This window comes from Trinickia sp. (genome assembly GCF_057351765.1).
The window spans coordinates 1-55,893 of record NZ_JBMRBK010000021.1; the positions used below are offsets into that span (position 1 = coordinate 1).

Annotated in this window: 54 protein-coding genes (1 of these 54 only partly in view); 29 read left to right on the top strand and 25 right to left on the bottom strand. The window is 63.1% G+C overall.

From position 1 onward, the window contains the following. Positions 1-139 precede the first annotated feature (139 nt). Together ACO1XS_RS04305 and dapA are read right to left on the bottom strand one after the other, a co-directional pair. Positions 140-1,309, bottom strand: coding sequence for an iron-containing alcohol dehydrogenase (locus ACO1XS_RS04305; RefSeq protein WP_331566494.1), 1,170 nt, complete (start codon positions 1,307-1,309; stop codon positions 140-142). A gap of 49 nt (positions 1,310-1,358) precedes the next feature. After that, positions 1,359-2,246 carry a 4-hydroxy-tetrahydrodipicolinate synthase gene (dapA, locus tag ACO1XS_RS04310; RefSeq protein ID WP_331566591.1) on the bottom strand — a complete coding sequence of 296 codons (888 nt, stop codon included), beginning with the start codon at positions 2,244-2,246 and terminating at the stop codon, positions 1,359-1,361. A gap of 316 nt (positions 2,247-2,562) precedes the next feature. Here dapA and ACO1XS_RS04315 point away from each other — a divergent pair, with 316 nt between their 5' ends. Further along, positions 2,563-3,537 carry a LysR family transcriptional regulator gene (locus tag ACO1XS_RS04315; protein WP_331566492.1) on the top strand — a complete coding sequence of 325 codons (975 nt, stop codon included), beginning with the start codon at positions 2,563-2,565 and terminating at the stop codon, positions 3,535-3,537. Positions 3,538-3,666: 129 nt separating this feature from the next. After that, the gene (gene ppk2, locus ACO1XS_RS04320) at positions 3,667-4,593 is read left to right on the top strand and encodes a polyphosphate kinase 2 (protein ID WP_486390080.1); all 927 of its coding nucleotides are present in this window, start codon (positions 3,667-3,669) and stop codon (positions 4,591-4,593) included. 57 nt (positions 4,594-4,650) lie between these two features. Here the strand turns inward: ppk2 and ACO1XS_RS04325 are convergent, their stop codons facing one another. From ACO1XS_RS04325 to ACO1XS_RS04335, 3 genes are all read right to left on the bottom strand, one after another. Next, complete coding sequence (locus ACO1XS_RS04325; RefSeq protein ID WP_331566488.1) at positions 4,651-5,031, bottom strand: VOC family protein; 381 nt, start codon at positions 5,029-5,031, stop codon at positions 4,651-4,653. A 5-nt stretch (positions 5,032-5,036) separates the two neighbouring features. Beyond that, positions 5,037-6,437, bottom strand: a complete 1,401-nt coding sequence (locus ACO1XS_RS04330) for an FAD-containing oxidoreductase (protein ID WP_331566486.1) — start codon at positions 6,435-6,437, stop codon at positions 5,037-5,039. Between the two features lie 89 nt (positions 6,438-6,526). Then, on the bottom strand, positions 6,527-7,429 hold the full coding sequence (locus ACO1XS_RS04335) for a LysR family transcriptional regulator (RefSeq protein WP_331566484.1): 903 nt from the start codon (positions 7,427-7,429) through the stop codon (positions 6,527-6,529). 120 nt (positions 7,430-7,549) lie between these two features. On the opposite strand from ACO1XS_RS04335, the gene ACO1XS_RS04340 reads away from it, so the two are divergent. The 6 genes from ACO1XS_RS04340 to ACO1XS_RS04365 all read left to right on the top strand — a co-directional run bounded on the left by ACO1XS_RS04340 (position 7,550) and on the right by ACO1XS_RS04365 (position 13,114). After that, complete coding sequence (locus ACO1XS_RS04340; protein ID WP_331566482.1) at positions 7,550-8,542, top strand: 2Fe-2S iron-sulfur cluster-binding protein; 993 nt, start codon at positions 7,550-7,552, stop codon at positions 8,540-8,542. Positions 8,543-8,634: 92 nt separating this feature from the next. Further along, positions 8,635-9,876 carry an aromatic ring-hydroxylating dioxygenase subunit alpha gene (locus ACO1XS_RS04345; protein ID WP_486390081.1) on the top strand — a complete coding sequence of 414 codons (1,242 nt, stop codon included), beginning with the start codon at positions 8,635-8,637 and terminating at the stop codon, positions 9,874-9,876. Between the two features lies 1 nt (position 9,877). Then, a complete protein-coding gene (locus ACO1XS_RS04350) occupies positions 9,878-10,351 on the top strand; it encodes an aromatic-ring-hydroxylating dioxygenase subunit beta (protein WP_331566478.1) in 474 nt (157 codons plus the stop codon). An 8-nt stretch (positions 10,352-10,359) separates the two neighbouring features. Continuing rightward, positions 10,360-10,671, top strand: coding sequence for a non-heme iron oxygenase ferredoxin subunit (locus tag ACO1XS_RS04355; protein ID WP_173256721.1), 312 nt, complete (start codon positions 10,360-10,362; stop codon positions 10,669-10,671). 97 nt (positions 10,672-10,768) lie between these two features. Beyond that, positions 10,769-12,103: an MFS transporter gene (locus ACO1XS_RS04360; protein ID WP_331566476.1), complete on the top strand. Its 1,335-nt coding sequence runs from the start codon at positions 10,769-10,771 to the stop codon at positions 12,101-12,103. A gap of 105 nt (positions 12,104-12,208) precedes the next feature. Beyond that, complete coding sequence (locus tag ACO1XS_RS04365) at positions 12,209-13,114, top strand: endo alpha-1,4 polygalactosaminidase (RefSeq protein WP_414720152.1); 906 nt, start codon at positions 12,209-12,211, stop codon at positions 13,112-13,114. 24 nt (positions 13,115-13,138) lie between these two features. Here ACO1XS_RS04365 and ACO1XS_RS04370 read toward each other — a convergent pair whose 3' ends face one another. Together ACO1XS_RS04370 and ACO1XS_RS04375 are read right to left on the bottom strand one after the other, a co-directional pair. After that, positions 13,139-13,477, bottom strand: coding sequence for a DUF4148 domain-containing protein (locus tag ACO1XS_RS04370; RefSeq protein ID WP_331566472.1), 339 nt, complete (start codon positions 13,475-13,477; stop codon positions 13,139-13,141). A gap of 102 nt (positions 13,478-13,579) precedes the next feature. Next, entirely contained in the window at positions 13,580-13,729 is a 150-nt protein-coding gene (locus tag ACO1XS_RS04375) for a hypothetical protein (RefSeq protein ID WP_331566470.1), read from the bottom strand. Between the two features lie 389 nt (positions 13,730-14,118). Between ACO1XS_RS04375 and mprF the strand changes: the two genes are divergently transcribed. The 6 genes from mprF to ACO1XS_RS04405 all read left to right on the top strand — a co-directional run bounded on the left by mprF (position 14,119) and on the right by ACO1XS_RS04405 (position 21,097). After that, on the top strand, positions 14,119-16,713 hold the full coding sequence (gene mprF / locus ACO1XS_RS04380) for a bifunctional lysylphosphatidylglycerol flippase/synthetase MprF (protein ID WP_331566468.1): 2,595 nt from the start codon (positions 14,119-14,121) through the stop codon (positions 16,711-16,713). Next, the gene (locus tag ACO1XS_RS04385; protein WP_331566466.1) at positions 16,710-18,143 is read left to right on the top strand and encodes a virulence factor family protein; all 1,434 of its coding nucleotides are present in this window, start codon (positions 16,710-16,712) and stop codon (positions 18,141-18,143) included. Before mprF ends, ACO1XS_RS04385 begins: the two co-directional genes overlap by 4 nt. Before the next feature lie 213 nt (positions 18,144-18,356). Continuing rightward, entirely contained in the window at positions 18,357-18,746 is a 390-nt protein-coding gene (locus ACO1XS_RS04390) for a hypothetical protein (protein WP_486390082.1), read from the top strand. Between the two features lie 73 nt (positions 18,747-18,819). Beyond that, positions 18,820-19,968, top strand: a complete 1,149-nt coding sequence (locus tag ACO1XS_RS04395) for a transporter substrate-binding domain-containing protein (protein ID WP_331566462.1) — start codon at positions 18,820-18,822, stop codon at positions 19,966-19,968. Beyond that, positions 19,965-20,585: an ANTAR domain-containing response regulator gene (locus ACO1XS_RS04400; RefSeq protein ID WP_331566460.1), complete on the top strand. Its 621-nt coding sequence runs from the start codon at positions 19,965-19,967 to the stop codon at positions 20,583-20,585. The genes ACO1XS_RS04395 and ACO1XS_RS04400 overlap by 4 nt, the downstream gene beginning before the upstream one ends. A 38-nt stretch (positions 20,586-20,623) precedes the next feature. Then, positions 20,624-21,097, top strand: a complete 474-nt coding sequence (locus tag ACO1XS_RS04405) for a CreA family protein (RefSeq protein WP_414720151.1) — start codon at positions 20,624-20,626, stop codon at positions 21,095-21,097. A gap of 36 nt (positions 21,098-21,133) precedes the next feature. Here ACO1XS_RS04405 and ACO1XS_RS04410 read toward each other — a convergent pair whose 3' ends face one another. Continuing rightward, complete coding sequence (locus ACO1XS_RS04410) at positions 21,134-21,301, bottom strand: hypothetical protein (protein ID WP_331566456.1); 168 nt, start codon at positions 21,299-21,301, stop codon at positions 21,134-21,136. A gap of 412 nt (positions 21,302-21,713) precedes the next feature. Here ACO1XS_RS04410 and ACO1XS_RS04415 point away from each other — a divergent pair, with 412 nt between their 5' ends. Next, positions 21,714-23,255, top strand: coding sequence for a methyl-accepting chemotaxis protein (locus tag ACO1XS_RS04415; RefSeq protein WP_331566454.1), 1,542 nt, complete (start codon positions 21,714-21,716; stop codon positions 23,253-23,255). A 5-nt stretch (positions 23,256-23,260) separates the two neighbouring features. On the opposite strand, the gene ACO1XS_RS04420 is transcribed toward ACO1XS_RS04415, so the two are convergent. Continuing rightward, positions 23,261-23,518 (bottom strand): hypothetical protein, encoded by a 258-nt coding sequence (locus tag ACO1XS_RS04420; RefSeq protein ID WP_331566452.1) that lies wholly within the window; start codon positions 23,516-23,518, stop codon positions 23,261-23,263. A gap of 22 nt (positions 23,519-23,540) precedes the next feature. Further along, positions 23,541-24,443, bottom strand: a complete 903-nt coding sequence (locus tag ACO1XS_RS04425; RefSeq protein ID WP_486390083.1) for a DMT family transporter — start codon at positions 24,441-24,443, stop codon at positions 23,541-23,543. Positions 24,444-24,635: 192 nt separating this feature from the next. Here ACO1XS_RS04425 and ACO1XS_RS04430 point away from each other — a divergent pair, with 192 nt between their 5' ends. After that, positions 24,636-26,192 carry a methyl-accepting chemotaxis protein gene (locus ACO1XS_RS04430; RefSeq protein ID WP_486390084.1) on the top strand — a complete coding sequence of 519 codons (1,557 nt, stop codon included), beginning with the start codon at positions 24,636-24,638 and terminating at the stop codon, positions 26,190-26,192. Between the two features lie 98 nt (positions 26,193-26,290). Here the strand turns inward: ACO1XS_RS04430 and lhpI are convergent, their stop codons facing one another. Then, positions 26,291-27,211 (bottom strand): bifunctional Delta(1)-pyrroline-2-carboxylate/Delta(1)-piperideine-2-carboxylate reductase, encoded by a 921-nt coding sequence (gene lhpI, locus ACO1XS_RS04435; RefSeq protein ID WP_486390085.1) that lies wholly within the window; start codon positions 27,209-27,211, stop codon positions 26,291-26,293. Between the two features lie 163 nt (positions 27,212-27,374). Further along, positions 27,375-28,283 carry a LysR family transcriptional regulator gene (locus ACO1XS_RS04440; RefSeq protein ID WP_331566444.1) on the bottom strand — a complete coding sequence of 303 codons (909 nt, stop codon included), beginning with the start codon at positions 28,281-28,283 and terminating at the stop codon, positions 27,375-27,377. Between the two features lie 100 nt (positions 28,284-28,383). On the opposite strand from ACO1XS_RS04440, the gene ACO1XS_RS04445 reads away from it, so the two are divergent. Continuing rightward, positions 28,384-29,412 (top strand): 2-oxoadipate dioxygenase/decarboxylase family protein, encoded by a 1,029-nt coding sequence (locus ACO1XS_RS04445; protein WP_486390086.1) that lies wholly within the window; start codon positions 28,384-28,386, stop codon positions 29,410-29,412. Between the two features lie 24 nt (positions 29,413-29,436). Here the strand turns inward: ACO1XS_RS04445 and ACO1XS_RS04450 are convergent, their stop codons facing one another. Next, a complete protein-coding gene (locus ACO1XS_RS04450) occupies positions 29,437-30,087 on the bottom strand; it encodes a helix-turn-helix domain-containing protein (RefSeq protein ID WP_440560381.1) in 651 nt (216 codons plus the stop codon). Between the two features lie 357 nt (positions 30,088-30,444). On the opposite strand from ACO1XS_RS04450, the gene amaB reads away from it, so the two are divergent. From amaB to ACO1XS_RS04465, 3 genes are all read left to right on the top strand, one after another. Continuing rightward, positions 30,445-31,944, top strand: a complete 1,500-nt coding sequence (gene amaB, locus ACO1XS_RS04455) for an L-piperidine-6-carboxylate dehydrogenase (protein ID WP_331566438.1) — start codon at positions 30,445-30,447, stop codon at positions 31,942-31,944. 109 nt (positions 31,945-32,053) lie between these two features. Next, complete coding sequence (locus ACO1XS_RS04460) at positions 32,054-33,226, top strand: NAD(P)/FAD-dependent oxidoreductase (RefSeq protein WP_486390087.1); 1,173 nt, start codon at positions 32,054-32,056, stop codon at positions 33,224-33,226. A 63-nt stretch (positions 33,227-33,289) separates the two neighbouring features. Continuing rightward, entirely contained in the window at positions 33,290-34,495 is a 1,206-nt protein-coding gene (locus ACO1XS_RS04465) for an aminotransferase-like domain-containing protein (RefSeq protein ID WP_331566434.1), read from the top strand. Here ACO1XS_RS04465 and ACO1XS_RS04470 read toward each other — a convergent pair. The 9 genes from ACO1XS_RS04470 to ACO1XS_RS04510 form a co-directional block, all read right to left on the bottom strand. After that, positions 34,490-35,566, bottom strand: coding sequence for a DnaJ C-terminal domain-containing protein (locus ACO1XS_RS04470; protein WP_486390088.1), 1,077 nt, complete (start codon positions 35,564-35,566; stop codon positions 34,490-34,492). The two genes, ACO1XS_RS04465 and ACO1XS_RS04470, sit on opposite strands and share 6 nt — an antisense overlap. A 124-nt stretch (positions 35,567-35,690) precedes the next feature. Further along, a complete protein-coding gene (locus ACO1XS_RS04475) occupies positions 35,691-37,127 on the bottom strand; it encodes a pyridoxal phosphate-dependent decarboxylase family protein (RefSeq protein WP_486390089.1) in 1,437 nt (478 codons plus the stop codon). 130 nt (positions 37,128-37,257) lie between these two features. Further along, complete coding sequence (locus tag ACO1XS_RS04480) at positions 37,258-38,292, bottom strand: XdhC family protein (RefSeq protein WP_486390090.1); 1,035 nt, start codon at positions 38,290-38,292, stop codon at positions 37,258-37,260. Then, the gene (locus ACO1XS_RS04485; protein ID WP_331566426.1) at positions 38,265-38,837 is read right to left on the bottom strand and encodes an SRPBCC family protein; all 573 of its coding nucleotides are present in this window, start codon (positions 38,835-38,837) and stop codon (positions 38,265-38,267) included. The genes ACO1XS_RS04480 and ACO1XS_RS04485 overlap by 28 nt, the downstream gene beginning before the upstream one ends. Continuing rightward, entirely contained in the window at positions 38,828-40,102 is a 1,275-nt protein-coding gene (locus ACO1XS_RS04490; RefSeq protein ID WP_414720146.1) for a vWA domain-containing protein, read from the bottom strand. Before ACO1XS_RS04490 ends, ACO1XS_RS04485 begins: the two co-directional genes overlap by 10 nt. 3 nt (positions 40,103-40,105) lie before the next feature. After that, positions 40,106-40,993: an AAA family ATPase gene (locus tag ACO1XS_RS04495; RefSeq protein WP_331566424.1), complete on the bottom strand. Its 888-nt coding sequence runs from the start codon at positions 40,991-40,993 to the stop codon at positions 40,106-40,108. 29 nt (positions 40,994-41,022) lie between these two features. Beyond that, entirely contained in the window at positions 41,023-41,823 is an 801-nt protein-coding gene (locus tag ACO1XS_RS04500) for an FAD binding domain-containing protein (protein WP_331566422.1), read from the bottom strand. Positions 41,824-41,845: 22 nt separating this feature from the next. Continuing rightward, the gene (locus ACO1XS_RS04505) at positions 41,846-44,233 is read right to left on the bottom strand and encodes a xanthine dehydrogenase family protein molybdopterin-binding subunit (RefSeq protein WP_486390091.1); all 2,388 of its coding nucleotides are present in this window, start codon (positions 44,231-44,233) and stop codon (positions 41,846-41,848) included. Continuing rightward, entirely contained in the window at positions 44,230-44,730 is a 501-nt protein-coding gene (locus tag ACO1XS_RS04510) for a (2Fe-2S)-binding protein (protein ID WP_331566418.1), read from the bottom strand. The genes ACO1XS_RS04505 and ACO1XS_RS04510 overlap by 4 nt, the downstream gene beginning before the upstream one ends. A 250-nt stretch (positions 44,731-44,980) precedes the next feature. On the opposite strand from ACO1XS_RS04510, the gene vapB reads away from it, so the two are divergent. The 3 genes from vapB to ACO1XS_RS04525 all read left to right on the top strand — a co-directional run bounded on the left by vapB (position 44,981) and on the right by ACO1XS_RS04525 (position 46,940). After that, positions 44,981-45,217: a type II toxin-antitoxin system VapB family antitoxin gene (gene vapB, locus ACO1XS_RS04515; RefSeq protein ID WP_331566416.1), complete on the top strand. Its 237-nt coding sequence runs from the start codon at positions 44,981-44,983 to the stop codon at positions 45,215-45,217. Then, a complete protein-coding gene (locus ACO1XS_RS04520; protein WP_486390092.1) occupies positions 45,217-45,624 on the top strand; it encodes a PIN domain-containing protein in 408 nt (135 codons plus the stop codon). The genes vapB and ACO1XS_RS04520 overlap by 1 nt, the downstream gene beginning before the upstream one ends. Before the next feature lie 83 nt (positions 45,625-45,707). Beyond that, a complete protein-coding gene (locus ACO1XS_RS04525) occupies positions 45,708-46,940 on the top strand; it encodes an NAD(P)/FAD-dependent oxidoreductase (RefSeq protein ID WP_331566412.1) in 1,233 nt (410 codons plus the stop codon). 34 nt (positions 46,941-46,974) lie between these two features. Here the strand turns inward: ACO1XS_RS04525 and ACO1XS_RS04530 are convergent, their stop codons facing one another. Continuing rightward, a complete protein-coding gene (locus ACO1XS_RS04530; RefSeq protein ID WP_486390093.1) occupies positions 46,975-47,853 on the bottom strand; it encodes an alpha/beta fold hydrolase in 879 nt (292 codons plus the stop codon). Positions 47,854-47,971: 118 nt separating this feature from the next. Between ACO1XS_RS04530 and ACO1XS_RS04535 the strand changes: the two genes are divergently transcribed. From ACO1XS_RS04535 to ACO1XS_RS04555, 5 genes are all read left to right on the top strand, one after another. Beyond that, complete coding sequence (locus ACO1XS_RS04535; RefSeq protein ID WP_331566408.1) at positions 47,972-48,868, top strand: LysR family transcriptional regulator; 897 nt, start codon at positions 47,972-47,974, stop codon at positions 48,866-48,868. 106 nt (positions 48,869-48,974) lie between these two features. Beyond that, positions 48,975-49,871 (top strand): NAD-dependent protein deacetylase, encoded by an 897-nt coding sequence (locus ACO1XS_RS04540; RefSeq protein WP_331566406.1) that lies wholly within the window; start codon positions 48,975-48,977, stop codon positions 49,869-49,871. A gap of 91 nt (positions 49,872-49,962) precedes the next feature. After that, positions 49,963-51,372 (top strand): NADP-dependent phosphogluconate dehydrogenase, encoded by a 1,410-nt coding sequence (gene gndA / locus ACO1XS_RS04545; RefSeq protein ID WP_331566404.1) that lies wholly within the window; start codon positions 49,963-49,965, stop codon positions 51,370-51,372. Positions 51,373-51,533: 161 nt separating this feature from the next. Further along, on the top strand, positions 51,534-51,893 hold the full coding sequence (locus tag ACO1XS_RS04550) for a DUF4148 domain-containing protein (protein WP_331566402.1): 360 nt from the start codon (positions 51,534-51,536) through the stop codon (positions 51,891-51,893). A 189-nt stretch (positions 51,894-52,082) separates the two neighbouring features. Continuing rightward, the gene (locus ACO1XS_RS04555; protein WP_486390094.1) at positions 52,083-52,769 is read left to right on the top strand and encodes a peptidoglycan DD-metalloendopeptidase family protein; all 687 of its coding nucleotides are present in this window, start codon (positions 52,083-52,085) and stop codon (positions 52,767-52,769) included. A gap of 73 nt (positions 52,770-52,842) precedes the next feature. Here the strand turns inward: ACO1XS_RS04555 and ACO1XS_RS04560 are convergent, their stop codons facing one another. Continuing rightward, positions 52,843-53,088: a hypothetical protein gene (locus ACO1XS_RS04560; RefSeq protein WP_331566399.1), complete on the bottom strand. Its 246-nt coding sequence runs from the start codon at positions 53,086-53,088 to the stop codon at positions 52,843-52,845. Positions 53,089-53,300: 212 nt separating this feature from the next. On the opposite strand from ACO1XS_RS04560, the gene ACO1XS_RS04565 reads away from it, so the two are divergent. Next, entirely contained in the window at positions 53,301-55,754 is a 2,454-nt protein-coding gene (locus ACO1XS_RS04565) for a glycogen/starch/alpha-glucan phosphorylase (protein ID WP_331566397.1), read from the top strand. On the opposite strand, the gene ACO1XS_RS04570 is transcribed toward ACO1XS_RS04565, so the two are convergent. Further along, positions 55,742-55,893, bottom strand: the final stretch of a protein-coding gene (locus ACO1XS_RS04570) for a DUF6232 family protein (protein ID WP_331566395.1). It continues 235 nt past the right edge of the window; 152 of the gene's 387 nt are visible here — the last part of the coding sequence; its start codon lies beyond the right edge, outside the window; the stop codon is at positions 55,742-55,744. The two genes, ACO1XS_RS04565 and ACO1XS_RS04570, sit on opposite strands and share 13 nt — an antisense overlap.

Below are 55,893 nucleotides of genomic sequence, written 5' to 3' on the forward strand. Positions count from 1 at the left end.
GAATTCGTTGCGCCATGGGCGTCGAGCACGACGCGCGCACGCATCGCGCAGCGGACGCAGGCAACGGCGCTGTCGGCCGTGCCGGACAGATCGTCGCCGACGACGAGGAGTTTCGGCGCCTGCCGTTGCGCGGACGAACTCATGGCAGCAGCCGCTTGTAAATCCCCTTGATGTCTTCGAGATCGAGGGGTTTGGGGTTGTTGCCGAGCAGCCGCTTCACTTTGAGTGCGGCTTCGGCCAGCGGCTGCAAATCGGCTTCCGATACACCGAACGCGCGCAAATCCTGTGGGATGGCCATGACCTCGGTCCAGGTGCCGATCGATGCGAGCAGGCTGTCGGCTGCCGCCGCGTCGTCATCGCCATGAACGGACAGTCCAAGCGCGCGCGCCACGTTGGCAAGGCGCCCGACGATCGCATCGCGATTGAATCGCATGACGTGCGGCAACAGCATCGAATTCGCGACACCGTGCGTGATATTGAACATCCCGCCGAGCGGGTAGGCGAGCGCATGCACGGCTGCGGTCCCCGCGGCCGTGAGGGCGAGACCGCCGTACATCGATCCGAGCAGCATCGCCTCGCGCGCTGCAAGCGAGCTGCCGTTCCGATAAGCGTCGACGATGTTCGCACCGATCAGGCGCATCGATTCCATCGCATACATATCGCTGATCGGATTGGCCTTCGTCGAGATATAGGATTCGAGCGCGTGAATGAATGCGTCCATCCCGGTTGCCGCGGTAATCGGCTGGGGCAGACCGAGCGTGAGCGTCGCATCGAGGATCACCACTTGCGGCAGCAGATGACGGCTCACGATGCCCACCTTGAGCGCCTCGTCCGGTAGCGTGACGATGGCATTGGGCGTGACTTCGGAGCCGGTGCCGGCGGTCGTCGGCACGAGAATCAGCGGGATGCCGGGCGAGCCGATGCGATCGACGCCAAGCCAGTCGCGCAACGGCTCGCGATTCGTCATGCGCGCCGCGAAGAGCTTCGCCGCATCGAGCACGCTGCCGCCGCCGATCGACAAGACCGCGTCGGGCGCGAACGGCGCGATCTGCTCGCCGAATACGGTCTCGACGTTTTCGATAGTCGGCTCGGGCTCGACATCGCGTACCGTCAGGACCTGGATATCCTTCGATTCGAGCGCCGCGACGACGCGCGCAGCGACACCGTTGCGTTCCATGGCCGGCTGCGTGATGAAGGCGACGCGGCGGATAGGACGCTCGAGCAGGGCGAGCTTCTCGGGCAACTGCTCGAGGCTGCCGGCTCCGTGCACGATGTGCCTGACTGTTTGGAAGTGGTAAGCCGGGTTCATAGGGGGGGGCAAGGATTTTCGGATCGGATGAGGGCGTGAAGACTGTCTGTCAATCCATGCGCGGATAGTGCTCGATCGCTTTGGCGAGCCGCTCGCGGGCCGCTGCATCGAGCGGTTGCGCGGGCGAGCGCGCCGGTCCTGCAGGCATCCCGAGCATCTGCGCGGCGGTCTTCAACACGACGGGCAGCGTCCCCAGCGCGAACGCTTCGCGCAATGCGCGCAGCGATTCCTGCGCCCGCCGCGCAGCCGCGATGTCGCCACGTTGAAAGTTGTTCCAAATCGACATGACAACGCCGGGCACGGCGTTCGTGGTGGCGGCAACCGCGCCGTCGCCGCCTGCGATCAATGTCCACAGGATCATCGAGTCGGTGCCCGTGAACACGGCAAAGTCGTCGCGGCGCAACGCGATCAACTGCAAGAGCCGATCGAAATCTCCGCCGCTGTCCTTGATGCCGCGAATGTTGGGAATGTCGGCCAGACGCCGAACGGTATCCACATTCAACGTAACGCCCGCTTTGGCCGGAATCGTATAGAGCATGACGGGCAGCGCAGTGGCGCGCGCGATGCGTTCGTAATGCGTGAACAGCTCCGCCTGCGTGGCACCGTTGAAATAGGGCGTAATGACCGAAACGGCGTCCACGCCGACGTCTTCCATCTTGCGATTGAGCGCGATGACATCGCGCGTGGCGTAGGCGCCGGTGCCGGCAATGACGGGCACGCGCGAACGTGCCTGATCCACGGCAATGCGCGCGATCCGAAGCTTCTCCGGTTCCGAGAGCGAAATGAACTCGCCATTGGTACCCAGCACGAAAAGACCGTGTACGCCCGCCTCGATGAGCTTGTCGACGAGCGTCCGGAGTCCTTGCTCGTCGATTTCTTCGTCCGGCGTCATCGGTGTGATCAGCGCGGGCACGATTCCTTTGAATGCCACTGATATATCTCCTGCTCGATGGTGCGCCCGATCGCGGGTGCATTGTTTTGATCGGTTCGGTCAATCCGAGGCCGGGCGTGGGAGGAACGACGCGCTAGCGAGCGCTGGGGCGGCCATCGCCGGTGATCGATGCAAGCATGTTAGACGACCGGATCGGTCGTTTCAACTCTGTGTAAACCCTTATTTTGATCGAATCGATCAAATCGATGTGCGTTTCTCCGGAGGAACGGCGCGGCCTCCGGCGAGGCGTTACGGAGCCGGAGACTTGTGTCGCGCCCGCTCGGTGACCTATTCTCGACTGTTGGCTATTCGGAGGGCGAGCATGGACCGGCTACAGGCGATGGAAGTCTTTACCCGCGTGGTGGAGGCGAACAGCTTCACGCGGGCGGCGGAAACGCTGCGCATACCGCGCGCGACCGTCACCACCGTCATTCAGAATCTCGAGGCGGTGCTGGGCGTGCGTTTGATGAATCGCACGACACGGCGGCTGGCGCTCACCTCGGACGGCGCGGCTTACTACGAGCACTGCATCAAGATTCTTGCGGAGATCGCGGAGACCGACGCGAGCTTTCAGGTGGGCAATCGCAAACCGGGCGGCATGCTGCGCGTCCATATGCCGGGCGCGCTCGGGCGGCGGCTCGTGATTCCGGCGTTGCCGCTCTTTCACCAGCGCTATCCGGACATCACGCTCGATCTCGGGTTGTCGGACCGTGCCGTCGATCCGGTCGAAGAGGGCGTCGATTGCATGATTCGAATCGGCCCGCTCGAGGATTCTTCGATGGTGGCGCGTCGCATCGGGATGTTGCGGCGGGTCACATGCGCATCGTCGGGTTATCTCGAGCGCTATGGCGCGCCGCAAAGCATCGCCGATCTCGTTTCGCATCGTGCCGTCAACTACCGCGCGAGCCATGACGGACGCGCCGTGCCGTGGGTGTTTCTGATCGACGGCAAGCCGGTGGAAGTGAAGATGAATGGCGTTGTCACGGTCAACGATTCGGATGCCTATGTCACCTGCGGCCTGGAAGGATTCGGCCTGATTCAGCCGACGCTTTTCATGGTGTTGCCGCATCTGATCGACGGCTCGTTGAAAGAAGTCTTGCCCGATTGCAATCCGAAGCCAAAGCCCATTTCGATCGTTTATCCGCATAACCGGCATTTGTCCGCGAAAGTGCGCGTATTTGCGGAGTGGATCGCCGAGCTCTTCGAATCGACGCCCGCGTTGGAAGGCGGGGAGCCTTGGCGTTCCGCGGTGAACAATCGGACGGCCAAGCACGACAGGGGGCAGTTGGTGGCGTGACGCGCGTGCGCATGGCCCGGAACCGGAGCGAAGCGCCCCCGGTAATATGGTCGTCATGATCCGCCCCGAAAATCGGGGCGGGTTGGACCGTCCATATTCGCCGCCGCGCATTGCATTGGGAGAATCGCCATGAAGGAAGAGGATCCGAGATCCGACACGTTCGCGCTCGACGAGCGGCAGCGCCGTCTCCACGAGGACCTCATCGACGCCTACGACGAAGAAGTCGAAATGGAAGTGGACGACCGGCTTCTTGACGGTGCGGGCGTGCTTTCGCCCGAAGCACGCGAGGCGCGCAAGCACTATTTTCGCGAGCTGTTCCGGTTGCAGGGCGAACTGGTCAAGCTGCAGGACTGGATCGTGGCAACGGGCCATCGTCTGGTCGTCATCTTCGAAGGACGCGATGCGGCCGGCAAGGGCGGCGCGATCAAACGCATTACGCAGCGGCTCAATCCGCGCGTGTGCCGTGTGGCTGCCTTGCCTGCGCCGAGCGACCGCGAGCGCACGCAATGGTATTTTCAGCGTTACGTGGCCCATCTTCCGGCCGGCGGCGAAATGGTGCTGTTCGATCGGAGCTGGTACAACCGCGCGGGTGTCGAGCGCGTCATGGGATTTTGCGACGATGACGAGTGCGAAGAGTTTTATCGCTCCGTGCCGGAATTCGAAAAGATGCTCGTGAGAAGCGGTATCCAGATCCTAAAATACTGGTTCTCGATTACCGACGAAGAGCAGGAAATCCGCTTTCAGGCGCGCATCAAAGACCCGCTCAAACAATGGAAGCTGAGCCCGATGGACCTCGAGAGCCGGCGCCGTTGGGAAGCCTATACGCAGGCGAAGGAAGTGATGCTGCAGCGCTCGCATATTCCGGAGGCGCGCTGGTGGGTGGTCCAAGCCGTCGACAAGAAACGCGCACGCCTGAACTGCATCCATCATCTACTGAGCCAGGTGCCGTACCAGGAGGTCGAGCACCCGGCCGTTACGCTGCCGGAGCGTGTCTACAACGAGGACTACATTCGAAATCCCGTCCCGGCTGACATGATCGTGCCCGAGATCTATTGAACGACGCAGCGCGGCACGAGGCGCTGCGTCGAACGACGAACGGCACACGGCGCTTGCTCAAGCTCCGCCGTAGGGTCGCGTAATGATCTCGAGGAAGTGGCCGTTCGGATCTTCGAAATACGCGCCGCGGCCGCCATCGTTCGTGTTGATCTCGCCCTCGCGCCGCTGGGCGGGATCGGCCCAGTACCGCAGCTTGCGGGCCCGTATGCGTCCCATGATCTCGTCGAATTCGGTCTCGCTGACAAGGAACGCATAGTGCTGCGAGGCGGGCCGTTTGCCGGATGTCAGAAAGTCCATCGTCACGCCGTTGCTGAGCCGCACGGCGAGAAACGGGCCGAACGCAGTCGGCGCGGGGAGCCCTAGAATCTCCGTCAAAAACGCCGCCGACGCATCCCTGTCCTGCGCGTAGACGATAGTGTGATTGAGCGCCACGCTCATCGCCGCTACCTCCTTTCAGCATCGATATCGGTCAAAGGCTTCAACTCGCCAAGCACCGTCGGCAGTAGCTCCGATACCGTCGGATGAATATGCATCGCACGCTGCATGACGGTGTAGGGCGCTTTGGCATACATCGTATCGAGCACGCAATGAATGGCCTCGTCGCCACCGACGCCCAGAATCGCCGCCCCGAGGATTTCTTTCGTATCGGCATCGACGACGATTTTCATGAAACCCTGGGTTTCTCCCTTTTCGACGGCACGCCCCACGCGCTCCATCGGGCGCATGCCGATGAGCGCCTTGCGGCCCGCGCGGCGGATTTCCTCGAGCGTCATGCCGGCGCGGCCGAGAGGTGGGTCGATGAACAGGCCATAAGCCGTAATCCGGTCGCGCACGCTACGGTTGTCGCCATTGAGCAGATTATCGGCGACGATCTCGTAGTCGTTGTACGACGTATGCGTAAAAGCCCCGCGGCCATTGCAGTCGCCGAGCGCCCAGACGTGCGGAACAGCCGTCTGAAGCCGGTCGTCGACCGTGATGTAGCCGCGTTCGTCGACGGCGATACCGGCCCGATCGAGGCCGAGGTCGTCGGTATTCGGTTTGCGTCCGACCGCGACGAGCAAATGCGAGCCGACGATCTCGCGCTTGCCGCCTTGGCAGTCGAGCTTGACTGCGATATGCGCGCCGCGCTTTTCCACTGCCATACACTCGGCATGCAGTTCGATCCCAATGCTTTCTTTCGCCAAAATATCGCGCACCGCTGAAGAGACGTCCTCGTCTTCGCGGCCGATCAGGCGCGGGCCTTTTTCAACGACCGTGACGTTACTGCCGAAGCGCCGATACATTTGAGCGAATTCGAGGCCGATATAGCTGCCGCCGATAATGATCAGGTGTTCGGGCAGAAAGTCCACGTCCATCATCGTGGAATTGGTCAGAAAGTCGACTTGGTCGAGCCCCGGCATAGGGGGAATGAAGGGACGAGTGCCCACGTTGACGAAAATGCGCTCGGCACTGAGCACGCGGTCGCCGACGCGCACGCTATTGGCCGATTCGAAGCGGGCGTGCCCTTCGAGGACGGTGCAACCCTCGAGCCCTTTCAACCATTTCTCGACATTGGTCCTCGATTTGCCGGATATCTGGTCTTTGCGGGCCTTGACGCGACGCATATCGACATCGATCGTTCCGCCGATATCGACACCGAAATCCGCGGCGCAACGGGCCAGATGCGCGGCGTAGGCGCTGGCAACCAATGCCTTGGTCGGGATGCAGCCAGTGTTCACGCACGTGCCGCCGAAAAGATTGCGCTCGGCGATCGCAACGCGCATACCGGCCGACGAAAGCCGCGCCGCCAGCGCGGGCCCGGATTGACCTGTGCCGATGATGACGGCGTCGAATCGATCGGTCATGCTGGCCTCCGCGTATCGCATGGACGAAACATCGTCCCATCATAGGCGAAGCATCGGCGCTTTGCCGGCTTGCGCGCAGGCGTCGGCACTCAAAACGAAAACACGTCGGACACGATCTGCCTCAGCCATTGATTGGCGGGTTCGCGATGGTTTTTTGCGTGCCAGAGTACGTTGATCACGATATCGGGAATTTTCACGGGGCACGGTGCCGATTCGAGACCGAACGGCGCGAGCGTCCTGTCCGCGTAGGCCTGCGGCACCACCGCGATGAGATCGGTGTTTTGCAGGATGTGCCCTACCGCGACGAAGTGCGGAACGCGCAAGCGGACGTCCCGCACGATGCCCGCGCGCTGAATGACCTCGTCCACCATCCCGTGCCCCGTGCCTTGCGCGACGACAGCGACGTGATGCGCCGCACGGAACGCTTTCAGCGTCATACCGTCTTCCGCCAGCGGGTGCCGTTTGCGATACAGGCAGACATAACGCTGACGAAACAGTCGTCTTTGAAAGAAGCCGGTCTTCAGGCCCGGGACGAATCCGATCGCCAGATCGATCTGCCCGCTTTCCATCAGCTCGTGTAGATCGGGGCGGCTCGTCGGCGTAGTGGAGATCGTCACGCCCGGCGCCGTCAGCGCCAACCGCTTCATCAGTTCGGGCAGGAAATAGATCTCCCCGATGTCCGTCATGGCAATCGAGAAATCGCGGCGGCTCGTTCCCGGATCGAACGTCACCTTTTCGTTGAGCGACGTATGGATCGCGCCGAGCGCATAGCCCACCGGCTCCGCCAACCGTTCCGCGAACGGTGTCGGCGCCATTCCTTTGGCGGTGCGCAGGAAAAGCTCGTCGCCCAAAAGGCGCCTGAGCCGATTCAACGCATTGCTGACCGCCGGCTGCGACACGTCGAGACTCTCGGCGACGGCGGACACGCGCCGCAGCCGCAATAGCTCGTTGAATACGACGAGCAGGTTCAGATCGATGTCCCGCAGCTCCATGCCATCCCCATGCGTTATCACTGAAATTGATACAGGATATTCACCCGTTTCTATTTATCAATACTAACGGCGCGCGCACTATCTCGCCATACCGAACGATATCTGGAGACGAGCACTGCCATGGAAGTCGCCGTTTTGCCGCTGCAGCGCACCATCGCCGCCGAGCCCGGAGCCAACCTGTTGGACACGCTGCGCGAGCACGGCATCCCCGTTTCGTACAGCTGCATGGCGGGCCGGTGCGGCACCTGTCGATGCAAGGTGGTCGGCGGAAAAGTGATCGAGGCGGGCCCCGAGCAAGCGCGCGCGCCGATGGGCGCCGGGGACTCCGTGCTCGCCTGTCAGGCGACGCTCGTCGAAAGCTGTGCCATCGAAATCCCCGAACCGGACGAGATCGTCGTGCATCCCGCGCGTATCGTCAAATCGACGGTCGTGGGCCTGGAACGCGTCACGCACGATATCGTGCGTCTGCGGCTGGCGCTGGCGAAGCCGCTTCAATTCTCGCCGGGGCAATACGCGACACTGCAGTTCGCGCCGGATCTGAGTCGGCCCTATTCGATGGCCTGTACCGATTCGGCGAACGAACTCGAGTTTCATATCCGCGTGGTGCCCGACGGCCGCGTGACGTCCTATGTCGCATCGACGCTGAAACTCGGCGATACGGTCCGCGTCAGCGGCCCAATGGGCACCGCGTATCTGCGTCGCAAGCACGAGGGGTCGATGATCTGCATCGCGGGCGGAACCGGGCTCGCCCCGGTGCTCTCGATCGTCCGCGGCGCGATCGCCGCCGGAATGACGAACCCCATTCATTTGTACTTTGGCGTGCGCTCGTCGGCCGATGTCTATGGCACGGAGTGGCTCGACGCATTGAAAGCCGAATATCCGCCGCTGCGCAGCCATATCGTCGTCGCCTCCTCGTCCGAACCTGTGGCAAAGAGCGGGCGAGCCGGCGTCGTCACGCATGCGATCGATGAAGACTGGAAAGAGATGAGCGGCTGGCGCGCCTACGTCGCCGGCTCGCCACTGATGGTCGACGCAGCCACGCTCGTGCTCGCGCGCAAAGGCATCGCGCGCGAACACATCTACGCCGATGCCTTTTACCCCAGCGGCGTTTGATCGATGAAACGTGCCGACGCAGTGGCGCCGGACGGCAACGAGGAAATATGGGTATCCGCGTAAAGAGACAGGAGACGACGATGGCGGACAGCATGAAGCGATCCCAGCCAGCCTGGGGTTCGGAAGGATCGAGTCGCATTCCCTTTTGGGCTTACACCGATGCCGACATTTATCGGCGGGAACTCGACCGGTTCTTTTATTCGGGCCATTGGTGCTACATCGGCCTCGAGGCGGAAATCCCGAACGCGGGCGATTTCAAACGGACTGCCGTCGGCGAGCGCTCGGTTATCGCGACGCGTTCGGCGGACGGCGAGGTGCATGTCGTCGAAAACGTCTGCGCGCACCGGGGCGCGCAGTTCTGCCGCGAAAAGTTCGGCAACCGCAAGGACCTGACGTGCCCGTATCACCAGTGGAACTACGACCTCAAGGGCAACCTGGTGGGCGTACCGTTTCGCCGGGGCGTCAAACAGGACGGGAAGATCAACGGCGGTATGCCGGCCGATTTCGATCCGAAGGAGCACGGGCTCACGAAGCTGAAGGTCGCCTGCCGCAACGGCGTGATCTTCGCATCGTTCGATCACGACGTGCAGCCGCTCGAGGACTATCTCGGTCCGACCATTTCGCGATATTTCGATCGGCTCTTCGATGGCCGCAAGCTGACTGTGCTCGGCTACAACCGTCAGCGTATCCCCGGAAACTGGAAATTGATGCAGGAAAACATCAAGGACCCGTATCACCCCGGCCTGCTGCATACCTGGTTCGTCACATTCGGCCTTTGGCGGGCCGACAACAAGTCCGAACTGCGGATGGACGAGCACTTCCGGCACGCCGCGATGATTTCGACGCGCGGCGCCGGCGGCAAAGGAGAAGTCACGAGCGGTGTCACGAGCTTCAAGGAGCAGATGGCGCTCAACGACGACCGTGTTCTCGATGTCGTCCATGAACCGTGGTGGGGTGGGCCCACCGCCGTCCTGATGACGATTTTCCCGAGCGTCATCATCCAGCAGCAGGTCAACTCGGTCTCGACGCGGCATATCCAGCCAGTCGGGCCCGATGCGTTCGACTTCGTCTGGACCCACTTCGGATTCGAAGACGATCCCCCCGAGATGACGCAGCGCCGTTTGCGGCAGGCGAATCTGTTCGGTCCCGCCGGCTTCGTTTCCGCCGACGACGGCGAGGTCATCGAATTTTCGCAGGAGGCATTTTCGAAGAAGCGAAACCATCGCACGCTCGCGGAGCTCGGCGGGCGCGGCGTCGAAGAGGCCGAGCACATGGTGACCGAGACGCTGATTCGCGGGATGTATGACTACTGGCGCCGCGTGATGGAGGTTTGAAATGCTGGACTTCGAAACTTTTCAAGCGGTCCTCGCGCTTTATGCCGACTATGCGGCGGTACTCGATAGCGGCAACTGGGACAAATGGCCCGGGTTCTTCACCGAAGACTGTAGCTACAAGCTTCAACCGCGCGAGAACCACGAACGCAATCTGCCGCTTGCGACGCTTTCGTTCGAAAGCCGGGGCATGCTGAAGGATCGCGTCTACGGGATTTCCGAAACGATCTTTCACGATCCGTATTACCAACGCCATATCGTGAGCATTCCGCGCATCGTTCGCGCGGATCCGCAACGAATCGAGACCGAAGCGAATTACGTGGTGTTTCGTACGAAGCCCGATGGCATGACGACGCCGTTCAACGCGGGCAGATACCTCGATGTCATTCGCCGCACGGCCGATGGACTGAAGTTCGAATCGAAGCTTTGCGTCTTCGACAGCGAAATGATTCCGAATTCAATCATTTATCCCATTTGAGGCGAACCATGGCGGCACAATGGACGAAAGTCATTTCCATCGCAGAGCTTCCAGCCGACGACGTATCGGTGGTCACGCTCGAGAAACGGGAGCTCGCGCTCTATCGTATTGGCAGCGCGGTCTACGCTACGGACAATCTTTGCACCCACGGCAATGCCCGCTTGTGCGACGGATTTCTCGACGGACATGAGATCGAATGCCCGCTTCATCAAGGCAAGTTCGATGTTCGCACCGGACGCGCGATGTGCGAGCCGCTCACCGAGGATATCGCGACCTATCCCGTCGAGCTGCGGGGCGACGACGTTTACGTCGAAGTATGAGCGCCTCGTAAAACGATTCGATCGGCGCGCAGCGACATCGCGCCTGTCCAGACTCAGACTCATAAAACACTAGGCAACATCTGGAGGAGACATAGCTATGCAATCGCACACTGCGAGTGTGGACGTGCGCGCGTGGATGGACGCGCAACGTTTTTCGCCATTCCAATGGTGGGTTCTTATTTTGTCGTTCTGCGTCGTCGCCGTGGATGGCCTCGATACCGCATGTGTCGGCTTCATCGCGCCGGCATTGAGACAGGCGTGGCACATTGGGCCTTCGGTGCTCGGCATGCTGTTCGGTGCCGGCCTTGCAGGCTTGATGATAGGGGCGTTCGTATTCGGACCGGTCGCCGACAAAATCGGGCGTAAAAGAACGTTGATTGCGTGCGTCGCCTTCTTCGGTCTCGCAAGCCTCGGATGCGCCCGCGCTCCGACGATCGAATCGCTGATCGCGCTGCGCTTCGTCACCGGTCTGGGGCTTGGCGGAGCGATGCCGAATGCCATTGCGTTGACGTCCGAGTATTGTCCGCAAAGCCGGAAATCCTTCCTGACCACAGTGATGTTCTGCGGTTTCACACTGGGTTCCGGCTTGGGCGGCGTGCTGTCGGCGCATCTCGTGCCCGAGTATGGGTGGCGCGCTGTGCTCATTGCCGGAGGCGTCCTTCCGCTTGCGCTCGTGCCCGTTCTGATCGTGTCGTTACCGGAGTCGGTTCGTTATCTCGTGGCCGCAGGCGAAAAGTCCGAGCGCGTCGCGAGTTTGCTTGCGCGCATCGCCAAGCATGAATTCACCGAAAAGACGAGATTCGTCCTGGCCGAGGCGAAGGCGGAAGGATCGCCGGTGCGCCAATTATTTGCCAATGGGTTTCGCGCAGGGACGCTGCTGCTGTGGTGCATCTTCTTCATGAGCTTGTTGATCGTCTATCTGATGACGAACTGGCTTCCCACGATCGCACATAACGCCGGCATGAGCTTGGCCGACGCTTCTCGTTTGATGATGCTCTATCAGATCGGTGGAACCATCGGTGCGGTGGCGATCGGCAAGACGATGGATCGGATCAAGCCACCCGTCGTACTCGGTGCGGCTTATGGCGCAGGCGCGCTGCTGATTGCGGCGCTGGGCCACGCGCAGGGCATGCCGTTGATGCTCGCGGTAACGGGAGTCGGTTTTTGCATCAGCGGTTCGCAGATCGGCGCGAATGCTTACGCGGCTCAATACTATCCGACCGAAAGCCGTGTGACGGGCATCAGCTGGGCGTTGGGTGTCGGACGTCTGGGATCGATCGTCGGATCGCTATCGGGCGGCTTGTTGCTCGCCATGAACATTTCGCAATCCTCATTGTTCATGCTTGCCGCCGTCCCCGCGCTGCTGGCTTCGCTAGCGGCGTTTCGTTGCTACCCCCGGGAGCCTGAAGGCATCGCGGCAGTAACGACATGACAACTGTCTGAGGTATCATCGGGCCTGCTTCGGACTTGAGTTCCGATCGTCTGCGCGCTTTGGGGCGCGTGACAGTTGAATGTCGACAATAACTCAGGGGAAGTCATGCGCCTTGCGGGGCTTTGCATCGGGGCCGTTGCCGCGACGGGGCTCGCAGCCTGCGGCGGAGGCGGATCGTCATCGGTCGCCGACGCGTCGTCGGCCGCCGCGGGTTCCGTCGTGGCGTCTTCCGCGGCGAGCACTTCGTCGGGAGGCGCTTCGGCTGCGACGGCATCGGCCGCGACGCACTGGATGCCGGTACAGACCGACACGTGGCAGTGGCAGCTGACCGGCGCAATCGATACCAGTTATCAAGTCGGCGTCTACGACATCGATCTTTTCGACGCACCGCAATCGGTCATCGACAGTTTGAAGGCGCAGGGTCGCAGGGTGGTTTGCTATTTTTCGGCAGGCACCGCGGAAAACTGGCGGCCCGACTACTCGCGATTCCTGCCGTCCGATCTTGGCAACAGCGTGCAAGGGTGGTCCGGTGAACGCTGGGTCGATACGCGATCGACGAACGTGCGCAACATCATGTCGGCACGGCTCGATCTGGCCGTCAGCAAAGGGTGTGATGGCGTCGAGCCCGATAACGTGGACGGTTACACGAACAACCCCGGATTACCGCTCGACAGCTCGACGCAAGCCGACTTCAACCTCTTCATCGCAAACGCCGCGCATGCGCGGCACTTGGCTGTTGCGCTGAAGAACGACATCGAGCAATTAGGCGCGTTGGGTGCGAGTTTCGACTTTGCAGTCAACGAGCAATGCCACGCTTTTAACGAGTGCAGTGCCTATGGCGCATTCCTGGCCTCGGGTAAAGCCGTTTTCAATGCCGAATACGCGTCGAAGTACGTGCAAAACACGGGCGGCGCGCGCGATCAGCTTTGCCAGACCGCGAAAACCGAGCGCCTCCGCACGCTGGTGTTACCGCAGGCCCTCAACGACAGTTTCCGCTTCAGTTGCGATTGAGGGCCGCTGCGGCGGCGCGCACGCTCAGTGATATCCGAACATCGACCGTTTATTCATATCCGGTGTCATCGCGGGCATGGTATGTCCGGTTTCCGCAGTGCCCGTCGCCGTTCCGCCGACGTCGGTCGCCGATGCGTCGTTCATGCCGTTGTGCTTTGCGGCGACGCGCGCTTCGGCAGCCTGAATCTCGGCCGGATAGGTTCCCCGATTGCCATGCGCCGGGTTATAGCCGGCATGCTCGAGCTCGATCAACTGAGCCCGTACCTGATCGCGCGTCACCGGCCCATTGGATGTTTGAGCGAATGAAAGGGCCGGCACGACGAGTGTGATGGCAATGGCGGTGGTTTTGACGATGGCTTTCATGGTGCGACCTCCCGATCTGTTTGCCAGTTGCGCGCAAGATCGTTCGCGCTCGGCAATATCAGCGTAGGGCGCCAATCTTAAGGATGGCTTAGTCGAAAGCGGTCAATCGCCACGGGTCCGTTTGCCGGGGGCTTCGCGCGGCGGCCGCGCGCCGCGTTTGCCGAGCAGGCTCAGCAGATGGCCGCCCCAAAAAAGGAGTGCGACGATGGCAAAAATCAGACAAACACCCACAAGGAGCTTGATCACGATCATATCGGTCGGTGCGCGAGGTTATTGTCAGCGTAATGATATGCCTGCTTGCGACTCCTTTCCCAAAACGCATGAGCGCCCCGTCCGGCGCGGGTCACGGCGCCATGACCGTCGATCGAAGGAGTGCCGGACAACGCGAACGGCTCCCTAAAGCAACGCCTGCCCGGTGTCGATATGGAGGGAAGGCTTGTTGCCGTAACGGCGAACGTGCGGTCGGGTTTCCTCGGGGTGTTATCGAAGTCAACCGGATGCATCCTTCCAGCGTTTGTTAGATCACAATTTGCTACATCGATCGGTAAAGGGGCTTGATCGCTCTTCTCGACGGTCGGCGACAGGCGTCAGTGCTGTCGCGGGCCGGGAGCGGCTGGTCGTGTTACCGGTGTCCAGGAAATATGCAGCGACATGAGGGGGAGTACCGCCGAAAGGCGCTGACAGCGCTTCGCGGTACGTATCGACGCATCGATTACAAGCGGTTGGTGTCGCCCGCGCTCGCGCTGGGTATCTGCGTACTGCTGCTGGTGGCCATCCAGCACATGTCGCAAGGCATCAACTATCACTCCGTCAGCCGGCAGTTGTTCGCCATTGCTCCGGACAGGTGGCTGATCGCGCTCGGCGCCACGGCACTGAGCTTCGTCGCGCTCGTCGCGCGCGACGCCATCGGGCTGCGCCACGTCGCGGCCAAGGTGCCGCGCCCATTGCTCTGGGTGGGGGCAGCGACCGGGTCGGCGCTCGGCAATGCCGCGGGCTTCGGCGCCTTGACGGGCGGCGCGGTGCGTTGTCGCGTGTATGGTGCGGTGGGCGTCACGCCTGCCCAGGTGGGCCGCCTCACGGTGTTCACTGGCGTCTCGCTGGCCCTTGCACTGTTGCTGTCTAGCGCGCTGGGCGCGCTCTGGGATACGGCGCCGCTCGCGGCGATGATGCATGTGGGCCGCGCCAGCCTCGCGATCGGCAGCGCGCTCGTGCTGGCCCTGTTGGCGGTCATCGTCGCTTGCTGCGGGACTGCAACGCGACAACTGCGCACGCGCTGGCGGGCTCTGGCGTTCGACATCCCTTCGCGAGCCGATCTGATCTGGGAAATCGCGCTTGGGGTACTGGATGTGGTCGGCGCCGGCGCGGCGCTCTGGGTCTTTCTCCCGCAAACGGATGTAAGCTTCGTCAGCTTCCTGACCGTCTATTCGGCGGCGCTCCTGCTCGGCATGGTGGGCCATACGCCGGGCGGCGTCGGCATATTCGAGTCCGTCATGGTCTTCGCGCTGGGCGGGGACTTGAGCGCACCGTCGCTGGTGGCGGCTCTTCTCGCTTACCGCGTGGTTTATTTCGGGCTGCCGCTTCTGCTGTCGGCCGGCGTGCTGGCCGGCTTCGAAGGGCGTGCGCTTCGCCAGCGCCTGCCGCTACGGCGCGTCGCGGGTCTGGCGCAACTCGCGCCGCTTTTTTTGTGCCTCATTACATTTCTCGCGGGCTCGATGCTGATCGTTTCCGGCGCGACGCCGGCTTTCGGCCGCCGGCTCGCGATTCTTCGGCATCTGGTCCCGCTTTGGGCGCTCGAGAGTTCGCAACTGGTCAGCGCCGTGCTCGGCGTGCTATTGCTGTTCGTCGCTCGCGGGTTGCTGCGCCGACTGGATGCGGCCTGGTGGCTCACGCTGACGCTCGTGGCCGTCAGTCTCGTCCTTTCCGTCATCAAAGGGCTGGCCTTCGTCGAAGCCGGCATCCTCGCTTCGCTGGTCGTATTGCTGCTTTGTACGCGTCGCCGGTTCAGCCGGCGCTCGTCGCTTTTCGCGGAGCGTTTCACGCTTGGATGGGTCATGTCCGTGGCGATCGTGATCATGTGCGCCGCGTGGATCATGTTCTTCGCGTACCGCAACGTTCCCTACAGCAACGATCTCTGGTGGCAGTTCGCGTTCGACGAGCGCGCCTCGCGCTCGCTGCGCGCCATGCTGGCGGCCGGATTGTCCGCGGCGGCTTTCGCGCTGTGGCAACTGCTGCGTCCCGCCAAGGGGCGTTTCGTCCATCCGAGTTCGGAAGACCTGACCGATGCGGTTCAGATCATCCGCGGGCAAGAGCGCAGCGATGCAGGGCTCGCGATGATGGGGGACAAGAGTTTTCTTTTCTCGGGTTCGCGCCAGGCATTCCTGATGTATGCCAAGCACGGTCGCACGTGGGCGGCCCTGCACGATCCGGTGGGGCCCCGGTGCGAATGGGCCGAATTGATCAACAAATTCGTGGCGCTCGCGCATGCGCACGGCGGCCGCGCGGCGTTCTATCAGGTCCGCGCGGATTCGTTGCCGCTCTATCTGGATTCGGGCCTCACGCTGATGAAGCTCGGCGAGGAGGCTCGCGTGGGCCTCGATGCGTTCGATCTGAACGGGCCGAAGCGGGCGGCGTTGCGTTATTCGCTGCGCCGCGCGCAACGCGACGGCTGCACGACGGAAGTCGTCGATGCGCCGGATATCCCCGCTTACTTTGAAATACTGCGGGATATTTCCGATCGCTGGCTCGGCAGCCGGGCCGGCCGTGAAAAGAGTTTTTCGGTGGCCGCATTCAGCGAGGCCTACCTCGCCGCGCAATCCGTGATGCTGGTCCGTCAAAACGGCGTGCCGGTTGCATTCACGACCTTCATGACGACCGATCTGAATGTCGAGGCGACGGTGGGCGTGATGCGGCATCTGCCGGAAGCTTCGCCGTACGTCATGGACTATTTGTTCATCGAACTCGCGATGCATTTGAAAAGCGCGGGATATCGGTTCCTCAGCCTCGGCATGGCGCCGTTTTCCGGCGTCCAGCCGATGCCGCTCAGTTCGCCGCTTCATCGGCTCGGATCGATGGTCTGGAAATTCGGCGGGCGTTTCTATAATTTCCAGGGATTGCGCGCATTCAAAGGCAAATTCCAGCCAGGCTGGGAGCCGCGCTATCTCGCGGTCTCCGGCTGGATCGGCGCGCTTATGACCTTGGTCGATCTTTCAATTTTGGCGGGCGGTCGCCGTTCATGACAATTCGTTTGGCAGTACGAAAATTGGGTTCGCTCGCCATGGCGGCGGGCATGTTGATTTGCGGCGCGGCGCATGCCGAGCCTGCGCGTATTTCGGGCGGTCGCTACGGCGACGTTACGGTGGCGTGGCCTACGGGCGAGTTGCGCGGCTTCGTCGTGCTCTTCTCGGCCGGCAAGAGCTGGAAGCCGGCCGATCAGCAAGCCGCCGAGGCATTGGCGCATGAGGGGGCGCTGACCGTAGGCGTCGATACCGAGCGCTATACGGCCCGTCTCGCGGCGGACCCGAATCCTTGCCAGCAATTGGTCGGGGACGCGGAGGCGGTCAGTCATCAGCTCGAGCGGCAACTGAAGTCGAGCCGCTATTTCGCACCGATCGTCGCGGGGACCGGCGCGGGCGGCACGCTTGCTCTGCACGTGCTCGCCCAGGCGCCGGCGAATACGGTGGCGGGCGCCGTATCGATCGATCCGCACGGCACCTTGGACAAGCGGATCAAGCTTTGCCCTCCCGATCCGACGATCAGCCGCGGCAGCGTCTTGCCCGGTTTCGTGGAAACGGGCGTGACGAGCCCGGGCGGCATTGCCCCGATGCGCCAGGCCGAACGTTCGGCCGTCAAGGAAGGCGCCGATTCGCCCAGTTTTCGGAATCGGAAGGACGACAAGAGCCTGACCGCACCGGTCTTGACGCAGCCGCCGCATCTGTTTGCCGCGACCACGACGCGCAGCGAGCAATTCGTCACGCTGGTCCGCCCACATCTGCTTGCCGATACGGTCGGCGAACAGGACGTTTCGGATTTGCCGCTGATCGAATTGCCGTCGGCTCATCCGCGCGGGATGCTCGCGATCGTCATGTCGGGTGACGGCGGCTGGCGGGATCTGGACAAGAGCATTGCCGAGGAGTTCGCCAAGGATGGCGTCTCCGCGGTTGGCTGGGACAGCTTGCGTTATTTCTGGAGCGAGAGAACGCCGGAGCAGGTGAGCCGCGACCTCGCCCGCGTGATTCGTTTTTATTCGGCGCGGTGGCATATCAAATCCGTTGCGTTGATCGGCTACTCGTTCGGTGCCGACGTGATGCCGTTCGCCTACAATCGGCTACCGGCCCCGCTGCGCGAGAAAGTTGCGCTCGTCTCGCTGCTGGGCTTTGCGCCGACGGCCGATTTCCAGGTTCGGGTAACCGGTTGGCTCGGCTTGCCGCCGAGCGACAAGGCGTTGCAGGTGCGCCCGGAGGTGGATCGGCTCCCGGCAGGACTCGTCCAGTGTTTTTACGGCGAGACTGAGGAAGACAGTCTATGCCCAGCGCTTGCCGGCACGCGGGAAGTCATTCGCACGCAAGGAGGCCACCACTTCGGCGGCAGTTACGGCGAGATGGAAGATCAGATTCTCGCCGCCTGGGAAAAGCGCATGCCGGTGCAGGTCACGGGCGCCAAGCCCTGAGCCCGATGGGCGCGCGCAACGCGCGCCGTTTCGCCTTCGGCGAATGTCGTCCTGCTCGAACGAGACGCTCAAATAGCTTATATTGAGCGGGCTTGTTCGCAGGGAGTCGTCAGTCGGCCGCGACGTTCGTTTTCGTCTTATCGTGTGCCTCCTTTGCTTATCCATTCAACGCCGCGGTTTTCCGATACCGCCGGCCCACCAGGAGATCGTCTCATGGACGCACAGCAGCTCATTTCCGAGTTTCTTTCCTCCGAGCATGGGGCTCAGGCGGCTCAGGCATTGGCGTCGCAAGGCATTGGCGCCGACGATGCTCGGCGGATGCTGAGCCAGGCGGCGGAGACGGCGCATGCTCACGTCGAAGAGCAGGGCGGGGGCTTGCTCGGCCAAAGCCCGGGCAAAAGCTTTTTTGCCGCGTTTGCCGCAGGTATCGTGCGCGGCGACGGTGTTTTCAAATCGCTGATGGAAGGCGGCGAAGGCGTGCTCACCGGACGCGTCGCCGAGTCGATCGCGAACCGGATGGGCGTCGATCCATCCGTCGCATCGACGGTCGCAGCCGCCGCGACGCCCTATCTCGTCGCCTTCCTGAAGGAAAGGCTGGGCTGAGGCTCGCTATCGCGATCCCAGTGTGGACCGGGCCGCGCGGCGGGAGCGCGGCGCGCGCAACGAGGGGACTCAAATGACGCGGGACGACGAAGCGGCATGGCGCATAGGCATTCTGTATTCGCGTAGCGGCGTCACGGACGCAACCGAGTCGGAACATTTCTTCGGCACGGTACTCGCGATCGAAGAGATCAATGCCAGCGCAGGCGTGGCAGGGCGTCTGCTCGATCCGGTCGCATACGATCCCAAATGCGATGCCGACGAGTATCGCCGGCTCGCCACGCGCATGTTGCAGGAAGACGACGTGACCGTCATCTTCGGCTGCTCGACATCGTCGAGCCGCAAGGCCGTGCTGCCCGTGATCGAACGCAACAATGCGCTGCTCTGGTACTGCTCGATCTACGAGGGGTTCGAGTATTCCCCCAATGTGATCTATACCGGCGCCGTGCCCAACCAGAACAGCATGCAGTTGGCCGCATGGTTGTTGCGCAATCGGGGCCGCCGGTTTTTCCTGGTCGGCGCGGACTACATCTATCCGCGCGAATCGAACCGGATCATGCGCGATATCGTCGAGGAGCACGGCGGCGAAATCGTGGATGAAGTCTATTTGCCCAGCGACGCGGAGCCCGCGGCGCTCGAAACGGTGGTCGCCGAAATCGCTCGCATGCGGCCCGACGTCGTCTTTTCAACGCTGATCGGACGCGGCGCACGCGCGTTTTACAAGCTGTATCGCGACCACGGGCTCGATCCCGCCGAAATCCCCATTGCCAGCCTCACGATGACCGAAGGCGAGATACGCATGATCGGCCCGGCGTTGTGTGGCGGACATATCGTTTCCGCCACCTATGTCAATTCATTGGACAATCCGGGCAATCGGCGCTTTGTGCAAGCGTGGCGGGCTCGGTTTGGCGACCAGCCGGCCAGCATGTGGTCGGAGATGGCATATAACCAGGTGCACCTGTTTGCGCTTGCATTGGCGCGTGCGCAGAGTCTCGACACGTCGAAACTCGTCGATGCGGTGCATGAAGTCGAGTTCGACTCTCCCGAAGGTCTGCTGCGGATCGATGCGGGCAACAATCATGCGATGCTGACGCCACGTGTTGCCGTGTGCAAGCCGGACGGGACCTTCGATGTGGTCTGGGAGGGGCGCGAGCCGGTCAAGCCCGACCCCTATCTGACCACGTACGGATTCGCCGAATTCTGGCTGGACGGAGATTCAGCATGAGCGCCACCGCGCGACGTCTGTTCGACGATCTGCGCTCGCTTCGGGTCGCGGTCATCCATCCGCCCGGAGACGACCGAAGCATCCTCGAGGAGCAACTGCGCCGGATCGGCTGTCCGGTGCGCATCGTGTGGCCGTTCCCGCCGCAGTTGCCCGCGGACGCGGACGTCATCCTGTTTTTGGTTGGACCGGAGCTTCGCAGCGCGGGCAACTGGTGTGCGGCCGATACCGCGGCGACGCTGATTGCGCTGTCCGACTACGAAAACCCCACGGCATTGAAAATGCTGGTCGATACACAGGCGCACGGCGTGATTGCCAAACCGTACCGTTCGACGGGCATTCTCAGCACGCTCGTGCTCGCGCGTGCATCGTCAGGCTATCAGCAGCGTTTGCAGAACAAGATCGGCAAGCTCGAGGAGGCGATCAAGTCTCGGCGCCATGTCGAAAAGGCCATTCGTACGCTGATGGACGCGCATCGCCTCAGCGAAAACGAAGCGTATGAGCATATTCGCTCGCGCGCGACGGAATTGCGCGTGACCGTCGGAGAGGTCGCGACGATGGTGATCGATGCGCACGAAGCGATGGAAAAGCTCGGGCTGGGTAAGCCCGGGAAACGATGACAGACATTCGAAGCAAGCTATTCGCGATGAACATTCAAATGCGCCGCCACATTGCTGCGGTCTGGTGGCTCGCCACTGCCCTAGCGGCCTCGCACGCGTTCGCGGAAGAAATCGGCAGTGTCAATACGAACTTCCGATTGCCGAAATCGGACCGCGTGGTGGTCGAGGCTTACGACGATCCGGCCGTGCCCGGTGTGACCTGCTACGTCTCGCGTGCGAGAACGGGCGGCCTCAAGGGGGCCTTCGGCGTAGCCGAGGACCCGACCGAAGCATCGATCGCTTGCCGGCAAGTCGGCCCGATCCGTTTTCAAGGCACGGTGCGCCAGCAAGAAGATGTCTTTACCGAGCGGATGTCGCTGATTTTCAAAACCTTGCACGTGGTGCGAATCGTCGACGCCAAACGCAACGCGCTCGTCTATATGACGTATAGCGACCGCGTGGCGTCGGGGAGCGCAAAAAACAGCGTGAGCGCGGTGCCGCTTCCCCCGGGAACACAGATTCCGCTCAAGTAGAGGTTCCGATCCGTCGATCGCGTCCGCGTACCCGCGTCAACGAATCCGGAAGACGCCGCCGATACCGACGCTGACGGGGGGCGGGGCGTAGTACGCCGGCGCATAGGTGTAATAGCCTGGCGCCGGTCCATAGGCGTAGGGCGGTGCGACCACGCAGCCGCCAAGGCCGACTGCGAGCGCAAGTGTAAGAAGAAGCTTTGGCATCGTATTGTTCTCGTCGAGTGTCAAAGGGTGCCGCCAGAAATTCGCGATGCAATGATTTGAAGGGCGTCTCAATTGAGGCGACGAGCCGAGTCTAATGCGCAACATTCCGGAATGGGTTTCGCGCAGCTTTACACGTGTTACCGGTTGTGACTGCTGCAGTTCAACGGGGGGCGACTGCGGGCTTTGCCACGGCGCTGCGCGACGCCTGCCGGCGGGCGCAGCGGACCATTAGCATAACTAAATAATATTTATCGGTATTAACTTATCGTTCCTGAAAATTAGGCTTATCGGGTTTATTCCATCTCAAGTCCAGGGCAAATGTGCCGATAACGATTGCAGGCGGCATGCTCCGTTATTCGTAATACGGATGCTTCGAATTCCGCTCCGGCACCGCTCCAAAAACAGGGACGAAATGAACTCCAAACTCACGATCAAGGGACGCATCGCTTTGGCGATGGGCTCGCTCGGTGTGTTGCTGATCGCTGTCAGTATCTTGGGCTTGATCGGCATGAGCCGCGCAACGGACGCGACGTATGCGGTCTTTTCGGACAACCTGCCCAGCGCGGTCGCGACGGGCAACGCCGCGGCATTCGTTTTGCGCGAGCGCGTCGTACTGGATCGCGCCGCGTTGACACCGGATGCGCCCGACGTGCAAGCCACGTTCGATCGTGCCAGACGGTATCGCGATGTTTCGAATCAATGGTGGAACAGATATCTCGCACTCCCTCGCGATGGCGAAGAGGACCAGCTTGCCGGCAAGGTTACGGCGACCCGTCAGCAGATGTACGAGGCGATCGATCGTGTCATCGACGCGATCAAGGGAAAGGATGCGAGCGAGATCCGCGCGAAGACGTCGGCTCTGACTGCGCCTTATGTGGCGCTCGGCGCGGCAACCGATGCGTTGACGGATCTTCAGGAGCGCAAGGCGAAAGCGCGCTATGACGGCGCCAGCAGCCAGTACCGGCTGTTTCGTGCGCTCGCGATCGGTATGTTGCTGATCGGTGCCGGCGCAGCGGTGCTTGCCTGGGTGTCTTTACGCCGCGCCATCGGCCGGCCGCTCGACGTGGCGCGCGCACACCTGAGGGCAATAGCCGAGGGCGATCTGAGCCGTGCCGTACCCGTCACGAGCCGCGACGAGATGGGCCAGATTCTCGAAGGGCTCGCGCGCATGCGCGACGCATTGCGCGACACCGTGCGTTCGGTTCGAGACGGCAGCGAATCGATCGCACAGGCCACGCAGCAGATCGCCGCCGGAAATCTGGATCTGTCCGCGCGCACCGAGGAGCAGGCCGCGTCGCTGCAGCAGACCGCGGCCGGCATGGAGGAATTGACCGGGACGGTCCGTCAGAACGCCGATAATGCGGGGCACGGCAGCAAGGTGGCCGAGGATGCCACGACGGTCGCCCATCGCGGCAGCGAAGTGTTCACGCGCGTGGTCGGGACGATGGGCGAGATCAGCGATAGTTCATCGAAGATCGCCGACATCATCGGCATCATCGAAGGCATCGCTTTCCAGACGAACATTCTGGCGCTCAATGCCGCCGTCGAAGCCGCGCGTGCCGGCGAACAGGGACGCGGTTTCGCCGTGGTGGCCGGTGAAGTCCGCGCGTTGGCGCAGCGATCGTCGGGTGCCGCCAAGGAGATCAAGCAACTGATCGACACATCCGTATCGCGCGTGCAAGCCGGTGCGTCCTACGTCAACGAGGCGAGTACCGCCATGCACGAGATCATGGGCTCCGTCGCACAAGTCCGGGAAATCATGACGGGGATTGCATCGGCATCGTCCGAGCAGCGTGTCGGTATCGACCAGATCGCGCTGGCCGTGACGCAGATGGATACCGTCACTCAGCAAAACGCCGCGCTCGTGGAGCAGGCGGCCGCGGCCGCACAGTCGCTCGACCAGCAGGCCATGAAGCTGAAAGAAGCCGTCGCGATTTTCAAGCTCGACGCCTAGCGGTCTCAGCCCACATCGTCGTCCGCTTCCTTGCGCTCGCGCCGCGCTTCATTGCCGCGGCGAGCCCGCAGACGCTGGCGCGAAAGCACATGGATGACTTCCCCGGGGCTGGCGCCCGGGGGTATTTCGTTCCGGATCACATTGGGCAGCATGGGGCGCCCCGCGCGATGTCTGCGCAGCGCGCGCGCAATGGCTTTACGGCAGTCTTCCCCGTGGCAATCCCATTCGTCCCGGATTTTTCCGCAGTATTGACACTTTTCCATAGCGAACAGTCTAGCGGCAATCTCACGAGATGTCCGCGCGCGTGGCCAGATAGACGCCCAGGGCCGCAAGCGCCATGCCGAACCACGCGCGCACCGCGATGGGCTCGTGCAGTGCCACGAGCGCGATAGCGGCGGTGGCGGGCGGCACGAGAAAGAACAGCGCCGAGACGCGCGAAGCTTCGCCGTAGCGCACCATCGCCAGCAGCAGATAAATGGCGACGAGCGAATTGCAGATGACGAGATAAGTCAGCGAGCCGAGCAATTCGATTGTCCACTGCACGTGCATCGGCTCGAGAAAAAACGCGAGCGGTGCGCTGATGGCCAAGCCGACCGCGTATTGCACGAGGCTCGCGGAAACCGGATGCGTCGTCGTGCCGAAACGTTTTTCCCATAACGTGCTGCCGGTGATCGTCAGCAAGGCGAGCACCGCGAAGATCAGCGCCCATGTCGATGAGATATGGATGGACGATTGAGCGGTAATGACGATGACGGCACCTGCCACCCCGAGCGCCAGTCCGAGCCACCGTTTTCGACCGACATGCTCGCCTGCCATCGCGGGTGCGAGCAAACCGATGAGGATCGGCTGCTGCGAGGTGATCAGCGCGACGGCGCCGGCGGACATGCCGTATTTGAGGCTGAGATAGGTGAAGGCAAAGTAGCCGGCCTGCAGCAGCAGACCGGTCATCGCGAGATGAAGCCACGTTATCGGCCGCGAGGGAAATCCGGGCTTGAGCAACAGCGCGAGCGCAACGAGAATGCCGACGACGATGGCATAGCGCAGTGCCAGAAACGTCAGCGGGTCGGCGTAGCGCAGCCCGAGCTTCAAGAACACGAATCCGCTGGACCAGAGCAGCAAAAAAAGCGACGGTGCAGCTTTGAGCCAGCGCGGCCGGACGGCGGTGACGGGTTCGGTGGTATGCGACATCGCGTGTCTGTCTTTCGATTCGAAAGGAGCGGTCCGTTTTACCACATCGCACGGATTTGCGAGTCCAGGCGCGCGTGCCCTCCGGCGCGTGCAGTCGCGTTTTCCCGATCTCAAGAAACGATTCACGCTGCCGTAAAAAACGTCGATAGGAGGTGAAATCCTTTCGCCGGTCCGATAGCAATAGAGGAAAAAGTGAATCGTCTCAGCCTGAACGCCAAATTGTGGCTAGCCTTGGTCGTAACGTGGCTCGGCCTGTTGTTCCTGGGCGGCTGGGCCGCCATGCAAACGCGTGACATCATGCTTACCGAACGTAAGGCGGCTATTCGCAACGTGGTCGAGGCTGCCAGTGGCATCGTCGCCGAGTATGCGAAGCTGGCCGACAACCATACGCTCACCGAGGAGCAGGCCAAACACGAGGCGATGGCGCGTTTGTCCGAGATGCGTTATCCGGGCTTCGGATACCTGATGATCGCGAATGCGAAGCCCGTCGTGCTCATGCACCCGACGCTCGCCGATTTGCGCAACAAGGATGTCAGCAACTACGCCGATTCGAACGGCAAGCTGCTGTTCGTCGAGATGGTGAAGGTGGCGCAGGCGAACGGGCAGGGCTTCGTTCCCTATATGGCGCGTCTGCCGGGCAAGACCGACCGCGTGCCGAAAATCAGCTACGTCAAGCGCTTTGCACTGTGGGATTGGTATTTGATGTCCGGGCTTTATATCGACGACATCGATACGGCGTTCCATGCCGATCTGCTTCGCTATTTCATCGCAGTCCTGATTATCGGAGCGCTCGGCTCAGGCGCGCTCGTTACGATCATTCGCAACGTCAAACGCAGCCTGGGCGGCGAGCCGGCCTATGCGGCCTCGGTCGCACAGGTCATTGCCGAAGGCGACCTTTCGCATCGTGTCGTCGTCGATTCGGGAGACGGCAACAGCATGCTGCTCGCGATGCAGCGCATGCAACAGCACCTCGCGCAGGCGATCCGGCGCATCCGCGGCAGCACGAAGACGATCGAAGAGGCCGTGCAGCAGATTGCCTCCGGCAACCTCGACCTTTCGTCGCGCACGGAACAGCAGGCGGCATCGCTCGGCGAAACGGCCGCGAGCATGGAAGAGCTGACCGCGACGGTCAAACAAAATGCCGACAACGCGCGGCAGGCGAACCAGATGGCGACGGACACCTCGCGCATCGCAAACGAAGGCGGCGACGCGGTTCAGCAGGTGGTGGCGACGATGCAGAACATCGCCGACAGCTCGACGCGCGTGGTGGACATCATCGCCGTCATCGAGAGCATCGCGTTCCAGACGAATATTCTCGCGCTGAACGCGGCTGTCGAAGCGGCGCGCGCGGGCGAGCAAGGCCGGGGCTTTGCAGTGGTCGCCTCGGAGGTGCGGAATCTGGCACGCCGCAGCGCCGATGCGGCGAAGGAAATCAAGTCGCTCATCGAGGATTCGGTGAGCCGCGTGGAGGACGGCAAGTCGCTCGTCGCGGTGGCCGGCACGAAAATGGAGTCGCTCGTGCAGTCGGTCAAGCACGTGAGCGAGATCATTCGCGAGATTTCCTCGGCCTCCGAGGAGCAAAGCCGCGGTATCGAACAGGTCAATATCGCTATCGCACAGATGGACCAGACTACGCAGCAGAATGCGGCGATGGTCGAAGAGGCGGCTGCGGCGGCCCAGTCGATGCAGGAGCAGGCTCGCACGCTCGCCGATGTCGTCGACGTTTTCCGGCTGCCCGCGGAGGTTTGAACGTCACTGGGCGGCCGCGACGACAGGTCGAGAGCCGCCGCGCCGTTACGTGTACGGGCTGTCGTGCTGTCGTGCTTAACCTGTACGGTGCTGCGCAATCAATTGGACCGCCCCGCGATGGCGGCGCGCGCGACGCGGCATGCGGCGAGATCCCAGGCACCGCTGCCCACGGTTTTCAGCAACATCGGGGTATTGGCGGGTGCGCGCGCGGAGATTGCCGCGCCGATCGGCTGCACCGAGGACCAATCGATACCCGCTTGCAGCAGATCGCCGGCTTCTTCGCGTGCGGCCGCGAAATCGTCGACGAAGACGCGGCTCGCGCGAACGGTGTCGGGACCGATCTCCGCGGCGTCGGGCGTGAATGCGCCCACGGCTACGATCAGCCGGTCCGCGCGCGCAGGCTCGTTGTAAACGGGCGTTTTGCTCGTCGTCGCGGTCACGACGACGTCGATGTCATCGGCGATCGTTCCATTCGTCGGCAACACACGGATGCCTTCGTGGCCCGTCTCGTCGCAAAAGCGCTGTTCCGATGCGAGGGCCTTGCCCGCGACGAAGATCGTCGCGCTCGGATATAACCGCGCAATGGCCGCGGCATGATGGCGTGCCTGTTGTCCCGTCCCGATGACGAGGAATCCGCGCGGCGCGCGCGGATAGAGATACTTCACGCCGAGCATCGACAACGCGGCGGTTCGGCGTCCCGTTACCGTCGGCCCGTCGAGGATGAACTCCGGCGCACCGGTCACCCCGTCGCAAACAGTCACGGTGCCGAAGATGGTCGGCATGTTGCGCGCGGCGTTGCCAGGGCACACGCTGACGAGTTTATGGATGGCCACGTCGCTGGCGGCGGCGGGCATCGAAAGCAGCACGCCGTTGTCGGCCAAGGGTACGGCGGTGCGTACCGGCGAGCGAATCGCGCCCGCTTCGAGCTCATGCGCCGCATGGCTCAGCGCTTCGGTGAGCGAGGCGAAATCGAGGAGGCGGGCCGTGGCCGCGGCATCGAAGGTGGGAAGCGTCGACATGATGGGATCGGCAGACCGAATGTTCAAGGGCGGACGGGGTGCGCGTGCGTTTCGCCGATGCTATCTGAAAATGTTTCTGATTGGAAACGTATTTTGAAGGCGCCGATGGCCGCGCTAGATGCGATGCCGAGGCCGGCTTCATGAAACCGCCCGAGTCAGCCACTCATCTCACCGGCGAACCGTCATAGGCGCTGGCCTCGTCCAGGAGCCAGGCGCGAAACTGCTCGAGTGGCTTGCCGTGGCTCAACTCGGTCGGGTAGACGAGGTAATAGGCGGCCTCGGCAACGGAAGTCGCCTCGAACGGGATGACGACGCCGAGCTGCTCGAGCCGCCCTTCGACGAAGAACTTCGGCACGAGTGCGATGCCGAGTTCGGCTGCCGCCGCACTGAGGAGCATCGTATGGAGCTCGTAGCGCACGCCTTGCATCGCCCGGTTGTCGTCGACGCCGAGCTCGGAGAACCAGCGAGACCAGGCATCGGGCCGCGTCGTCGAATGCAGTAGCGGGTAGGCCAGCAACGCGCGGACGTCCTCGACGGGTTCGGGGATCAGAGCCGGCGAGCATACCGGTACCACCTCTTCGCCGAAAAGGTAATCGGACGATGTGCCGGGCCACGTGGGCTGTCCGTAATGGATCGCAGCATCGAAATGCGACTCCTCGAACGAGAAGGCATCGGTGCGCACGCCCATGTTGACGCGAATGTCGGGGCTGCGCGCGTAGAAGTCTTTCATGCGCGGAATGAGCCATTGCGAGGCAAATGTCGGCAACACGGCCAGCTCGAGCGAGCCGCCGCCGCTGCCGTGCGCGATGATCGACAAGGTGTCGCGATCGAGATATTCGAGGATGCGGCGCACTTGTGTGCCGTAAAGCTTGCCGGCTCGCGTCAGGACGACGCGTTGCTTCGAGCGCACGAAAAGGCGCACGCCGAGGTTCGATTCGAGCGACGCGATTTGCCGCGACACCGCACTTTCCGTCAGAAACAGCTCGCGGGCGGCGTGCGTGAAGCTCTCGTGGCGAGCCGCCGCCTCGAACGCGAGCAGCGCACTCATGTTAGGAATCCTGAACTTTCGCACGATCATTCCAAAAACGCATCAAGTCCCGATTTTATCTCGCTTTACGCTAGCGGGAATCGTTTCGATAATGCGCGCGGTGAAGATCCAACGAGAAAGAGCGATGCGTAACGCGAATGTCGAGCTGCTGCTGTCGAACCTGTTGGGCCGGGAAAAAGCCGATGCGCTTTTCTCGACGCTGAATTTCCCGTCGATCCTCGCCGACTGGGAGGCCGGGACCGTGACGCGGGCGGAGCTGGCGCAGGCCATGAACATGGCGCTGTTCGAAGACTTGCTCGCGCGCTCGCCGAACGGGCGGGCCTATACGCAGGAGACGGTTGCGCACGGCGGCTCCGTCTATTTCGATCATGGTGCGCTGCGTACTGTGCGCTGGACGCAGACTGGCGTTTTGCCGCCGGGCGAAGCGGCCTTCACGCGCATCTTGCGTCCGCTCGGGTTCCGGCTCAACGGCCGTTATCCGCTCGATAGGCTCGGCATGACAGGGCGCGCGTATGCGCACGAGGACGCCCCCGACGAAATCGCCCAATTCTTCGTGAGCGAGCTGCATCCCGAACGTTTCTCGACGGCATTCCAGCAAGCGGTGACGAACGTCGTCGGCACGTCGAAGGACCCGTTGACGCCGCGCTCGCTGGCACAGCTCTGGGAGCTCGAGCGCGATGGCGCGCTTCCGATCGATGCGGCGCAAGCGCTGCTCCCCGTCATCGTCGGCGCATTCGCGCGCCATCACGATGTGCCGAGCGAAGCGGATTACGAAACGCTCTTGAGCGAATCGGCCGAAATGGCGTGGATTGCGACGGAAGGCAATGCGTTCAATCATGCGACGGATCGCGTTGCCGATGTCTTCGCCTTGTCAGAAAGCGAAAAAGCCAAGGGCCGGCCGATGAAGCCCGAGGTCGAGCGTTCCCGGTCGGGGCGTGTCTTTCAGACCGCGTACCGCGCCGATATCGTGACGCGGACGTTCAAGGCGGCTGACGGCGCGCTCGTCACGCGAGACGTTCCGGGTTCGTTTTACGAATTCATCACGCGCAAGCGCGAATTCGATCAGGCCACGCGTAGCTGGGTGACGGATCTGCGCTTCGATGCCGGCAATGCGCAAGGGATCTTCAAGATGACGGCGCATGCCGCCGCGTAATGTCCGGATGGCGGGTGCCGGCGCTCAGGCGGGTCTGGCGCTGCCACCGTTGGCAAGCGGCCTCGCTTCGCTGTCGTAGGGCGCGTAGCCTTCGTCGATGATCCAGAGGACTTCGGCGTCCTCGTCGCTCGTCGATACAGCGGCGTGGCCCATGCGGCTGTCGAAATAGATGCTGTCGCCCGCTTCGAGATGCGTTGGGGCGTACAGCTCGGAATACAAGCAAACGCTGCCGCTCAGCACGAAAAGAAACTCCTCGCCTTCGTGCCGTCCCCATTCCGTGAATGCGTCGAGCGAGTGCGCCGTGATCCGGATGCGAAACGGATGCATGGCCTTTTTTGCCAGTTCGGTGGCGAGCAATTCCATTTCGTAACAGCCGGCCGCGTGCGGTTGTCCCGCGCCTTTGCGCGTGACCGCGCGCCGGCCGCCGACGTTCGGTTTCGACGCGGAGCCGAACAGTTCGCTCAAGTCGATCTTGAGGCCGTGAACGATCTTTTGGAGGACGTCGAACGTCGGAGACATCACCCCGTTTTCGATCTTGGACAGCGTCGAGCGCGATACGCCGCATACGCGGCTTGCCGTTTCGAGCGTGTAACCGTGGAAGAGCCGCGCGGCTCTGACGCGCTTGCCGAGCTCCGAAGGCGCCTGCTCGGCCGGCTTCAAGATGGTCCTGTCCATGCGGGGGGGATTGGGTGGTACGGTCTATCGGTCCTGCGAGTTTCGCATCATAACATCGGCTCGCCGCCGCGTCGGGCCGCGGCGAGACGCCGCCGCTCGCGCGCGGATTCATCCGCGTGTGATGAGCAACGCGCATCACGTGTTGCGCAGATATCGTTTGCCAGTCGTTTAAAGGCTGAACACAATCGCGGCACGCGTTTTCGATCGCGGCTACGGCCAGTGCAATCGGGTCGGTGGTGGTGGTCACGCCGCGCTGGCATCCGCGCGCAATCGGCGTGGTTGCCGCACCTGTCGCGGGCGTGTATAGTTTCCTAACGTCCCAAAATTTCCTATCGGAAACAATCGAGGTACTTCCCGATGAACGCATCGACCATTCTGTCCGAGCTCGGTATTTCGCATCTTGCGGAAAGCGGCGACATCGCCGTTCGCTCGCCTATCGACGGCGCACTGATCGGTCGTGTGCCGAGCCATACTGCCGCCGACATCGACGCCGCACTGGCGAAGGCGCAGGCTGCCTTCGTGGCCTGGCGCGACGTACCCGCGCCGCGGCGCGGCGAACTGGTGCGATTGCTCGGCAACAAGCTGCGCGAGCGCAAGCAGGCGCTCGGCAGCCTCATCACGCTGGAGACGGGCAAGATCCTGCAGGAAGGGCTGGGCGAAGTGCAGGAGATGATCGATATTTGCGATTTCGCGGTCGGCCTATCGCGTCAGCTCTACGGTCTGACGATTGCATCGGAGCGCCCCGGCCATCGAATGGGGGAAAGCTGGCATCCGATGGGCGTGTGTACGGTCATTTCGGCGTTCAATTTCCCGGCGGCGGTGTGGTCCTGGAATGCGGCGCTCGCACTGGTATGCGGCAATGCCGTGATCTGGAAGCCTTCCGAAAAAACGCCGCTCACCGCGTTGGCGGTGGATAGCATCCTGCAAGAGGCGCTGCAAGCGTTCGGCACGGCGCCGGCCGGCTTGACGTGCCTCATCAACGGCGGTCGCGAAGTGGGCGCGCAGCTCGTGGGCGATCCGCGTTCGAACATCGTCAGTGCCACGGGTAGTACTGAAATGGGACGTGCTGTCGGCGTCGACGTGGCGCGCCGCTTTGGTCGTTCGCTGCTCGAACTCGGGGGCAATAACGCGGGCATCGTCTCGAACACCGCGGACCGGGAGCTCGCGCTGCGAGGCATCCTGTTTTCGGCGGTCGGCACGGCCGGCCAACGTTGCACGTCGCTGCGGCGTTTGTTCGTCCATGAAAGCGTGTACGACGAGACGGTCGAGCGTTTGAAGGCGCTTTACGGGAAGGTCGCGATCGGTAATCCGTTGCAGCAGGGCGTGCTGATGGGCCCGCTCATCGACGCGCAATCGTTCGAGCGCATGCAGGCTGCCCTCGAAGCGGCGAAGCGCGACGGCGGCAAGGTATTCGGCGGGGAGCGCCATACGGTGGCCGGTTGCGAGCAGGGCTTCTACGTGCGGCCGGCAATCGTCGAGATGCCGGCGCAGACCGGCATCGTGCTCAAAGAGACGTTCGCTCCGATCCTTTACGTCATGAAGTATCGCGACTTCGGCGAGGCAATTGCAGCGAACAATGCGGCGTCGCACGGCTTGTCGTCGTGCGTCTTCACGACCGATCTGCGCGAGAGCGAACGGTTCCTGTCGGCATCGGGCAGCGATTGCGGTATCGCGAACGTCAATATCGGCCCGAGTGGCGCGGAAATTGGCGGTGCCTTCGGCGGTGAAAAAGAAACGGGCGGTGGGCGCGAGTCGGGTTCCGATGCATGGAAGGCCTATATGCGCCGTGCAACCAATACGGTCAACTACTCGTCGGCATTGCCGCTCGCGCAGGGCATCGATTTTTCGATCGAATGATGCGGTGGCCGGGCGCTTGCCTTGCCAAAGGCACGTGCCCGGCTCGCCAATCGACGCGCCGCCGTTCGGTGTGCGCGTTTTTCCGACGCAATCCAAGGCGGGGCAACGCGTGAGCTCTCAAGTCGTTATCGTGGGCGGTGGCGTGATCGGCAGTTCGATCGCCTATTTTTTACGGGCATCCGATCCGACGGTTCCGGTCACCGTCATCGAGCGTGATCCGACCTACGCGAAATCGTCATCGGCGCTTTCGGCCGCGTCGATCCGGCAGCAGTTTTCAACGCCGTTATCGGTGCAAATGTCGCTGTACGGTATCGAGTTTCTACGCAATATCGGCGAGCTGCTGGAAGTCGACGGGACGAAGCCGTCGATCGATCTGCATGAGGGCGGCTATCTCTTTCTCGCGACGCCCGCCGGTGCTCCGACGTTACGTGAGAATCATGCCCTGCAAACGCGTCTCGGTGCCGATATCCATTGGCTCGATCGAGAAAAGCTGCAGGCGAAATTTCCCTGGCTGAACATCGAGGATCTCGAGGCGGGTGCCTTCGGCGCCAGCGGCGAAGGGTGGTTCGACGGGTACGGTCTCGTGCAGGCGCTGCGCAAGAAAGCGCAATCGCTCGGCGCGCGCTATGTTGCGGCCGAGGTCGGCGCCATCGCGCGAGCCGGACGCCGCGTCACCCACGTCGAGACGACCGACGGCGAGCGCTATCCGTGCGACATGCTCGTCAATGCGGCCGGGGCATGGGCGCGAAAGCTATCGGCGATGATGGGCATCGAGATTCCCGTCTTCGCGCGCCGGCGCAGCATTTTCAACGTATCGTCGCCGGCGCGCCTTTCGCCGTGCCCGTTGTTGATCGACCCGAGCGGGGTCTATTTCCGCCCGGAAGGCAAGACGTATATCTGTGGAACGTCGCCGAGCGCCGATAACGATCCGGACGATCTGCCGCTCGATGAAGTCGACCATGCCTTGTTCGACGACGTCATCTGGCCCACGCTGGCGCACCGCGTGCCGGAGTTCGAAGCGCTGCGAGTGGAGAACTGCTGGTCCGGCTATTACGAATACAACGTCTTCGATCACAACGCGATCATTGGCTTTCACCCCGATATCGACAATTGCATCTTCGCCAACGGCTATAGCGGCCATGGTCTGCAGCAAGGGCCGGCGACGGGGCGCGGTGTGAGCGAGCTGATCCTGGACGGCAAATATACGTCGCTCGATCTATCGCCGCTGGATTGGAGCCGCGTTATCGAGAACCGGCCTATCGTCGAGAAAAACGTCGTTTAGGCCTCGGCGCTATCGAATCCGATACCCGCCATAACGAAGCGAATGCCGAAGCCAGAGGGCACCATGTACCGATTCACCGAGCCGTTTGCTCATCCGTCCGGCTCGCCGATTCGAGAGCTGTTCAAATACGTCGGCCAGCCGGGCATGATTTCGTTCGCGGGCGGTTATCCGGCTGCCGATCTATTCGATGTCGAAGGACTGAACGCGGCTCAAACTCGTGCGTTCGAGTCGCCGGTTCGCTGCCTGCAGTATGGCCCGACGGATGGCCTGCCCGAGCTGAAGCAGGAAATCCTCGCGCTGATGGCGCGGCGCGGCGTGACATGCTCCGCCGATGAATTGCTGGTCACGACAGGATCGCAGCAAGGCTTCGATTTGCTGCTGCGCGTGCTCGTCGGTCCGGGCGACGTCGTGGCGACCGAGCAGCCGGCCTATCCTGCCGTCCTGCAAGCGCTGCGGCTTCAGCAGGCAAAGATCGTGACGGTGCCGATCGACGATGAAGGGATCGACGTGGCGAAACTGGCCGAGATGCTCGCAGCGGGCACGCTCGATCGGCCGAAACTGCTGTACACGGTGCCGACGTTCGCCAATCCTTCCGGCGCGATGCTCACGCGCGCACGCCGCATCGCGCTGCTCGAACTTGCCGTTCGTTATGGCTTCCTGATCGTCGAAGACGACCCGTACGGCGATTTGCGCTTCAAGGGCAGTGCGCTGCCATCGATCCTGGCGCTGGCGAAAGAAGTCGAGGGAGCGCTTCCGTGGGTCGTGCACTTTGGGAGCTTGTCGAAGATCGTCGCACCGGGCTTGCGCGTCGGCTGGACGATCGCGCCTGCCGAGATCGCCCGCCGCTGCGTCGTCGCGAAACAGACCGTCGATCTTTGCAGCTCGCCGTGGACCCAGGCGATCGCCGCGCAGTATCTGGCCGCGGGCTCGCTCGAGCGGCATTTGCCGCGCATTACCGCGATGTACGGTTGCAAGTGCGGTGCGCTATGCGACGCGCTCGAGGCGGAGTTCGGCTCGGCGATCGCGTTCCATCGTCCGCAGGGCGGGATGTTCGTCTGGGCCCGCATCGAGGGCATCGATTCATCGGCACTGCTCACGAACGCGATCGAACGGAAGGTCGTATTCGTGCCGGGCAAAGCGTTCTTTGCGGACGATGTCGACATCCATTCGCTCAGGCTGTCATTCGCGGCGCCAGGGATCGACGATATTCGCGAAGGCGTGCGCCGGCTCAAAGCGGCTTTCGACGACGGGGTGCAGCGGCGTCTATAGCGATGTGCCGCCTGCTCGCTGCGCGGCCAGCGCGAACAGTTCCCGAAAGCGGCGCCGTTCCTCCTCGCTCAGATGCGATGCCGCCTCGGGCATGACCAGGACGATGCGCAGCCTCAATTCGCCCCGGTTGCCCGAGGCGTCCGAGAGACCCTGCGCCGGCAGGCGGATCGTGCTGCCATGCCGGGCATTCGCTGGAATTGCGATGTCCAGATCGCGGCCCAGTACTTTGGCTGTGAGCGGACCGCCCAGCGTCGCGGTGACGAAATCGACTTCGAGTTCGCCGCTCAGATGCAGCCCTTCCCGCTGAAAATCGGGCCCACAGACGATGACGACCGTAAACGTCGCATCGCCGGGTTGTCCGCCGTGCATGCCCGCAAACCCGCCGCCGGGCACGACGATGCGCTGGCCGTCCCATGCGCCGCGCGGCACGTTCACCGGCTGCGATTTCGTTTGATATTCGACGCCCTTGCTTTGGCATGTCGCGCACCAGTGCGCGCTTTTCATACGCCCTTCGCCGCCGCATGCGGTACACGAGGCACCGTCGTAACCGGTGCCGTAGCCGGCACAGTTCGAACAGGGCAGCACCGTTGCGCGTGCGCTCGCGCCCCGGCATTGCCGGCACGTTTCGCTGACCTGGTAACTGGCGAGCACTTCGCCGCCGTTCAATGCCACGTCGAGCGGCACGTGCAACTGAGTATGCCGGTTTGCGCCACGCACGGGCATCGGGCCGCCGCTCGCCCCGTAGTGCTTCGACCAGGCGCCGGCCCCGCCCGCTCCTGCGCCGCGGTCGGCGTCGCCAGTCGAGGCGCGTGCTGGCCGCATGTCGGTCCTGCGTGTGCCGGCGGCGGGAGCCGGCTGCGCGCGCACGGGCGCCTGCCGCTGCCCCGTGAGGATTTCGAAGGCCTCCTGCACCTTTTTGAATAGCGATTCGGCGGCCGATTCCTCGCCCTTGTTGCGATCGGGGTGGTACTGCGCTCTCAGGCGGCGATAGGCTCGCTTGATCTCCGCCGCCGATGCGGCGCTCGGCAAGCCCAATCGTTCGTAGTACTCATCGAGGCTCACGGGTTCCACCCCAACTCTGCATTTCGCAAAGCCGCCAGTTTATCGCGTCCGGTTTCGGGTTCGGAAAACGGCGCATCGCCTGCGCTCGCGTCCGTGCGCCGGTCGAATCGCTCTTATCTCGGCAAACTTTCAATTATTGCTCGATCCGCGCGGCACGCATGGTGCGTAGCACTTCGGTCACGGCGGCAATGGTGCGCGCCACGGCACTTGCATCGGTCTGCCAATTGCATACCGAAATGCGCATGCACCGTTTCCCGCGCCAAGTCGTGTTGCTGAAAAGCGCCTCACCGGTTCGAAGCACTGCCTCGGTGACGGCGTCGGTCCATGCGTCATGGTCCCTTTCGGTTGCATCGGGCCGTGGGTCGATGAAGCGGACCAGGCCTTGATTGATGCGCGGCGCCCAGACGAGCTCCACACCCGGCTGTGCCGCTATGCCGACGGCCAATGCGTGCGCCGCCTCGCAACAGCGCTCGACCAGCGCCGCCACGCCTTCGCGGCCGAACTCGCGCAGCGCCGCATAGGTGGCAAACCCGCGGCCCCGCCGCGACCAGACGGGCGTCCAATCCTTCTGTTCGCGAACTGCTTCGTTGTACGAAACATAGCTTGCGTAATGCGACATCGCCGCTCGGTGCGCGTCGGCGTGGGCGACGAACGCAAAGCCGCTGTCGTAGGGCACGTTGAGCCACTTATGCCCATCGGTCGCCCAGGAATCGGCGTGCTCGACGCCGGTCAACAACGACTGGTAGCGTTCGCTCGCATTCGCCCATAGCCCGAAAGCCCCGTCGACATGGACCCATGCGCCGTGGCGATGCGCAAGCGGAATCAGTTCGGAGAACGAATCGTAGGCGCCGATGTTGAGATCTCCCGCCTGCAGCAGGACGATCGTCGGCGTGTCAGGCTCGGCGCGCAGCGCTTCGTCGAGCGTGGCCATTTCCAGTTGACCCATTCGATTCGATGGCAGTGCCTGCACGCATGCAGTGCCCATGCCGAGCAGCCGCACGGCCTGAGTGACGCTGCCGTGGAATTGATCGCTGCTGAGTATCCGGATGCGCGGCGCACCGAAGAGCCCGTCGCGCTCGACCTGCCAGCCCCGTTGTTCGAGCAGGGCATGGCGCGCGGCCGCGAGTGCCGTGACGTGGGCAGTCTGGCAACCGCTCGTGAGCGCGAAGCTTGCATGGGACGGCAGGCCGAGCAGTTCCTTGAGCCATGCGCCGCAGACTTCCTCGACGACTGCCTCGGCCGGTGCGCACGCGAACGACGCGGCATTTTGATCCCATGCGCTCGTGAGCCAATCCGCGCCGAGCGAAGCAGGCACGGCGCCGCCGATCACCCAGCCGAAGAAGCGGCCGCCCGCGCTTGCGACGATGCCGCCCTCCGTATCGGCCACGAGCTCGTCGATGACGCGCTCGGCCGGTATCGGTGCACGGTTGAGCGGCTTGGCGAGCCGGCTTCGTAATGTTTCAAGCGTGGCGGTAGCGGCGACCGGCCCGTCTTCGAGATTCCCGAGGTACGAGAGCGCATGATGCAGCGCGCGTTCGAGTGCAGGGCGGAACGGAGAACGTTCGCTCATGACAAATAGTGTCCTTGGTCTTTAGATGGACGTGCGTAACCGATGCAAACGGGATGCGAACGGCGCTGCGGCAGCGCTTCAGGTCGATGCCCTGCGTCGGCCGCGTTGGCCGCGGTAACGCGCTGAAGCGCTAACTCCGGCTGGCAGCATCGCAAGCCGGATGTTCGCTGCCGGCCCGCTCTCGCGCCGCTTTCGCGCCTTCGACCTGCAGCAGCGTGGGCAACGATACACCGTTCTTGGCGGCCGTTACTTCAGCGAGAATTGAAATGGCGATCTCGGGCGGCGTGCGGCTGCCGATATAAATGCCGACCGGCCCATGCAGCCGCGCGAGTTGCGCGTCGCCAAGATCGAACTCCTTGAGCCGCTCGCGCCGTGCCGCATTGTTTCGACGGGAGCCGAGCGCGCCGACGTAGAAGGCCGGCGTTTTCAGCGCTTCCATCAACGCGAGATCGTCGAGCTTCGGGTCGTGCGTCAGCGCGATCACGGCACAGCGTTCGTCGAGCTTCATGTCCATAACGGTATCGTCCGGCATCGTATGGACGACCGTCGTGCCTGGGATATTCCATTCCTCGGTGTATTCCTCGCGCGGATCGCAAACCGTCACTTGATAGTCCAGGCCCACCGCAATGCTGCAAAGATAACGCGATAGCTGCCCGGCTCCGATGACGAGCATGCGATAGCGCGGGCCATGGATCGTCGATAACGTGTCGCCGTCGAACTGCACGCCGTCGGTTGCCTGCGCGGGCGCGAGCGTGGCCGCGCCCGTTTTCATATCGAGCGTTCGCGCGACGAGCCGGCCGGCTTCGACCGCGCGGTAGAGTTCGTCGATGCCGCTTGCCTTCGTCAGCGGTTCGAGCACAAGTTCGATCGTGCCGCCGCAAGGCAAGCCGAAGCGATGGGCTTCCTCCGCCGTGATGCCGTACTTCACGGCCTCGGGGCTGCTGCCGCCTATGCCGTGGCGGCGCACGCGGTCGATCAGATCGTCTTCGATGCAGCCGCCCGATACGGAACCGGCCACGAGGCCGTCGTCCCGCACGGCGAGCATCGCGCCTTGCGGGCGTGGGGACGACCCCCACGTCTTGACCACTGTGACGAGCAATACGCGATGCCCTTCGTCGAGCCAGCGCGCGCTCGATTTCAGGACTTCGAGATCCACGCTTTCCATGATTTGTGTCCTTTGCCAGCGGGTGCCTCGTCGGCTGCTTCGCCAGGCTGCGCCGACGCTTCGCTTTCATCAGTGCTTGCGGCGCCTGCTCCTGCTCCTGCCTCACCCGTCATCTGTGCCGTAAAGCGCTTGAAGAATTCTCCCGCGACCTTGCGCGCGGCCCCGTCGACGAGCCGCGAGCCGATCTGCGCGAGCTTGCCGCCCACCTGGGCGTGCGCTGTATACGATAACTTGGTCGACGATTCCCCGTCGGCTTCGAGCGTGACCGCGGCGCTGCCTTTCGCGAAACCGGCGACGCCGCCCTGACCTTCGAATACGACGGTATAGCTGTTCGGCGGGTCGAGGTCGGTCAACGACATGCGTCCCTTGAAATGCGCCTTCACGGGTCCCACGGCGGCGAGCATGGAGACGATATAGGCATTCTCGCCGTCGGCCTCGATGCTTTCGCAGCCGGGAATGATCGTCCGGAGCACCGCCGTGTCGCGCAGCGCTTCCCATGCGTGCTCGCGCGAGACGGGCAGGATGTATTGCTCGGTCAGTTCCATTGCGGCACTCCTTGGTTCGGCGAAACGGGCATCGGGTGGCGGGGCACGCGCGCGAGATGCTCGAAGTCGTGCGCGAGCGCATCGAGGCTCTCGAGGTTGTGGACGGGGCGATGCGCGTCGACGTGCGGCAGGATCGCGCGCACGCCGCGCGCTCGCGCGGAGAACCCGGCGTAGCGCAGCAGCGGATTGAGCCATACGATGCGGTAGGCGTTGCGAGCCAGGCGCGCCATCTCGGCATCGAGCAGTTCGATCGCTTCATGATCGAGGCCATCGGTCACGAGCAACACCGTCGCGCGCCCACCGAGGACGCGCCTGGCCCATTGCCGATTGAATTGCGCCAGTGCCGCGCCGATCCGCGTGCCGCCGGCCCAGTCCTCGACGCGCCCGGCAAGCGCGGCGATAGCCGCATCGGGATCGCGCTCGCGCAGCGCGCGCGTCGCATGCGTGAGGCGTGTGCCGAACACGAAGACCTGCAGTCTCTCGCGCGATTGCAGCAGCGCATGGCAGTAATAGAGCACGGCACGAGAGTAGTTGGCCATCGAGCCGGAAATATCGAGCAGCAGGACGAGCGGGGGTTTGCGTTCGCGCACGGCGCGGTACTTCCAGACGAGCCAGTCTCCGCCGACGCGCACGGCTTGGCGCGCGCTGGCGCGAACGTCGGCATGGACGCCGTGCGAGGCTGCCCGCAGCCGGCGAGTCGGTTCGGTCGCGAACGACATGCGGCGGTTGCGGATCGCGTGCTGCAACGCGCGCCATTCGTCGGCGGTCAACGTATCGAAATCGCGGTGACGCAGGCGCTCTTCGGCGCTGAACGTTGCGTGCGCATTCAGTTCGCGCTGCTGCGGTTCGCTGGCGGCGGGCTGGTCCGACCGAGACGTACGGGCCGCGAGCGCATCCGCCAAGCGGTTGCTGCGCATCGGGGGTGGCATACCGGCCCGCGCTTTGGGCAGTAACAGGGCGCGCAGCTTCCCCGCCCAGTCGGGATCGCGCCAGAACAGATCGAAGGCGGTATCGAAGAATGCCCGCTCATCGGCCGAGTGCGTGAGAATCGCGGCCAGCGCGTCATGCACGTCGTCGCGCCTTCCGATCTCGATCAGCTGCAGCGCGTCCAATACATCGATTGAATGAGCGGGCGACATCGCCAAGCCTGCCGCACGCAGCAGCCGCACGAAATGGACGACGTTGCGCGCGAACATCGGCAGTTCCGGGCCCGAAGCGGGCGACGCGGGCGACGCGGGCGATAGTGGCGAGCGGGGTGAGGCCATCGACTACTCCGCTTCGGCCAAGCATCGCGCGATTTGATCGGTATCGAGCCGTGCGAGGTCGTCCTGATACTTGAGCAGCACGCCGAGCGTGTCGTGCACGGACTGCGGATCGAGCTCCGAAATCGACAGTGCCGCGAGCGCGCGGCACCAGTCGATCGTTTCCGCGATGCCCGGGGCCTTGAACAGGTCCATCGAGCGCAACCGGTGCACGAACGCCACGACGCGCCGCTGTAGTTCTCCCGCCGCTTCGGGGGCACGCGCCGCGACGATCGCGAGTTCGCGGTCCTGCTCCGGATAGCCGATCCATTGATAGAGGCAGCGGCGCTTGAGCGCGTCATGGACCTCGCGCGTGCGGTTCGACGTGACGATGACGAGCGGCGCCCGTTCGGCGCGTACCGTGCCGTATTCGGGAATCGACACCTGGAAATCCGAAAGCAGTTCGAGCAAAAAGGCCTCGAACGGCTCGTCGGCGCGATCGATTTCATCGATGAGCAGCACACGTTGCGCACCCGGATGTTGCTCGTCAGGCATCAACGCTTGCAGAAGCGGGCGCTTCAGCAGGAATTCGCTGCGATAAAGCGTATCGTTGCCGGGCCGCTCGCCCGCCGCTTCGGCCAGACGCAGCGCCATGATTTGGCGCGGGTAATCCCATTCATAGAGCGCACTGGCCGTGTCCAGCCCTTCGTAGCACTGCAGGCGCAAGAGCGTCGTGCCGAGGATTTCCGAGGCCGCCTTGGCGAGCTCGGTCTTGCCGACGCCCGGCTCGCCTTCGAGAAAAAGCGGCCGGTCCATCCGCAGCGCCAGAAAGAGCGCCGTGGCGAGCTCGCGACTCGCAAAATAGCGGTGCGCCGCGAGCTCGGCGACGGTTGCGTCGATCGTTGCCGGCTGCATCGTGGTCGGTCCGGAGCGAGGGCAGGCCGCTAGCGGGCCCGCTCGACGGCGCGCGCTGCGAGGATCGGAATCAGATGGGCACGATACTCGGCGCTCGCATGCAAATCCGTGTTCAGTTCGTCGGGAGACAGCGTGACCTGCCGGGCCGCATCGCGCGTGAAGTGGCCGCTCAATGCCGCTTCGAGCGCGGACGGTCGAAACACCGAAGGTGCGGCGCCCGTGACGGCAACCCGCACACCGTCGGCCCGCTTGGCCACGAACACGCCGACGAGCGCGAATTGGGAAGCGGGGTTGCGGAACTTCTCGTAAGCGCTTTTTTCCGGCACGGGAAATTCGACGGCAACGATGAGTTCGTCCGGTTCGAGCGCCGTTTCGTACATGCCGACGAAGAAGTCATCGGCTGCAATGCGTCGGCGATCGGTGACGACCGTCGCGCCCAGTGCGAGCACCGCAGCAGGATAATCGGCGGCAGGGTCGTCGTTGGCGAGCGAGCCGCCCAGCGTGCCGCGGGCGCGCACCTGGCGATCGCCGATCATACCGGCGAGCTCGGCCAGCCCAGGCAGGCTGCGCTGGATGCCGTCATGTTCGGCGACATCCGCATGGCACACGGCGGCGCCGATCGAAACCGTCTGGCTGTCGACGCGAATTTCCTTCAAGGCCGCAATGCGCGTGATGTCGACGAGCTTCGTCGGCTGCGCCAGGCGCAAACGCATGGTCGGCAGCATGCTTTGCCCGCCGCCGAGGTATTTGGCGTCGCTATCTGCCTGCAGGGCCGCCACGGCGGCCTGCGCATCGGCCGCGCGCTCATAGTCGAACGAATATGAATACATGGAGCTGTCTCCTGTCGACCGTTCAATGGACCGACGACTGCGTGGCCTGAATCGCGGACCAGATGCGGTGCGGGGTGGCGGGCATCTGCATGTCTTTCACGCCAAGCGGCGCGAGGGCGTCGACGATCGCATTGATGACCGCCGGCGGCGAGCCGATTGCACCCGCTTCCCCGCATCCCTTGACCCCGAGCGGATTGTGCGTGCACGGTGTGCCCTGAGTCGTCTCGACCGTGAACTCGGGCAGATCCGAAGCGCGCGGCATCGCGTAGTCCATGTAGGAGCCCGACAGCAACTGCCCAGTGTCGGGGTCATAGACACAGCGCTCGAGCAGCGCCTGGCCGATACCTTGGCCGAGCCCGCCGTGCACCTGCCCTTCGACGATCATCGGATTGATGACGTTGCCGAAGTCGTCGACAGCGGTGAATCGCTCGATGCGAGTTTCGCCTGTATCGGGGTCCACTTCGACCTCGCAAATATAGGCACCCGACGGGTACGTGAAATTGCTTGGATCGTAGAACGCGTTCTCGTCCAATCCCGGCTCGAGTTCCTCGAGCGGGTAGTTGTGCGGAACATAGGCGGCCAGCGCCACTTCGGCGAACGTCTTGGTACGGTCCGTGCCGGCCACATGAAAGACACCGTTACCGAATTCGATGTCGCTGGCGGAGGCTTCGAGCAGATGTGCCGCGATCTTTTTTGCCTTTGCTTCGATCTTGTCGAGCGCTTTCATGATGGCCGTGCCGCCCACTGCGATCGAGCGCGAACCGTAGGTTCCCATGCCGAATGGAATGCGGCCGGTATCGCCATGGACGATTTCGACCTGGTCCATCGACAGGCCGAGCCGATCGGCGACGACTTGCGCGAACGTCGTTTCGTGCCCCTGCCCGTGGCTGTGCGAGCCGGTGAAGACCGTAACCGTTCCCGTGGGATGCACGCGGACCTCGCCCGCTTCGAACAGGCCGGCGCGTGCGCCAAGGGCGCCCGCGATTTTCGACGGCGCGAGACCGCACGCTTCGATGTAGCACGAGTAGCCGAGGCCGCGCAGCTTGCCGTTTTGCTTCGCCGCGTCGCGGCGCGCCGCAAAACCCGCCACGTCGGCGAGTTCGATGGCACGTGCGAGGCAGACTTCGTAGTCTCCCGTGTCGTACGTGAGCCCGACGGGTGTCGTGTAGGGAAACGCGCGGATGAAGTTGCGCCTGCGGATTTCAGCGGGGTCCATGCCGAGTTCGTGCGCCGCGGTTTCGACGAGCCGCTCGACGACGTACGTGGCTTCCGGACGTCCCGCCCCACGGTAGGCGTCGACGGGCACCGTGTTCGTAAAGACGGCTTTCACCTCGGCATAAATAGCGGGCGTCGCGTATTGGCCCGCGAGCAGCGTCGCATACAGAATCGTCGGCACGGACGAGGCGAACGTCGACAGATAGGCGCCCATGTTCGCGGTGGTATGCACCCGCATCGCAAGGAAACGGCCGTCGCGATCGAGCGCGAGTTCCGCTTTCGTCACATGATCGCGGCCGTGCGCATCGGAGACGAACGATTCCGAACGTTCCGCCGTCCATTTGACGGGGCGGCCGATGCGCTTGGACGCCCAGGTCAGCGCGACATCCTCGCCGTAGAGAAAGATCTTCGAGCCGAATCCGCCGCCGACGTCTGGCGCGACGATGCGCAGCTTCGATTCCGGCAGCGACAGAACGAATGCAGCCATCAGGAGCCGCTCGACATGCGGGTTCTGATTGGCGACATAGACGGTGTAGCTTTCGTCTTGCCGCGAGTAGCTGGCATTGACCGCGCGCGGTTCGATGGCGTTCGGCACGAGGCGATTGTTCACGATCTCGAGCGTCGTGACATGTGCGGCCTGCGCGAAGGCTGCGTCGGTCGCGGCCTTGTCGCCGTGGCCCCAGGTATAGCAGACGTTGTCGGGAACCTCGTCGTGCACGGCGGGTTGACCCGAGTCGGCCGCGTGGGCGGTGTCCGCCACGGCGGGCAACAGGTCGTAATCCACTGTCACGAGTTCGGCTGCGTCCTTGGCCGCCTTGGCGGTTTCGGCGATGACGAGCGCGACCGGGTCGCCCACGTGCCGGACCTTGCCTGTGGCCAGGACCGGATGCGGCGGCTCGCGCATCGGTGAGCCGTCGGTGCTGTGGATGAGCCAGCCGCAGGGCAGGCCGCCTACCTTCTCGGCGGCGAGATCGGCGCCCGTGAAGACGGCGATGACGCCCGGCGCGCCGCGCGCTGCTTCCACGTCGATTTTGCCGAGACGCGCATGCGCATGGGGCGAGCGCACGAACATGCCGTAGGTTTGCTGCGGCAGCACGATGTCGTCGGTGTATTGCCCGGCGCCTGTGAGGAAGCGGTAGTCTTCCTTGCGTTTGACGGAGGCTCCGATCAGGCGGCGTTCTTCAGGTGCGTTCATGATGGCTCCCGTACAGTCGATGCCGCCTGTTGGCGCATGCCTGCCGCGCCTTCGAGTACCGCTTTGACGATGTTGTGGTAGCCGGTGCAGCGGCAGAAGTTTCCGTCGAGCTGACGGCGCACGTCGTCGGCACTGGCATCGGGCTTGGCCGCGATCAGCGCGGTGGCGCTCATGACCATGCCCGGTGTGCAAAAGCCGCACTGAAGGCCGTGGCATTCGCGAAAGGCGGCTTGCATCGGATGCAGGGCACCGTCTTCGGCGAGCCCCTCGATGGTGGTGAGCCGGGCACCGTCGGCTTGGACGGCGAGGACATTGCAGGCTTTGACGGCGCGTCCATCCATATGGATCGTGCAGGCGCCGCACTGGGCGGTATCGCAGCCGACATGCGTGCCGGTCAGGCGCAATGTATCGCGGAGGAAATGGACTAGAAGCGTGTGAGGCTCGACTTCGGCGCTCACCGGGGCGCCGTTGACTGTCAGACTGATGCTGATTGCCATGGATTGTCTCCGGTCGGCCAGAGTCGGGCAAGGCAGGGGGGCGACAGCCGGCACCTTCGATGCGTGCAGTGCCGCTTGTCCGGCTATAGCGCGTTATTTTCTAGATGCACCGGGAAGTAAAGCACAATTTGGCGGGCTCTGCTGTTATAGGAGACCCTCGATGGCCTCGAAACATGTACACACACGGATTTACGTTGTGCCGGATCCGCGTTATAGTACATCCATCGTACATCCGCAGACGGGCTTAACGATGCATACGACCAGGGTTTTCAAGAACGGCAATTCGCAGGCAGTGCGTATCCCCGCCGATCTGGCGTACGAGCGCACGGACGTGGAGCTCGAGATCGAGCGTGTCGGGGACGAGCTCCGCATTCGGCCGGCGCGTCGAGCGCTGGGCGGGGTGCTCAAGAAGTTCGCCAGATTCGGGCCGGATTTCATGTCCGAGGGGCGCGGCAGCCAGGAGCAAACAGAGCGCGAGGCACTCTGATGCCGCGCTTCATGCTCGACACCAACATGTGCATCTACTTGATGAAGAACCAGCCGGAGCAGGTGGCGGAGCGCTTCGCACAATGCTACGTCGGCGACGTCGTGATGTCGGCCATTACCTATGCGGAATTGGAGAACGGTGTCGCGGCCTCGGCCAACCACGCACGCGAGCGCCGGAATCTCGCTGCGCTGATCGAGGACATCCCGGTCGCGCCCTTCGATGTCGCCGCCGCAAGGGCCTATGGGCCGGTCCGCGAGGCGACGCGCGAGCGAAAGAAAGATCATCTCGACAAGCTCATTGCGGCGCATGCGTTGGCGCTCGATATTGTGCTCGTCACCAACAACGAACGCGAGTTTGCCGCCTATCCAGGCCTGAAGCTGGAAAACTGGATGAGCGGCGCGGCGTAGAGGCGAAGGAACGAGGCGGTTCGGCATGGAGTCGTGTGCCGTTGCGTCGTTTCAGCCGCAAACATGGGGCATGTTAACTTCCGATGAAATTCGACACTCTCGTGCTTGGCGCCGGCATGGTCGGCGTTTCGATCGCCGCTCACTTGCAGCAGCGCGGTCTGTCCGTAGCGCTCGTCGACCGAAAAGCGCCCGGCAATGAAACCTCGTTCGGTAACGCGGGACTGATCCAACGGGAGGGCGTTTATCCGTACGCCTTTCCGCGCGGGCTCGGCACCCTGCTCGGCTATGCGGGCAACCGCGCACTCGATGTCCGGTATCACCCCGGTGCGATGTTCAAGCTCGCACCGTTTCTCTGGCGGTACTGGCGCAATTCGGCCCCCGATCGTCACATCGCCATTGCGCGCGCCTATTCCACGTTGATCGAACACTGTGTCAGCGAGCACAAGGCGCTGGCAGCGGCCGCCGGCGCGGCGGACATGTTGCGCCCGACCGGATGGATACGAGTCTTCCGCACGGCGGCCAAATTCGACGAGGAATTGAAGACGGCCGAGCGCTCGCAGCGCGAGTACGGCATCGAGTACGACGTGCTCGATGCGGCAGCGCTTCACGCCGCGGAGCCCGATCTGTCATCGGCTCTCATCGGCGGCGTGCGCTATGGGCAATCGTATTCGGTAGCGGATCCGAATGCCCTCGTCACGGCGTACGCCCGTTATTTCGAGCGGCTGGGCGGGCGTATCGTTTTCGGCGACGCGAGGACGCTCGAGCCGCATTGGCGGGTGAACACGGAGGAGGGCGTGCTGGAAGCCGATTCGGCCGTAGTCGCACTCGGGCCGTGGTCTCAGCCCCTCAGCGCCAAGCTCGGCTATCGGCTTTCGCTCGGCATCAAGCGCGGGTACCACATGCACTACCGCGCAAAATCGGGGGCGCGCCTCAATCATCCCGTCCTCGATGTCGAAAAGGGCTATCTGCTCGCACCGATGGCACGCGGGATCCGGCTCACGACGGGGGCGGAGCTCGCGTTGCTCGACGAGCCGAAGACGCCAGATCAGCTCGAGGCTGTCGAGCCGATCGCCCGGGACTTGTTTCCCCTCGGCGAGCGAGTCGATTCGGAACCGTGGATGGGGCAACGTCCGTGCACGAGCGACATGCTGCCTGTCATCGGTCCGGCCACGCGGCACCCGGGCCTGTGGTTCGCATTCGGGCACGCGCATCATGGGTTCACACTGGGCCCCGTGACGGGGCGTCTTATCGCCGATATGGTCACGGGCGCCAAGCCCTTCGTGGATCCGCGCCCGTTCCGCATCGATCGGTTTTGAGCGCGGATCGAAGCTCGGTCGGTAACCCGCTCGGTCAAGAACGCCCGAGTTCCGTCAGAAAGGCATGTGTCAGCGCGCCGATCTCATCGCAGGCCTCGTCGAGTGCGAAGTGGCCTGCTTCGAGCAGGTGGATTCGGGCGTCGGGTAGCTCGCGTCCGTATGCATGCGCGCCTTCCACCGTGAACGACGCATCGTACTTGCCCCAGACGACGAGCGTGGGCGGGCGGTGTTCGCGCAGGTAACGCTGCCATTGCGGGTATCGCTCGACGTTGCTCCGGTAGTCATAAAAGAGTTCAGTTTGGATGTCGATCTGCCCTGGGCGCGACAAAAAGGCGAATTCGTCGTTCCAGGTATCGGGATCGTAGCGATCCGGATGCGGACTCGTTCCCACGTGACGCAAGCGCGTGGCGTCGTATGACAGCAAGCTCGTGCGCAACGCGGCCTCATGCGTTGCCCGGTCCTTCCAAAAGGCCTTGCGGACTTCCCACAACGGACCCAAACCTTCCACATGTGCGACGGCGTTTTGCACGATCAGGCCGCGGATACGCTTCGGATGCGCCTGCGCAAGACGAAAGCCGACCGGGCCGCCGTAGTCCTGCACCAACAACGTGAAACGGCGCAACTCGAGCGTTTCGATGAAACGCTCCATCACGCCGGCGAGCGAATCGAAAGTGTAAGCAAACGCGCTCGGCGCAGGCGCGCTGCTATGTCCGAAGCCGGGATAGTCCGGCGCGATGACACGAAACTGATTCGAGAGCAGCGGCATCAACGTTTCGTACATGCGTGACGACGACGGAAAGCCGTGCAGCAGCAGGAGAACCGGTGCGTCTTGCGGGCCCGCTTCGCGATAGAAAATGTCGAGTCCGTCGATCCGTACGGTGCGGTAACGCATGCTTGCGCGGGTCGAGTCCATCTTCGTTCTCCTGGTGGGTTGGGTATGAAAGAGTCGATGGGACAGATGCTACTCTTCGAAATCGAATTGATAATTGGCCGACGCGTGGATTTAATATCCCGTTTTTAGGGAGAATGATGTGCAATCGCTGCGTGAACTGGAAACCTTTGTTGCGATAGCCGAGGAAGGGAGCCTGACAGCCGCCGGACGCCGCCTGGGCCGTTCGCTGCAGGCGGTGAGCCGCGGGCTGCAGACGTTGGAGCAGTCGATGGGTGTCACGCTCGTCCTGAGGACGACACGCACGTTGCAACTGAGCCCCGCCGGGGCGCGGTTCTATGAACGCGTCAAAGCCGTTCTCGCTGATCTCGAGATTGCGCGTACCGAACTGGCGGAGGATGCGAAGCGGCTGACGGGACGGCTGCGTATTCATGCGCCCACGCTCTTCGGCCCTCGGTATGTCGTGCCGCTCGTGGCCGAATTCCGCCCCCGCCATCCTGGACTCCAGGCGTCGTTGGAGTTCGACGACGAATTGCACGATCCGCCGGAAAGCGGTGCCGACCTTACGCTGCGCGTCGGCGCCACGCCCGATTCGCGCCTCGTCGCGCGGCAGCTTGGGCACGTGCGTCGCGTCGCATTCGCGGCGGCTTCGTATCTTGCCGAGCACGGCCATCCTCGGACGCCCGAAGACCTCGGCGCGCATGAGTGCGTGATTCGAACCGGTGTGCCCAACGCCAATCGCTGGACGTTCGATTCGCGCGACGGCGCGCGGCATTCGGTTCTCGTTTCAGGGCGTATCGAATGCAATCGACTCGCCGCCGTCAATGCCGCGGTGGCGGAGGGGATGGGCGTGGGGCTCGCCGCATTCTGGCAGATTCGCGAGCTCATCGAAGCGGGCCGCGTCGAGATCGTCCTGCCCGAATACGAGCCGGCACCGCTGCCGCTTTGCGCTGTCTGGATGCGCACGCGGAAGATGCCGGCCCGCTTGCGCCTGCTGATCGATTTCCTGGCCGCGCGGCTCGCGGGCGAGCGGCTATAGGCCCGGCCGCGGATCGGCGGGTTGCCGGCACGCCGGTTCGGAACGGCGTAGAATTCGCGTCGTCGCGCCGCATCGACGGCAGCGGCATCGATCACTTTGCCGTGCCATGACTGAATCCACCGCAGTAACCGCGCATTCGTCACCGTCTTCAACGGCCGCCGCCGTAAGCGGCGAAACGTGCGCGGATGCGCTCGAAGCGTTGTGCGCTTTCGTGCAGCGGCATCCGCGTCTTTTCGTCTTGACCGGGGCCGGCATCAGCACGGACTCCGGTATTCCCGGCTATCGCGACGCCAACGGCAATTGGATGCGCGCGCAACCGATCGAGTACAAGGCGTTCGTGAGCTCCGAGCCTGCACGGCGCCGCTACTGGGCGCGCAGCATGGTGGGCTGGCCGATGCTGGCCGAAGCTCGCCCGAATGCTGCGCATCGCGCCCTCGCGCGCCTCGAGCAAGCCGCTCGCGTCGCCACGCTCGTGACCCAGAACGTGGACGGGCTGCACCAACGCGCTGGGAGCAATCGTGTCATCGAGCTGCATGGCAGCATACGCGACGTGATCTGTCTCGCCTGCGGTGCCGGACATTCGCGTGAGTCGGTGCAAGCCATCCTCGCGGCGGAGAACCCGAGGCTCGCCGGTGCGTTCGCACAGCCGTCCGCGGATGGCGATGCACACCTCGAATGGGCGGACCTGGACACGTTCCATGTGCCGGCATGTCCGCACTGCGGCGGCATGCTGAAACCGTCGGTCGTCTTTTTCGGCGAGAACGTGCCGCGCTCGACCGTGGAGGCGGCTGCCGCGGCGCTGGAGGCGGCCGACGCGATGCTCGTGATCGGCTCGTCGTTGATGGTGTATTCCGGTTATCGGTTTTGCGTCTGGGCGGCGCGTGCAGGCATGCCCGTTGCCGCAGTCAATCTTGGGCGCACGCGCGCGGATGCGATGCTGGCGCTGAAGGTGGCGGCTCCGTGCGGCGATGCGTTGGCGGCATTGGCCGAACGCATGGCGTAACCTGTTTCCTCTCAATCGTCGACGGACGAAGTTCCGTCGTGCCGCGCGGCAAACGGGCCGTCGCAGGCAGCGTTCCAAGGAGAATTCGACAATGGGCAAACCCGCCATCGGTGTCATCGGCCTCGCCGTCATGGGCCGCAATCTCGCGCTGAATATCGAAAGCCGCGGCCATGACGTGGCGATCTATAACCGCAGCCGTGCGAAGACGGACGATATGCTGGCCGCGTGCGCAGGGCGCCGGCTCGTTCCCGCCTATTCGCTCGAAGAATTCGTCGCGTCGCTCGAGAAGCCTCGCCGCATTCTCATGATGGTCAAGGCGGGCGAGCCGACGGACGCGACGATCGCCGCGCTCAGACCGCTGCTCGAGCCGGGCGATATTTTGATCGACGGCGGCAATACGCACTTCACCGACACGATCCGCCGCAACCAGGATCTCGCGAAATCGGGCCTGCACTTCATCGGCACCGGTGTATCCGGTGGCGAGGAGGGCGCGCTCAAGGGGCCATCGATCATGCCGGGCGGCCAGCGCGAGGCTTACGATCTCGTTGCGCCGATCCTGACCGAAATTGCCGCGAAGGCGCCCGACGGGGAACCCTGCGTGGCCTATATGGGCCCCGACGGCGCGGGCCATTTCGTCAAAATGGTCCACAACGGAATCGAGTACGGCGACATGCAATTGATTGCCGAAAGCTATGCCGTGCTCAAGCAGGTGGCGGGACTCTCGAATGCCGAACTCGGCCGCGTCTATCGCGAGTGGAACGCGGGCGAGCTCGACAGCTATCTGATCGAGATCACCGCAAAGATTTTCGATAAACGCGACGACGAAACAGGGAAGGATCTCGTCGACGTCATTCTCGACCGTGCGGCGCAAAAGGGAACCGGCAAATGGACGAGCCAGAACGCGCTCGATCTGGGCGTACCGCTGCCGCTCATCACCGAATCGGTGTTCGCACGCGTGCTTTCATCGTTGAAAACCCAACGCGTGGCGGCGAGCAAGGTGCTGTCCGGGCCGCAGCCGAAGGCAATGGCGGGCGAGCGCGACGCGTTCATCGAAGCGGTCCGGCGGGCGCTCTACTTCAGCAAGGTCATTTCGTACGCACAAGGATTTGCGCAATTGGCGGCCGCGTCGCAGGAATACGGCTGGAATCTCGACTTCGGTACGATCGCGAAGATTTTCCGGGCTGGCTGCATCATCCGCGCGCGCTTCCTGCAAAAGATCACCGACGCGTACAGGAGCGATCCGCGGTTGCCGAATCTGCTGCTCGATCCGTACTTCCGGACTATTTCGGAGAACTATCAATCGGCACTGCGCGACGTGGTGGTCTCGGCTGTCACGGCGGGCGTGCCGGTACCCGCGTTCGCATCGGCCATCGCTTATTTCGACGGCTACCGCGCCGAACGGCTGCCGGCCAACCTCATTCAGGCACAGCGCGATTTCTTCGGCGCGCACACGTTCGAGCGGGTGGACAAGGAAGGTAGCTTCCACGCGCATTGGTCTTGACGGTTTTGCGAGGACCTACGGAGATTGACAGGGATTGTTGCAGGACCGGAAACACTATTTGACCAAAATAGTGGTTTTCCCTAAGTCCTCAGATGACTAGACTGAGTTCAATCGCTTCAGACATGGTGTGTGGAGCGAATACCAATACCGGAGGTCTAGTCATGAAATCCCTGATCTATGCAGTGGTTGCTGCTTCTGTCCTCGCCACCCCGCTCGCCTCGATGGCGCAAACGCAATCGAACCAGCCTGTCACCCGCGAACAAGTTCGGCAGGATCTGATTCGCCTCGAACAAGCGGGTTTTGAACCGCGTGCAAACGACATCTATTACCCCGCGAACATTCAGGCGGCCGAAGCGCGTGCCTATGGCACGCAAGGGCAGGCAGTCGCGGATACGTCCGCAACGGCCGCCGATAACAGCGGCTATGGTGGTGTAGCGGGCCAAAGCGGCCAATCGGGTGCGCCCGCTGCCGAGCGTCCCGCGGACTCGAGCGGCGGACACTCGCTGTTTTTCGGTCAGTAAGCATCGCAAGATCGCGTGATTGCAATCGATGCGTAATAAACGTAATCGAAGCGAAAGCGGCGCGATCGATTGAGTCGACCGTTTGAAGCGAACCGGCTTGTGCTCCCGAAGGAGGCGCGAGCCGGTTTCGTTTTGGCGTCCCCGCGTTAATATGTGCCATTCTCGGCTGACTAGGGAGACGCTCGCTTCATGAAAATCGATCGCAGCGGAGTAGTAGCGGTGTTGTGTGCGGCCGGCTCGATCTGGGTCGCAGGTTGTACGACCGAGCAATGGCCCGGCTCGCGCGGCAACGCCGCGCAATGGAATGCGCCACCGCGTCCAGTCGCCGTGCAGCCCGGCTATTATCGCGTCGCGCCCGGCGATACGCTGGCCAGTGTTGCGGCGGGCTTCGGCCAGCGGCCGCAGGAGATTGCCGAATGGAACCGGCTGCCGGCCACGGCCTCGCTCGTCCCGGGACAAGTGCTGCGCGTGGCGCCGCCGGTCGGCGCGAATGCGAACGCCGGCGGCGGTCCTGCGATTCACTTTGCGTGGCCCGCTTATGGGCAGGTGCTCAAGTCGATGCAGGCCGGCGGCTCGAAAGGCATTGTCATTGCCGGTAGGGCGGAGGACCCGGTGCGTGCCGCTGCCGACGGAACGGTCATCTATGTCGGCAACGCGATCCAGCAATACGCAGCCCTGGTCGTCGTGAAGCATGGCGACGGAATCGTCACAGCGTATGCGGTGAACGGTCCGGTTGCCGTCAGCGAGGGCGACAGCGTGCGCAAAGGGCAACAGATCGCCCAGATGGGCACCGACAAGACGGGCCGCAGCACGTTGCAGTTCGAAATTCGCCGCGATGGCACGCCTATGGATCCGCTCGCCTATCTGCCGCGCTAGCAGCCGGCAGATCGCCGAGCAATGAACCCACGCCACTGTGCCGCCGAGCCGATGCTGACGCCGATGCCGGGCCTCAGGCCAGCGACGCAAGCACGATCGAAAGCTTGCGGCTATGCGCGCGGAACGCCTCGATGGTATCGCGCTCGCTTTCAGGGCTGACGTGTGCAAGTTCGGCGCGCTCGACTTGCGCCTGATATTCGTCGACGACTCTGAGTCGCGTCTCGGGCGGCAACGCTCGAATCAGCGAAACCATCAACAGCTCCTGCGCGTGGATCATGCCGAGCACGGCTTGCGTGTTGGTATGGATATGCGTCGTCATGTCGGTCTCCTGGGCACTGTCGACGCTTCAATCATAGTGCAGCGATTCCGATGCCCCTATGCCGTGACCTTGCATTTTTTTGCGTTTTATTTAGCACTCCGATGCGCTCCGCAAGCGATCAAAAAGGGGTAATCTGATTCCTCGCGGCACGCGCCACTGGCGCCAGTCGAGGGTAGCAATGCGCATGCCGCCATGCTAACCAGGAGGGCTCGATGACAGCCGTCGATCTGGAATTCGACCAGCTCAACAGCACAGTTGAAGCGCTACGGCGCTCTATCTCCAACCGCTTGATCTACGGTGTCGGCAAGGATGCTGTCGCGGCCCGGCCGCAAGACTGGCTCAATGCCGCTGCCCTCGCGGTGCGCGACAGACTGGTCGCGCGCTGGATGAAAACCACGCGCCAGCAATACGAGCAGGACGTCAAACGCGTCTACTACCTGTCGATGGAGTTTCTGATCGGCCGCACGTTTACGAACGCGCTGCTTGCCCTTGGCATTTACGACCAGATGAACGAAGCGCTCGCGAGCCTCGGTGTGGATATGTCCGCGGTGACCGAACTGGAGCCGGACGCCGCGCTCGGCAACGGAGGTCTCGGACGGCTCGCGGCGTGCTTCCTCGATTCGATGGCTACGCTTGCGGTCCCGGGCTTCGGCTACGGCATCCGTTACGACTACGGCATGTTTCGCCAGCAGATCGTCGACGGCGAACAAGTCGAGACGCCGGACTATTGGCTGCGCGCCGGCAACCCTTGGGAGTTTCAGCGCCCCGAAGTGCAATACATCGTCCATTTCGGCGGACGCACGATTCAGCACGGGGACCGCGTCGAGTGGGTGGAGACCGAGCACGTCAATGCCATGGCTTACGACACCGTGATCCCGGGCTTCGGCACGAGCGCGACGAATACCTTGCGGCTATGGTCTGCGCGCGCGACGGAAGAACTCGATCTGTCGGCGTTCAACCAGGGCGACTATCGTCGTGCCGTCGAGGCAAAGGAGTATTCCGAAAACGTCTCGCGGTTGCTCTACCCCGACGATTCGACACCAGCCGGGCGCGAGCTGCGGTTGCGGCAGGAGTACTTCTTCGTTTCGGCGACGATGCAAGATCTCATTCGCCGCTATCAGCGCACGCATAGCACGTTCGGCCGGTTCGCGGAGAAAGTCGCTATTCATCTGAACGACACCCATCCGGTGCTGGCCATTCCCGAGCTGATGCGACTGCTCGTCGACGTCCACCAGGTGCAGTGGGATCGGGCGTGGAAAATGGTGCAGCAGGTGTTCTCTTACACCAACCATACGCTGATGCCGGAAGCACTGGAGACGTGGGACGTCGATATGCTCGCGCGGCTTTTGCCGCGGCATCTCGAGATCATCTTCGAGATCAACGCGAACTTCCTCAAAGAGGCGAGCGAGCATTTCGGACATGACGTCGAGCTTATCCGGCGCATTTCTCTTGTCGACGAGTACGGGCAACGCCGCGTGCGTATGGCGCATCTCGCGATCGTGGCGAGCCAGAAGGTCAACGGCGTTTCGAAGCTTCACTCGCAATTGATGGAGCGCGAGTTCTTCAACGATTTCGCGCGCATGTTTCCCGAACGCTTCACCAATGTCACGAACGGCATCACGCCGCGCCGGTGGCTCGCTCAGGCGAGCCGGCCGCTTTCCTCGCTCATCGATTCGAGCATCGGAACGAACTGGCGCAAGGATCTCTTCGAGTTATCCAAGCTCCGCGAATTCAAGGAAGATGCCGAATTCGTTGCCGCATTTCGGGCAGCGAAGCGCCGCAACAAGATTCGTCTTGCCCAGCGGCTTTTGCACCATACGGGCGTTGCCGTTCACCCGGATGCGCTCTTCGATATGCAGGTCAAGCGGATCCACGAATACAAGCGGCAATTGCTGAACGTGCTGCACGTCATCGTCCGCTACAACCAGATTCGAGCGCATCCCGACGAAGACTGGGTACCGCGCGTGGCTATTTTTGCGGGCAAGGCCGCTTCGGCCTACAAGATGGCGAAAACGATCATTCGCCTCATTGGCGATGTTGCACAGACGATCAACGGGGACCCGGTCGTCGGGGACCGCCTCAAAGTCGTCTTCGTGCCCAATTACGGCGTGAGTTTGGCCGAGACGATGATTCCCGCGGCCGACCTGTCCGAACAGATATCGATGGCGGGCACGGAAGCGTCCGGTACCGGGAACATGAAGCTTGCGTTGAACGGCGCGCTGACGATCGGAACGATGGACGGTGCCAACATCGAGATCTGCGATGCAGTCGGACGCGAGAATATGTTCATCTTTGGATTGAACGCGAGCGAAGTCGGCGAATTGCGAGCGAGCGGTTATCGGCCGCGGCAGATCTATGAGGAGAACGAAGCGTTACGCCACGCACTCGATCAGATCCGCACCGGATACTTTTCCAACGGCGACTCCCACCGCTTTTCGGACATCTTTCATACGCTTGTCGACTGGGGCGATCACTACATGGTGCTGGCCGATTTCGCCGCGTTTGCGCGAGCGCAGGAGGCCGTGGACGCACGTTTTCGCAATCCGCGCGCGTGGACGGCCAGCGCGATCGAGAACGTGGCGGGCATGGGACAGTTTTCGTCGGACCGGACGATTGCCGAATACGCGCGCGATATCTGGCGCGTCAAGCCGGTTCAGACGGGCTGAGCGGAGCGGCCGAGTGCGTCGCGCAAAACTCGTTCGACGTGCTCGGCGAAGGCGCGGTCGGGACTCGTCAGCGCTTCGCGCTCGCCGTTCGCCGTTGTGACGATCAGCCGGTGCGTGACATCCTGCGTGTACCAGGTAA

Excerpts from the sequence above, each read along its gene's own strand:
- ACO1XS_RS04445 (WP_486390086.1), top strand. The coding sequence starts at position 28,384 with ATGCGTAACGCGAATGTCGAGCTGCTGCTGTCGAACCTGTTGGGCCGG.
- lhpI (WP_486390085.1), bottom strand. The coding sequence starts at position 27,211 with ATGTCGACGCTTCCCACCTTCGATGCCGCGGCCACGGCCCGCCTCCTC.
- ACO1XS_RS04555 (WP_486390094.1), top strand. The coding sequence starts at position 52,083 with ATGAAAATCGATCGCAGCGGAGTAGTAGCGGTGTTGTGTGCGGCCGGC.
- ACO1XS_RS04315 (WP_331566492.1), top strand. The coding sequence starts at position 2,563 with ATGGACCGGCTACAGGCGATGGAAGTCTTTACCCGCGTGGTGGAGGCG.
- ACO1XS_RS04525 (WP_331566412.1), top strand. The coding sequence starts at position 45,708 with ATGAAATTCGACACTCTCGTGCTTGGCGCCGGCATGGTCGGCGTTTCG.
- ACO1XS_RS04550 (WP_331566402.1), top strand. The coding sequence starts at position 51,534 with ATGAAATCCCTGATCTATGCAGTGGTTGCTGCTTCTGTCCTCGCCACC.
- gndA (WP_331566404.1), top strand. The coding sequence starts at position 49,963 with ATGGGCAAACCCGCCATCGGTGTCATCGGCCTCGCCGTCATGGGCCGC.
- mprF (WP_331566468.1), top strand. The coding sequence starts at position 14,119 with ATGCAGCGACATGAGGGGGAGTACCGCCGAAAGGCGCTGACAGCGCTT.
- amaB (WP_331566438.1), top strand. The coding sequence starts at position 30,445 with ATGAACGCATCGACCATTCTGTCCGAGCTCGGTATTTCGCATCTTGCG.
- ACO1XS_RS04490 (WP_414720146.1), bottom strand. The coding sequence starts at position 40,102 with ATGGCCTCACCCCGCTCGCCACTATCGCCCGCGTCGCCCGCGTCGCCC.
- ACO1XS_RS04370 (WP_331566472.1), bottom strand. The coding sequence starts at position 13,477 with ATGAAAGCCATCGTCAAAACCACCGCCATTGCCATCACACTCGTCGTG.
- ppk2 (WP_486390080.1), top strand. The coding sequence starts at position 3,667 with ATGAAGGAAGAGGATCCGAGATCCGACACGTTCGCGCTCGACGAGCGG.
- ACO1XS_RS04420 (WP_331566452.1), bottom strand. The coding sequence starts at position 23,518 with ATGGAAAAGTGTCAATACTGCGGAAAAATCCGGGACGAATGGGATTGC.
- ACO1XS_RS04505 (WP_486390091.1), bottom strand. The coding sequence starts at position 44,233 with ATGAACGCACCTGAAGAACGCCGCCTGATCGGAGCCTCCGTCAAACGC.
- ACO1XS_RS04340 (WP_331566482.1), top strand. The coding sequence starts at position 7,550 with ATGGAAGTCGCCGTTTTGCCGCTGCAGCGCACCATCGCCGCCGAGCCC.
- ACO1XS_RS04350 (WP_331566478.1), top strand. The coding sequence starts at position 9,878 with ATGCTGGACTTCGAAACTTTTCAAGCGGTCCTCGCGCTTTATGCCGAC.
- ACO1XS_RS04485 (WP_331566426.1), bottom strand. The coding sequence starts at position 38,837 with ATGGAACTGACCGAGCAATACATCCTGCCCGTCTCGCGCGAGCACGCA.
- ACO1XS_RS04390 (WP_486390082.1), top strand. The coding sequence starts at position 18,357 with ATGGACGCACAGCAGCTCATTTCCGAGTTTCTTTCCTCCGAGCATGGG.
- ACO1XS_RS04305 (WP_331566494.1), bottom strand. The coding sequence starts at position 1,309 with ATGAACCCGGCTTACCACTTCCAAACAGTCAGGCACATCGTGCACGGA.
- ACO1XS_RS04520 (WP_486390092.1), top strand. The coding sequence starts at position 45,217 with ATGCCGCGCTTCATGCTCGACACCAACATGTGCATCTACTTGATGAAG.
- ACO1XS_RS04325 (WP_331566488.1), bottom strand. The coding sequence starts at position 5,031 with ATGAGCGTGGCGCTCAATCACACTATCGTCTACGCGCAGGACAGGGAT.
- ACO1XS_RS04335 (WP_331566484.1), bottom strand. The coding sequence starts at position 7,429 with ATGGAGCTGCGGGACATCGATCTGAACCTGCTCGTCGTATTCAACGAG.
- ACO1XS_RS04415 (WP_331566454.1), top strand. The coding sequence starts at position 21,714 with ATGAACTCCAAACTCACGATCAAGGGACGCATCGCTTTGGCGATGGGC.
- ACO1XS_RS04475 (WP_486390089.1), bottom strand. The coding sequence starts at position 37,127 with ATGAGCGAACGTTCTCCGTTCCGCCCTGCACTCGAACGCGCGCTGCAT.
- ACO1XS_RS04360 (WP_331566476.1), top strand. The coding sequence starts at position 10,769 with ATGCAATCGCACACTGCGAGTGTGGACGTGCGCGCGTGGATGGACGCG.
- ACO1XS_RS04450 (WP_440560381.1), bottom strand. The coding sequence starts at position 30,087 with ATGGACAGGACCATCTTGAAGCCGGCCGAGCAGGCGCCTTCGGAGCTC.
- ACO1XS_RS04560 (WP_331566399.1), bottom strand. The coding sequence starts at position 53,088 with ATGACGACGCATATCCATACCAACACGCAAGCCGTGCTCGGCATGATC.
- ACO1XS_RS04355 (WP_173256721.1), top strand. The coding sequence starts at position 10,360 with ATGGCGGCACAATGGACGAAAGTCATTTCCATCGCAGAGCTTCCAGCC.
- ACO1XS_RS04330 (WP_331566486.1), bottom strand. The coding sequence starts at position 6,437 with ATGACCGATCGATTCGACGCCGTCATCATCGGCACAGGTCAATCCGGG.
- ACO1XS_RS04480 (WP_486390090.1), bottom strand. The coding sequence starts at position 38,292 with ATGGAAAGCGTGGATCTCGAAGTCCTGAAATCGAGCGCGCGCTGGCTC.
- ACO1XS_RS04510 (WP_331566418.1), bottom strand. The coding sequence starts at position 44,730 with ATGGCAATCAGCATCAGTCTGACAGTCAACGGCGCCCCGGTGAGCGCC.
- ACO1XS_RS04540 (WP_331566406.1), top strand. The coding sequence starts at position 48,975 with ATGACTGAATCCACCGCAGTAACCGCGCATTCGTCACCGTCTTCAACG.
- ACO1XS_RS04405 (WP_414720151.1), top strand. The coding sequence starts at position 20,624 with ATGCGCCGCCACATTGCTGCGGTCTGGTGGCTCGCCACTGCCCTAGCG.
- ACO1XS_RS04410 (WP_331566456.1), bottom strand. The coding sequence starts at position 21,301 with ATGCCAAAGCTTCTTCTTACACTTGCGCTCGCAGTCGGCCTTGGCGGC.
- ACO1XS_RS04365 (WP_414720152.1), top strand. The coding sequence starts at position 12,209 with ATGCGCCTTGCGGGGCTTTGCATCGGGGCCGTTGCCGCGACGGGGCTC.
- ACO1XS_RS04385 (WP_331566466.1), top strand. The coding sequence starts at position 16,710 with ATGACAATTCGTTTGGCAGTACGAAAATTGGGTTCGCTCGCCATGGCG.
- ACO1XS_RS04400 (WP_331566460.1), top strand. The coding sequence starts at position 19,965 with ATGAGCGCCACCGCGCGACGTCTGTTCGACGATCTGCGCTCGCTTCGG.
- vapB (WP_331566416.1), top strand. The coding sequence starts at position 44,981 with ATGCATACGACCAGGGTTTTCAAGAACGGCAATTCGCAGGCAGTGCGT.
- ACO1XS_RS04530 (WP_486390093.1), bottom strand. The coding sequence starts at position 47,853 with ATGGACTCGACCCGCGCAAGCATGCGTTACCGCACCGTACGGATCGAC.
- ACO1XS_RS04500 (WP_331566422.1), bottom strand. The coding sequence starts at position 41,823 with ATGTATTCATATTCGTTCGACTATGAGCGCGCGGCCGATGCGCAGGCC.
- ACO1XS_RS04345 (WP_486390081.1), top strand. The coding sequence starts at position 8,635 with ATGAAGCGATCCCAGCCAGCCTGGGGTTCGGAAGGATCGAGTCGCATT.
- ACO1XS_RS04565 (WP_331566397.1), top strand. The coding sequence starts at position 53,301 with ATGACAGCCGTCGATCTGGAATTCGACCAGCTCAACAGCACAGTTGAA.
- ACO1XS_RS04465 (WP_331566434.1), top strand. The coding sequence starts at position 33,290 with ATGTACCGATTCACCGAGCCGTTTGCTCATCCGTCCGGCTCGCCGATT.
- ACO1XS_RS04375 (WP_331566470.1), bottom strand. The coding sequence starts at position 13,729 with ATGATCGTGATCAAGCTCCTTGTGGGTGTTTGTCTGATTTTTGCCATC.
- ACO1XS_RS04395 (WP_331566462.1), top strand. The coding sequence starts at position 18,820 with ATGACGCGGGACGACGAAGCGGCATGGCGCATAGGCATTCTGTATTCG.
- ACO1XS_RS04495 (WP_331566424.1), bottom strand. The coding sequence starts at position 40,993 with ATGCAGCCGGCAACGATCGACGCAACCGTCGCCGAGCTCGCGGCGCAC.
- ACO1XS_RS04425 (WP_486390083.1), bottom strand. The coding sequence starts at position 24,443 with ATGTCGCATACCACCGAACCCGTCACCGCCGTCCGGCCGCGCTGGCTC.